The 52,103-nt window shown below is 47.6% G+C and carries 49 protein-coding genes; 39 read left to right on the top strand and 10 right to left on the bottom strand.

What is annotated here, in order from left to right:
- Positions 1-12: 12 nt before the first annotated feature.
- The 6 genes from BN3279_RS13860 (at position 13) to BN3279_RS13885 (ending at position 5,396) form a co-directional block, all read left to right on the top strand.
- Entirely contained in the window at positions 13-1,323 is a 1,311-nt protein-coding gene (locus BN3279_RS13860) for an ABC transporter substrate-binding protein (protein WP_059051727.1), read from the top strand.
- Between the two features lie 39 nt (positions 1,324-1,362).
- Positions 1,363-2,241 carry a carbohydrate ABC transporter permease gene (locus tag BN3279_RS13865; RefSeq protein ID WP_059051729.1) on the top strand — a complete coding sequence of 293 codons (879 nt, stop codon included), beginning with the start codon at positions 1,363-1,365 and terminating at the stop codon, positions 2,239-2,241.
- Complete coding sequence (locus tag BN3279_RS13870) at positions 2,242-3,069, top strand: carbohydrate ABC transporter permease (RefSeq protein ID WP_059051731.1); 828 nt, start codon at positions 2,242-2,244, stop codon at positions 3,067-3,069. It begins immediately after the preceding gene.
- A 223-nt stretch (positions 3,070-3,292) separates the two neighbouring features.
- Positions 3,293-4,381, top strand: coding sequence for a 3-phosphoserine/phosphohydroxythreonine transaminase (gene serC, locus BN3279_RS13875; RefSeq protein ID WP_059051733.1), 1,089 nt, complete (start codon positions 3,293-3,295; stop codon positions 4,379-4,381).
- Between the two features lie 161 nt (positions 4,382-4,542).
- On the top strand, positions 4,543-5,007 hold the full coding sequence (gene trmL / locus BN3279_RS13880) for a tRNA (uridine(34)/cytosine(34)/5-carboxymethylaminomethyluridine(34)-2'-O)-methyltransferase TrmL (RefSeq protein WP_059051734.1): 465 nt from the start codon (positions 4,543-4,545) through the stop codon (positions 5,005-5,007).
- A gap of 143 nt (positions 5,008-5,150) precedes the next feature.
- Positions 5,151-5,396 (top strand): AbrB/MazE/SpoVT family DNA-binding domain-containing protein, encoded by a 246-nt coding sequence (locus BN3279_RS13885; protein ID WP_059051736.1) that lies wholly within the window; start codon positions 5,151-5,153, stop codon positions 5,394-5,396.
- 339 nt (positions 5,397-5,735) lie between these two features.
- Here the strand turns inward: BN3279_RS13885 and BN3279_RS13890 are convergent, their stop codons facing one another.
- Both BN3279_RS13890 and BN3279_RS13895 read right to left on the bottom strand, forming a co-directional pair.
- Positions 5,736-6,803: a phosphodiester glycosidase family protein gene (locus BN3279_RS13890; protein ID WP_059051738.1), complete on the bottom strand. Its 1,068-nt coding sequence runs from the start codon at positions 6,801-6,803 to the stop codon at positions 5,736-5,738.
- On the bottom strand, positions 6,800-7,210 hold the full coding sequence (locus tag BN3279_RS13895; RefSeq protein ID WP_059051739.1) for a hypothetical protein: 411 nt from the start codon (positions 7,208-7,210) through the stop codon (positions 6,800-6,802). The genes BN3279_RS13890 and BN3279_RS13895 overlap by 4 nt, the downstream gene beginning before the upstream one ends.
- Before the next feature lie 191 nt (positions 7,211-7,401).
- Between BN3279_RS13895 and BN3279_RS13900 the strand changes: the two genes are divergently transcribed.
- The gene (locus tag BN3279_RS13900) at positions 7,402-8,259 is read left to right on the top strand and encodes an aminotransferase class I/II-fold pyridoxal phosphate-dependent enzyme (RefSeq protein ID WP_059051741.1); all 858 of its coding nucleotides are present in this window, start codon (positions 7,402-7,404) and stop codon (positions 8,257-8,259) included.
- Positions 8,243-8,368, top strand: coding sequence for a hypothetical protein (locus BN3279_RS24360; RefSeq protein ID WP_262362535.1), 126 nt, complete (start codon positions 8,243-8,245; stop codon positions 8,366-8,368). The genes BN3279_RS13900 and BN3279_RS24360 overlap by 17 nt, the downstream gene beginning before the upstream one ends.
- Before the next feature lie 96 nt (positions 8,369-8,464).
- Here BN3279_RS24360 and BN3279_RS13905 read toward each other — a convergent pair whose 3' ends face one another.
- Entirely contained in the window at positions 8,465-9,262 is a 798-nt protein-coding gene (locus BN3279_RS13905; protein WP_059051742.1) for a DUF2161 family putative PD-(D/E)XK-type phosphodiesterase, read from the bottom strand.
- 227 nt (positions 9,263-9,489) lie between these two features.
- Here BN3279_RS13905 and BN3279_RS13910 point away from each other — a divergent pair, with 227 nt between their 5' ends.
- Complete coding sequence (locus BN3279_RS13910; RefSeq protein ID WP_059051745.1) at positions 9,490-11,385, top strand: PrkA family serine protein kinase; 1,896 nt, start codon at positions 9,490-9,492, stop codon at positions 11,383-11,385.
- A gap of 166 nt (positions 11,386-11,551) precedes the next feature.
- Here BN3279_RS13910 and BN3279_RS13915 read toward each other — a convergent pair whose 3' ends face one another.
- The 5 genes from BN3279_RS13915 to BN3279_RS13935 all read right to left on the bottom strand — a co-directional run bounded on the left by BN3279_RS13915 (position 11,552) and on the right by BN3279_RS13935 (position 17,267).
- The gene (locus BN3279_RS13915) at positions 11,552-12,865 is read right to left on the bottom strand and encodes a helix-turn-helix domain-containing protein (protein WP_148466855.1); all 1,314 of its coding nucleotides are present in this window, start codon (positions 12,863-12,865) and stop codon (positions 11,552-11,554) included.
- 177 nt (positions 12,866-13,042) lie between these two features.
- Positions 13,043-14,437, bottom strand: coding sequence for a SpoVR family protein (locus tag BN3279_RS13920; RefSeq protein ID WP_059051841.1), 1,395 nt, complete (start codon positions 14,435-14,437; stop codon positions 13,043-13,045).
- Between the two features lie 41 nt (positions 14,438-14,478).
- Entirely contained in the window at positions 14,479-15,636 is a 1,158-nt protein-coding gene (gene yhbH / locus BN3279_RS13925) for a sporulation protein YhbH (protein ID WP_059051747.1), read from the bottom strand.
- A gap of 217 nt (positions 15,637-15,853) precedes the next feature.
- Positions 15,854-16,711, bottom strand: coding sequence for a DegV family protein (locus BN3279_RS13930; protein ID WP_059051748.1), 858 nt, complete (start codon positions 16,709-16,711; stop codon positions 15,854-15,856).
- Positions 16,712-16,850: 139 nt separating this feature from the next.
- Entirely contained in the window at positions 16,851-17,267 is a 417-nt protein-coding gene (locus BN3279_RS13935; protein ID WP_059051749.1) for a hypothetical protein, read from the bottom strand.
- Positions 17,268-17,438: 171 nt separating this feature from the next.
- On the opposite strand from BN3279_RS13935, the gene BN3279_RS13940 reads away from it, so the two are divergent.
- Positions 17,439-17,825 carry a DUF423 domain-containing protein gene (locus BN3279_RS13940; protein ID WP_059051750.1) on the top strand — a complete coding sequence of 129 codons (387 nt, stop codon included), beginning with the start codon at positions 17,439-17,441 and terminating at the stop codon, positions 17,823-17,825.
- 118 nt (positions 17,826-17,943) lie between these two features.
- Here the strand turns inward: BN3279_RS13940 and BN3279_RS13945 are convergent, their stop codons facing one another.
- Positions 17,944-18,486, bottom strand: a complete 543-nt coding sequence (locus BN3279_RS13945; RefSeq protein ID WP_059051751.1) for a hypothetical protein — start codon at positions 18,484-18,486, stop codon at positions 17,944-17,946.
- A 363-nt stretch (positions 18,487-18,849) separates the two neighbouring features.
- Here BN3279_RS13945 and BN3279_RS13950 point away from each other — a divergent pair, with 363 nt between their 5' ends.
- From BN3279_RS13950 to BN3279_RS14010, 14 genes are all read left to right on the top strand, one after another.
- Entirely contained in the window at positions 18,850-19,323 is a 474-nt protein-coding gene (locus tag BN3279_RS13950; RefSeq protein ID WP_059051752.1) for a Dps family protein, read from the top strand.
- 17 nt (positions 19,324-19,340) lie between these two features.
- Positions 19,341-19,514: a hypothetical protein gene (locus BN3279_RS23810; RefSeq protein WP_157686457.1), complete on the top strand. Its 174-nt coding sequence runs from the start codon at positions 19,341-19,343 to the stop codon at positions 19,512-19,514.
- Between the two features lie 136 nt (positions 19,515-19,650).
- Positions 19,651-20,433, top strand: a complete 783-nt coding sequence (gene sufC / locus BN3279_RS13955) for a Fe-S cluster assembly ATPase SufC (protein WP_059051753.1) — start codon at positions 19,651-19,653, stop codon at positions 20,431-20,433.
- 19 nt (positions 20,434-20,452) lie between these two features.
- Positions 20,453-21,754: a Fe-S cluster assembly protein SufD gene (gene sufD / locus BN3279_RS13960; protein ID WP_059051754.1), complete on the top strand. Its 1,302-nt coding sequence runs from the start codon at positions 20,453-20,455 to the stop codon at positions 21,752-21,754.
- Positions 21,751-22,971, top strand: coding sequence for a cysteine desulfurase (locus BN3279_RS13965; protein WP_059051755.1), 1,221 nt, complete (start codon positions 21,751-21,753; stop codon positions 22,969-22,971). Before sufD ends, BN3279_RS13965 begins: the two co-directional genes overlap by 4 nt.
- A complete protein-coding gene (gene sufU / locus BN3279_RS13970; protein WP_059051756.1) occupies positions 22,971-23,393 on the top strand; it encodes a Fe-S cluster assembly sulfur transfer protein SufU in 423 nt (140 codons plus the stop codon). Before BN3279_RS13965 ends, sufU begins: the two co-directional genes overlap by 1 nt.
- Before the next feature lie 21 nt (positions 23,394-23,414).
- Entirely contained in the window at positions 23,415-24,812 is a 1,398-nt protein-coding gene (sufB, locus tag BN3279_RS13975; protein WP_059051757.1) for a Fe-S cluster assembly protein SufB, read from the top strand.
- A 215-nt stretch (positions 24,813-25,027) separates the two neighbouring features.
- Complete coding sequence (locus BN3279_RS13980) at positions 25,028-25,384, top strand: DUF898 domain-containing protein (RefSeq protein WP_232436846.1); 357 nt, start codon at positions 25,028-25,030, stop codon at positions 25,382-25,384.
- Positions 25,385-26,088: 704 nt separating this feature from the next.
- Positions 26,089-26,724: an ABC transporter permease gene (locus BN3279_RS13985; protein WP_232436847.1), complete on the top strand. Its 636-nt coding sequence runs from the start codon at positions 26,089-26,091 to the stop codon at positions 26,722-26,724.
- A gap of 17 nt (positions 26,725-26,741) precedes the next feature.
- Positions 26,742-27,614, top strand: a complete 873-nt coding sequence (locus BN3279_RS13990) for a carbohydrate ABC transporter permease (protein ID WP_089153471.1) — start codon at positions 26,742-26,744, stop codon at positions 27,612-27,614.
- A gap of 83 nt (positions 27,615-27,697) precedes the next feature.
- Positions 27,698-29,242 carry an extracellular solute-binding protein gene (locus BN3279_RS13995; protein ID WP_059051759.1) on the top strand — a complete coding sequence of 515 codons (1,545 nt, stop codon included), beginning with the start codon at positions 27,698-27,700 and terminating at the stop codon, positions 29,240-29,242.
- Between the two features lie 34 nt (positions 29,243-29,276).
- Positions 29,277-31,640, top strand: a complete 2,364-nt coding sequence (locus BN3279_RS14000) for a helix-turn-helix domain-containing protein (RefSeq protein WP_059051760.1) — start codon at positions 29,277-29,279, stop codon at positions 31,638-31,640.
- Positions 31,627-32,664 (top strand): sialidase family protein, encoded by a 1,038-nt coding sequence (locus BN3279_RS14005; protein ID WP_082673074.1) that lies wholly within the window; start codon positions 31,627-31,629, stop codon positions 32,662-32,664. The genes BN3279_RS14000 and BN3279_RS14005 overlap by 14 nt, the downstream gene beginning before the upstream one ends.
- Positions 32,648-33,589: a dihydrodipicolinate synthase family protein gene (locus BN3279_RS14010; protein ID WP_059051762.1), complete on the top strand. Its 942-nt coding sequence runs from the start codon at positions 32,648-32,650 to the stop codon at positions 33,587-33,589. The genes BN3279_RS14005 and BN3279_RS14010 overlap by 17 nt, the downstream gene beginning before the upstream one ends.
- 82 nt (positions 33,590-33,671) lie before the next feature.
- Here BN3279_RS14010 and BN3279_RS14015 read toward each other — a convergent pair whose 3' ends face one another.
- Positions 33,672-34,718 carry an HD-GYP domain-containing protein gene (locus BN3279_RS14015; RefSeq protein ID WP_059051763.1) on the bottom strand — a complete coding sequence of 349 codons (1,047 nt, stop codon included), beginning with the start codon at positions 34,716-34,718 and terminating at the stop codon, positions 33,672-33,674.
- A gap of 244 nt (positions 34,719-34,962) precedes the next feature.
- Here BN3279_RS14015 and BN3279_RS14020 point away from each other — a divergent pair, with 244 nt between their 5' ends.
- The 15 genes from BN3279_RS14020 to BN3279_RS14090 all read left to right on the top strand — a co-directional run bounded on the left by BN3279_RS14020 (position 34,963) and on the right by BN3279_RS14090 (position 52,082).
- On the top strand, positions 34,963-36,408 hold the full coding sequence (locus BN3279_RS14020) for a bifunctional metallophosphatase/5'-nucleotidase (RefSeq protein ID WP_059051764.1): 1,446 nt from the start codon (positions 34,963-34,965) through the stop codon (positions 36,406-36,408).
- Positions 36,409-36,417: 9 nt separating this feature from the next.
- A complete protein-coding gene (locus BN3279_RS14025) occupies positions 36,418-37,245 on the top strand; it encodes an undecaprenyl-diphosphate phosphatase (RefSeq protein ID WP_059051765.1) in 828 nt (275 codons plus the stop codon).
- An 83-nt stretch (positions 37,246-37,328) separates the two neighbouring features.
- Positions 37,329-38,426 carry an HD-GYP domain-containing protein gene (locus BN3279_RS14030; RefSeq protein ID WP_059051766.1) on the top strand — a complete coding sequence of 366 codons (1,098 nt, stop codon included), beginning with the start codon at positions 37,329-37,331 and terminating at the stop codon, positions 38,424-38,426.
- Complete coding sequence (yfkAB, locus tag BN3279_RS14035; protein WP_089153472.1) at positions 38,423-39,565, top strand: radical SAM/CxCxxxxC motif protein YfkAB; 1,143 nt, start codon at positions 38,423-38,425, stop codon at positions 39,563-39,565. The genes BN3279_RS14030 and yfkAB overlap by 4 nt, the downstream gene beginning before the upstream one ends.
- Before the next feature lie 16 nt (positions 39,566-39,581).
- Complete coding sequence (locus BN3279_RS14040) at positions 39,582-40,946, top strand: hemolysin family protein (protein WP_059051767.1); 1,365 nt, start codon at positions 39,582-39,584, stop codon at positions 40,944-40,946.
- 154 nt (positions 40,947-41,100) lie between these two features.
- The gene (locus BN3279_RS14045) at positions 41,101-41,319 is read left to right on the top strand and encodes a spore coat associated protein CotJA (protein ID WP_059051845.1); all 219 of its coding nucleotides are present in this window, start codon (positions 41,101-41,103) and stop codon (positions 41,317-41,319) included.
- A gap of 4 nt (positions 41,320-41,323) precedes the next feature.
- Positions 41,324-41,602 carry a spore coat protein CotJB gene (locus BN3279_RS14050; RefSeq protein ID WP_059051768.1) on the top strand — a complete coding sequence of 93 codons (279 nt, stop codon included), beginning with the start codon at positions 41,324-41,326 and terminating at the stop codon, positions 41,600-41,602.
- A 52-nt stretch (positions 41,603-41,654) separates the two neighbouring features.
- Positions 41,655-42,224 carry a manganese catalase family protein gene (locus tag BN3279_RS14055; RefSeq protein WP_059051769.1) on the top strand — a complete coding sequence of 190 codons (570 nt, stop codon included), beginning with the start codon at positions 41,655-41,657 and terminating at the stop codon, positions 42,222-42,224.
- Between the two features lie 374 nt (positions 42,225-42,598).
- Positions 42,599-43,561, top strand: a complete 963-nt coding sequence (locus tag BN3279_RS14060; protein WP_392396871.1) for an ABC transporter permease — start codon at positions 42,599-42,601, stop codon at positions 43,559-43,561.
- A gap of 18 nt (positions 43,562-43,579) precedes the next feature.
- Complete coding sequence (locus BN3279_RS14065) at positions 43,580-44,470, top strand: carbohydrate ABC transporter permease (RefSeq protein WP_059051770.1); 891 nt, start codon at positions 43,580-43,582, stop codon at positions 44,468-44,470.
- Between the two features lie 114 nt (positions 44,471-44,584).
- Positions 44,585-46,264, top strand: a complete 1,680-nt coding sequence (locus tag BN3279_RS14070) for an extracellular solute-binding protein (RefSeq protein WP_059051771.1) — start codon at positions 44,585-44,587, stop codon at positions 46,262-46,264.
- Positions 46,265-46,332: 68 nt separating this feature from the next.
- The gene (locus BN3279_RS14075) at positions 46,333-48,246 is read left to right on the top strand and encodes a cache domain-containing sensor histidine kinase (protein WP_059051772.1); all 1,914 of its coding nucleotides are present in this window, start codon (positions 46,333-46,335) and stop codon (positions 48,244-48,246) included.
- Positions 48,221-49,834 carry a response regulator gene (locus BN3279_RS14080; protein WP_059051773.1) on the top strand — a complete coding sequence of 538 codons (1,614 nt, stop codon included), beginning with the start codon at positions 48,221-48,223 and terminating at the stop codon, positions 49,832-49,834. Before BN3279_RS14075 ends, BN3279_RS14080 begins: the two co-directional genes overlap by 26 nt.
- A gap of 79 nt (positions 49,835-49,913) precedes the next feature.
- Positions 49,914-50,999, top strand: coding sequence for an AI-2E family transporter (locus BN3279_RS14085; RefSeq protein ID WP_059051774.1), 1,086 nt, complete (start codon positions 49,914-49,916; stop codon positions 50,997-50,999).
- Positions 51,000-51,137: 138 nt separating this feature from the next.
- Positions 51,138-52,082, top strand: a complete 945-nt coding sequence (locus tag BN3279_RS14090; RefSeq protein ID WP_232436848.1) for a tyrosine-type recombinase/integrase — start codon at positions 51,138-51,140, stop codon at positions 52,080-52,082.
- Positions 52,083-52,103 lie beyond the last annotated feature (21 nt).

Below are 52,103 nucleotides of genomic sequence, written 5' to 3' on the forward strand. Positions count from 1 at the left end.
GGAGGTCAAACGATGAACAGAGGGAAATGGGCAGGCTGGCTGCTTACCTGCATGTTGCTGGTTACGGTCATTGCCGGCTGCTCCGGTGGGAATACACCAGCAGCACAAAATGGAGGACAGGAAGGCAAGGAGAGCAAGGGCAGTGGGGAGAAGGTCACTTTGAAGATGGCCATGTGGGACTCCAATAATGATTTTATTACCTTTGTCACCGAAAAGGTCAAGGAATATAGCAGTGTCAAGCCCAATGTCAGCGTGGAGGTTGAATCGTTCAAGAGCGATAGCGATTATTTGCAAGCGATCAAGGTTCGGGCCGGCGGCGGGGCACTCCCCGATATTATGGAGCTGAAGCCGAACTGGCTGGCCGACTTCAAGGATCAGCTTATTCCGCTGGATGATGTCGGAGTTGTCGACACCAATAAATACGCGAAGACCTATGCCATTGACGGAAAAGTGCTGGCGATTCCTTCGGTGTCCTTCCCTGAATTGGTGTACTATCATCCGAGTATCTTCGAGGAATTGAACCTGGAGGTGCCTACGACCTGGCCTCAGTTCATGGAAGTGTTGACGGCAATTCAGCAAGATGGCACGTACATTCCTTACGCGATGGGTGGCAAGGATGCCTGGCCAGATTATCCGTTCAATGAATTTCTGCCACATATCCTGTCGGACAATGAAAACTATTTGAGTGACTTGGCCAAAGAAGATACGCCGTTTGGAGAAGGCACCCCATTCTATCAGGCTTATCAGCAAATTGCTGAAATGTATAATGCCGGTGTTATGGGCCCGGACCCGCTGGGCATCGGTGCAGATCAAGCCAATGATTTATTCATTTCCAAGCAAGCGGCGATTATGGCCTCGGGACTCTGGTTCGTACCCACTTATCAAGGCAAGGCGGGCAATCTGGACGATTTGGCGGCTTTCCCGATGCCGTACCGGCCTAATGAGGATACCCCGCTCAAGCTGATGATGTTCACCGACCATTTCTACGGAATTAGCAGCACGTCGAAGCATCCTGAGGAAGCCAAGGCATTCATGGAGTGGTTCTATTCTCCAGAGGTGTATAAGGAGTACCTCAATGCGGCTCAACTGGATAGTGCGTTTGAGGGAGTTGAATCGGAGGTACCATTCCTCAAGTCCTTCTATGGTGAGCATCAGCCTGATAACTTCATTTATATTCCGGGTGATACAACCTACACGGAATTGTCCAATGCGATTCAACTTGACGTGAAGGCATTGGGGCAAGAAATGATGGCGGGCAAGTCGGTGGATGATATCGTTAAGGATTTGAATGCGAAATGGACGGAAGCCAGAAAGAATAAATAGGATATATCGGGCCGCCTGATATAAAAGGAAGTGGAAGAGATGAACTATAATCTGCAAAAGAAGCTGGTGATCTTCGGGTTTTTGTTTATACCGGTAGGCTTGTTGATGTTATTTCTGCTGTATCCTACCTTGAAGCTGTTTCAGTTCAGTCTGACGGACTGGAACGGGATATCGGAATCGTTCAGCTATGTAGGGCTAAAAAATTATGTGATGGCATTTCGGACGGAAGGGGTCTGGGATGCGCTTAGCAACAACTTGTTGTATTTCATCATGCATTTGGTCTTCATTCCTATTGAAATTATGGTTGCTGTCTTGCTTAATCAGAAGCTTCGCGCGAGCCACTTCTTCCGTTCCATCGTGTTCATGCCTTACATCTTGAATGGAGTGGCTGTGGCTTATATTTTCAGCTATCTATATAATCCGATCAATGGTCCACTGAATGCGCTCTTGGGAGCGGCGGGTCTGGAAGGCCTGATCCAAAGCTGGCTTAGTGATCCGAACGTGGTCAATTATTCACTGGTAGCGGTATCCCTTTGGCGTTTCAGCGGCTTTCACGTCATCCTGTTCCTCGCGGGCTTACAGTCAGTACCCCAAGACCTGTATGAGGCAGCTACGATTGACGGTGCTAACGGCTGGCACAAATTCAGATTCATTACCGTCCCGGGTATCCGAAGAGTTATTGAGATCGTTCTCTTCCTGAATGTCAGAGGGGCTCTGCAAGTATTTGATATTCCGTTCCTCATGACCCAGGGCGGACCGGGAACCTCAAGTAGCACGTTCACGGTGTATACCATTCAAGCGGCATTTAAATACAACAATTATGGTCTTGCCTCTTCACTGGCCGTCATGTTGATGCTTATGATTATTGCGTTCAGCATGGTACAGAGTAAGCTGCTTGGCGGGAAGGGGGACGAATAAATGATTAGACGGATGTCGTCTCGTGTCCCGGTGTATCTGTTCTTTATTCTAATCAGTGCCATCGTTCTGTTCCCGGTCCTGATCAGCGTATTCACAGCGTTCAAAACTGGCCCGGAATTGATGAAATCCTCGCCGCTTGCTTTGCCGGAATCATGGCAGTTCGGCAACCTGATTACCGCCTTCAAAACAGGGAACATGCTGGTGGGATTTCGAAATACGGCCGTTCTGGTTGTGGTCAGCGTCATTCTGAATACGGTGCTCGGCTCGATGACCTCTTACATTCTGAATCGCTTTGACTTCAGGGTAAAGAAGCTGATTATGGCTATGTTCATGGTGGCGATGGTTATTCCCTTCTATACTACAGAGGTATCCCGCTTTCAGATCATTAAGTCGCTGGGGCTGTATGATACGATATTTGCCCCATTGTTAATCTACGCGGGAACAGATTTGCTGCAAATCTTCATCTTCCTGCAATTCATTGAGAAGATCTCCAGCCAACTGGATGAGAGTGCAATGATCGACGGCGCATCTTACTTAACAATCTACCGGAAGATCATCTTCCCGTTGCTGCTGCCCGCCTCGGCTACGCTGGCGATTATCAAAGCCGTGGATATTATGAACGACATGTATATTCCTTATCTTTATATGCCGTCCAAGGAACTGCACACACTGTCTACGGCACTAATGACCTTCGTGGGTCAGCGGTCCTCGGATTTTGGTCAACTTTCCGCTGCCATTGTCATAGTATTGATTCCGACAATCGTCATATATCTGCTGCTGCAAAAATATATTTTTGCCGGGATTGCCGAAGGAGCGGTCAAGGGATAATAGTCGAATAAGGTTGAAAAAAGGATAAACCTGCCGCGGTCTATAGGCCGTTTGGCGGGTTTATTTTTACTATCTTCATTTAAATAAAGCGTTAATGTGTCATTTCTGTAAACGGATGACCTTTTTGAGAAATAACTGCTTGCTGGGATAAGGATTAGTTGCTATGATAATCGATAACTATATCGAAACCATACATGAAATGTGACCGAAGGGATGGGGAGAAATGAGTAACAGAGCTTTTAACTTTAATGCTGGCCCGGCTGCGTTGCCGCTGGAGGTACTGGAGCGGGCGCAAGCAGAGTTTGTCGATTTTCACGGAACAGGCATGTCGATTATGGAGATGTCGCACCGGGGGGCCGTTTATGAGGCAGTTCATAATGAAGCGTCCAGCCGATTGCTGAAGCTGCTGGGCAATCCGTCCGGCTACAAGGTGTTATTCTTGCAAGGCGGGGCATCCACTCAATTTGCCATGCTGCCGATGAACTTGCTGACTGAAGGGAAAACAGCGGGGTACGTGAAATCAGGCAGTTGGGCCAATAAAGCGATTAAAGAAGCAAAGCTCATCGGTGATACATTTATTGCGGGTTCTTCCGAAGAGGACAAGTATATGCGTATGCCTGACTTAAGCGGCCTGAGCCTTCCAGATCATACAGCTTATCTGCATTTGACTTCCAATGAGACAATTGAGGGAACTCAGTTCCGCGAATTTCCGGATACGGGAAGTGTTCCGTTGATTGCCGATATGTCGAGTGATATCCTGTGTCGTCCGTTTGATCTGACGCAGTTCGGCATGGTGTACGCGGGAGCGCAGAAGAATCTCGGCCCGTCCGGCGTAACCGTTGTGATTGCCCGTGAGGAATTGCTGCAAAATTCGCCGAAGCATCTGCCAACGATGTTCCGCTATGATACGCACGCTGAAAACAACTCGCTGTATAACACGCCGCCATCCTTCTCGATCTATATTGTTAATGAAGTGCTCAAATGGATTGAAGAGCAGGGTGCTCTTGCCGGGGTTGAACAGAAGAACCGGGAGAAGGCTGACCTGCTGTACCGCTTTATTGATGAGAGCAACGGGTTCTTCCGTGGCTGTACTCAGCCGGATAGCCGCTCGATCATGAATGTTACCTTCCGCCTCGCTTCTGAAGAGCTGGAGAAGCTGTTCATTAAGGAATCCGAAAAAGAAGGATTTATAGGACTAAAAGGCCACCGCAGTGTTGGCGGCCTGAGAGCTTCTATATATAATGCCGTTCCTTACGTAGTCGTTAAGGCGTTGGTTGACTTTATGACGCAATTCCAAAAAACGCACGGTTAATTGTTGAATAACTATAACAGACTCCATCATCGTGTAGTAGCGCGGTGATGGAGTCTGTTTTGCTTGGGGACTTTTTTCCTGTTGGCTGCTAATTTGCTATAATGGGACACGTAGGGTTCAGGCAACAACATTATAGATTCAAGATGGGGAGTTCGATCATCATGGCTTTACACATTGTATTGGTGGAGCCGGAAATTCCGGCGAATACAGGCAATATCGCAAGAACATGCGCGGCTACCGGCATTCATTTGCATTTGGTGCGTCCACTCGGCTTTCGGACAGATGACGCTACGCTTAAGCGTGCCGGGTTGGATTACTGGTATGCGGTGCATATCGAATATCATGATTCCTTTCAGGAAGTGAAGGAGCAATATCCGGAAGGACGTTTCTTCTTTGGAACAACGAAGGCAACGAAACGTTATACGGATTTTAACTATCAGGACGGGGATTTCTTTGTCTTCGGTAAAGAAACGAAAGGGCTGGCACCGGAAATTCTGGAGGCCCACACGGAAACGATCATGCGAATGCCGATGACGGACAAAGTACGCTCCCTGAATTTGTCGAATTCTGCGGCAATTATCGTTTACGAGGCCCTTCGGCAGCTTGATTTTCCGGGAATGTTATAAAAATTCGAGGAATTTCGTCAAAATCATTTTAAAAACGTCGAAATGCAGCAGGAATCCTGAAAATAATAGCGAAATATAATAGATTAGGTATTTGGTTCTATTTTTCTACATAACTATTTTTTTCAGGAGAGGTGTGCCATTTTATGAAACCTGCTGGTGTGGTCCGAAAAGTGGATCAACTGGGACGTATTGTGTTACCAAAGTCGCTGCGAAAGAGATATCAAATGAACGAGGGCGACCCTGTGGAAATTTTGGTGCAGGGGGATCATATCATTTTGGAGAGATATCGGCCAAAATGCGTGTTCTGCGGTTCAATGGAGAATGTCAGTGATTTTAAAGATCGTTCCATTTGTGGTCAATGCCTGGTTGAAATGAATCAATTGTCTTAGTAGGTAAGGCAGGCGAACATGGCTGATCCAGACTCGTCGTCTGCGCAAGATTCAGGGCGGCGTTAAATAGGATTAAAGGCGTATGCGTGTCTCAACTTAAATAAGCATCCCCTAGGGGATGCTTATTTAAGTTACAGGCCTTTGGTTTTATCGTCGTTGTACGAGGATGTTAAAATACCGCATATCATCATAGCCAGAACAAGGGCAATGATCCAGAACGTTATAGAGAATGACAAAACCGAACACCTCCACGTTATATGCCTCGATCTTATTATACCCGTCAACCCTCTAAAAATAAATCAAAATATGACTTATCTCATAGACGAAAAAATGTTGGTGCTATTTAAAGAACAGAAAGTGAGTAGGTACCGGGCGAAGAGCACCATCTGATGGCTTGTTGACCACCTTGCCGTTAACGACCAGAGAGGACGAACCTCCTCCATCCAGATTATAGGCATCCTGAACGCCCATCTTCCAAAGCTTCTCTTGAAGCTCGGTTAGAGTAGCGCCAGAACTTCCGCTTTCATCCCGTCCATCAATCACTAGCACCACCAGTTGATCATCCTTATAGTTGCCGATGACGGTACGCGGTGCACGCAAGGGCGAGGTTTGCCATTTCGGTGGAATCGTGGTTTTGTTGCCATTTTGCAGCAGGAGCGGCACGAAGGAGGCGCCAAATAAAGGTTGCTCGCGATCGAGGTCCTCCTGCTTCTGGTATTTGCCCCCGATTAATTGTCCGGACTTGTTCAAGCCGACAAAAAACAGGTCTTTGAACGAGGCTTCAAAGCCGTTCAGGTATTTCCCATTCAGCATAGTGGTGCTTAACGGATAACGTTCTCCCCGGGAGTCGGCAAAGCCGCCGGCATTAATGCCGGCCACGGCCTTATAGCGCTCTACGGCTTGCTTGGTCGTCTCGGACCCGCCAAATTTATCCTTGCCCAGCGTCATCTTCATGGCATCCGGAGATTTGAGCTTAATCTTCATGGCGTAGCCCCGGTAGGTGCCAGGGTTAACCTTAAATAACTCAATTCGGATACGGTCGCTTTGGATCGTCTGGTAAGGCGTTCCAAGCTTGGACGTAATCCGGCGGTTATAGATGGTCTCTGGCTTCCCGGCGGCGGTTGTGGCGGTAGTCACGATGGAACTCATGGTCGTTGTTGTCTTATGATACAACTCTGCTGTCTCACGAATGGAAGAAATCGTTGTTTTGGCATTGGCCTCTGCTTGGTCCAATCCAGCCGAGACGATGGCGGTGGTCTCAAAGATGTCAGCTTCCTGGGCTAGCTTATCCAGGCTATTGTTCCATTCGATAGCGGCCCCTCCGATAAACAAAGCAATCAGCAGTCCGATGAGGGGGCCGGTAGCCAGCAGGAAAAAACGGTTGATCTGCTTGACAGGCGTAATCATTTTAATAATTCCATCTGTTTCTGTAGCTTGGCGAGCTGCTGTTTGACCTCGCTAAGCTGGGAGTATAGCTTGTTGCTGTTGTCCGTTTTTTCCGTGCTGTTATCCTTCGTGAATTCCAGCAATTCGTTAAATGTGTCCACCTTGCCCTGCAGCAGCTTCACTTCTTCGGATAAAGCTGCAAGCTGGGAGGTGTAATCCTCTTTCATCAAGGCCGTTTCGCTCTGCCATTTGGCATCAAGTTGATCTATCATCGATTGCTTCAGATGATTGCTATAGTAATAGGCTGCGGTCGCCCCCGCGCCAATCAAGAGCACCCAGATGATAATAATGATGGCTACGGATGGCCTTTGCGATTTCCTGCTGCGCTTCATTTCATTAGCTGGTGCAGGCTCCGTAGAATAAGACATGGTAAATCACCTCAAAACGTTTATTTGCAGTTCCCATTCTATCACGGCGACATAGTCTTCGCAAAAAGGACAGCATTCGCCTAAATTCGCTTGCTAGGTGCAAAATGAATAATAGGGGAGTAGTTGTCGGGGGAATTTGTCCCGGGGTACAATCGGCGTAATCAAGTAACGATAAAGGGAGGGCGATGAAGATGGACCCGGGCCTAAAGCTACTCAAGTCATCGTTGCCGCACCACTTTGCACAAGAGCTTGAAGGGAGATATCGAAAAGGGACATTGATTTCTCTGGCAGGGTCGCAGGGAGACGGAGGTGGCGGGACTACAGAGCAAACGCTAAAGTCTGCGGGAGAGGAGGTAGCGGAGGGAGAAGCTTGGCTGAACTGGTTGGCCGGAGCTTACAGTCAAGCGGAGGGAGGGGGAACTTCTCCCAAGCAATTGCTGTTGGCCGATTACGCAGACGAGGCCCTGAGTCTGGTGTTGAAGGCGATGGTGCCGGAGGGAGGGACGGTGCTGGTAGAGACGCCGACCAGCCCGGAGGCGCTGGAGATGATCAGGCAGCAAGGCCTTCAGGCTGTCCCGGTGGCCTGTGACCGGGACGGGATGTTGCCGGACGATTTGCGGAGCAAGTGCGAGAGGGCCGGACGGATGCCGGACCTGATCTACGTCACGCCGCACTATTCCAACCCGTCCGGGCGGGTGTGGAGCCGGGAGCGTAAGCTGGAGCTACTCCAGCTAAGCGGGCAGTTCGGCCTGCCGGTGGTTGAGGATGACACGGCAGGGGCTGTGCTCTTCGCCGAGGGCAGCGGCGAAGGAAGTTTGGGGGAGGCGAGAGCCTGCCGGCAGCGGGGGGCAGGCCAGACGAGCGAGCCTGGCGAGGCTGGGCGGTCGTTGCCCTCGCTGTACCGGCTGCGGCAAAGATCCCGGCGCCGGGCTGTTCCTGTGGCTGCGCCTGCCCGCCGGGATCACCAGCGAAGCGCTGCTGCGCGCTTCGCTGCTGGAAGGCACAGCGTTCCTGCCGGGGACGCTGTGCTACGTGAACGAGCCGGATGATCGCTTCATCCGGCTGAACATCGCCGCGCACCAGCCGGCGATCCTGCGCGAAGGGCTGGCGCGCATCGCCGCCGCCCTTGCGGAGTTCACGGCGCGCGGCACAGACTAGCCTGCCTGGCGCACTCGCTCAATTCCACGTGTCCTTCGGGTCACGTCCCTCATCGCATCGATGTCTTATTCATTTCTCTGCTCTTGCTTGCAAACGCTACTTATCTGCCTTTGCCGCCACTTTCTCCTCCAGCACTGCTACGTCAGGCACCAGTTCCAGGGATGTTACGGCGATTTCACGCCGCCAGGCATCTACGACATGAGCGTATTCCCGCAGGCTGTCTGCGCCCGCGGGAGTCAGCACATAACGACCGTATCCGATACGGTGGAACCAGCCGTAGTAATCACGCTGCAAGATGGCCGGAGCGGTGCCGACTCCGCTGCGTTCGCGCACTTGCCTGGGGGCCATCTCTCCGCCCTCTTGCAGCGCCAATGCGACGCGTAGCGCCTTCTCGCGATAGGCGGTGACGAGCTTGGTGGCGTGACTTCCGCCGACATTATAGTCACCGCTGCGTTCATTAAATTCATGTACCAGCCGTTCCGCCCGCCGTTTGACAACTTTCGGTCCCGGGGTATATAAAGCTTCGTTACCGGGGGAGCACAAAATCTCCACAAAGGCCGGCTTGGTTTTGTAGCGGGTGACGGTGATCAGCCCCAGACCAAGCCGCCGACAGAGCAGCGTAATTTCGCTCCAGCGCTGATTGTGGGCGCCCTTCTTGGTACGGTTGCGCTCCACAGCCAGATACACCTCTGCACTGGAACGCTGACGTTCCAGACCTTGCAGCAACAGCGGGAGATTAAAGGTCTTCTTCATCTCCACAATTAGTGGTTGATCGCTGCCGGGCTTCAAGCCAACCAAATCGCAATGCCGCACTTCGCTCTTGATGCTATATCCCCGCTCCTCAAAAAAGGCCTTCAACGGAGCGTACAATTCCGTTTCATGTTGTACCGCCATCATAATCTCCTTTTTGTTCCGATAATCCGATTAGATTATAGCATAAACGGGAATTCCCACTTTTTCCATACGAATATTTTCATCGGGAAAAAGGTCAACTTCTCCCCAAAAGCCGCATAGGTATGTAATACACTTTTTATCGTGGAAGCTCCATCTGTATCAGCGTGAATGGAAGGTTGTCGGGGACGCAGGAGAACCCCTATGCGGGAGTAGAGGAGGTACCTAACATGGACATTTTTAATCGTATAGCAGCTTACCGGGCGGAAAGCGACTCCTTGTCATGGAGCGGCACATTCAAACAATATATTGAAATGCTGGCCAAAGATCCAACGCCCGCGATGACCGCCCATGCCAGAGTTTATGAAATGATTGAATCTTTTGGGGTAGAGGAAGTCAACGGCCGGAAGAGGTATAAATTTTTTGAGCAGGAGATTTTTGGATTGGATCGCGCCATCGAGAAGCTGGTCGAGGAATACTTCCACTCGGCGGCTCGGCGGCTGGATGTACGCAAGCGGATTCTACTGCTGATGGGTCCTGTGAGCGGGGGTAAATCCACATTGGTCACCTTATTGAAGCGAGGGCTAGAGAAATTCTCCCGTACCGATAAAGGTGCAGTATATGCCATTGCGGGCTGCCCGATGCATGAGGACCCCCTACACCTGGTTCCCCATGAGCTCAGGCCCGAAGTGGAGCAGGCGCTGGGCATTCGCATCGAAGGCAATCTCTGCCCGGTATGCCAGATGCGGCTCAAGACAGAGTACGGCGGGGATATTGAACATGTACGGGTAGAGCGGGTATTGCTTTCCGAGGATGAACGTATTGGCATCGGCACATTCAGCCCCTCCGATCCGAAGTCGCAGGACATTGCCGACCTCACGGGCAGTATCGACTTTTCGACCATTACGGAGTATGGCTCGGAGTCCGATCCGCGGGCTTATCGTTTTGATGGGGAACTAAATAAGGCCAACCGGGGATTAATGGAATTCCAGGAAATGCTTAAATGCGATGAGAAATTTCTGTGGAATCTGCTGTCGCTGACCCAGGAGGGCAATTTCAAGGCCGGCAGGTTTGCACTAATCAGTGCGGATGAGCTTATTATCGCCCATACGAACGAGGCGGAATACAAATCCTTTATTGCCAACAAGAAGAACGAAGCCTTGCAATCCCGGATGATTGTCATGCCTATTCCCTATAATCTCAAGGTATCTGAAGAAGAGAAGATTTACGCCAAGCTGATCGCTCAAAGTGATATGAAACATATTCACATCGCTCCACATGCACTGCGGGCCGCAGCGATTTTCTCAATATTGACCCGATTGAAGGAGTCGAAGAAGCAGGGAATTGACCTGCTGAAGAAAATGCGTTTGTATGATGGGGAAGAAGTGGAAGGCTTTAAGGATGCGGATTTGAAGGAGCTACAAAACGAGCATTTGGACGAAGGAATGTCCGGCGTCGACCCGCGTTATGTGATCAACCGGATTTCCAGCGCTCTGATCAAGCAGGATTTACATTGCATGGGGGCACTGGATATACTGCGGGCGATCAAGGACGGTCTGGATCAGCATGCCTCAATCACGAAGGATGAGCGGGAGCGATATTTGAATTTCATCGGCATTGCCCGCCGGGAATACGATGAACTGGCCAAGAAGGAAGTCCAAAAGGCTTTTGTCTATTCCTTTGAGGAATCGGCCCGAACCTTGTTCGAGAATTATCTCGATAACATTGAAGCTTTCTGCAATTGGACCAAAATTAGAGATCCGTTGACGGATGAAGAACTGGAGCCTGATGAGCGGCTGATGCGTTCTATTGAGGAGCAGATCGGCATTTCCGAAAATGCGAAAAAAGCTTTCCGCGAAGAAATTCTGATTCGTATTTCTGCTTATTCGCGAAAGGGCCGGAAATTTGAATACAATCACCATGATCGGCTGCGGGAAGCGATCGAGAAGAAGCTGTTCGCTGATCTGAAGGATATCGTCAAGATTACCACTTCGACGAAAACACCGGATGAAAATCAGTTGAAGCGCATCAACGAGGTCAGCAAACGGCTGATTGACGAGCATGGATATTGCCCGGTATGCGCCAATGAATTGCTCCGTTATGTGGGCAGCCTGCTGAATCGTTAATCTGGACCAAGACATAAATAAGACCAGTCCTAGGACTGGTCTTATTTGCGTTTGTGTATGGTCTTGTTGCCTTACTTACATTCCTCCATGATGATCCATGAGACGAAGGATGTAGGGGGTGGAAATCACAATTAGAGAAAAAACAGTTAATAGGAGAGCGTTTAACTTACTTTTCATTCCTATACACCTCTCGAATAAGTTTTTTGTAGGTCTCTATTATGCTCCCATTGCTGTCGTCTCTGAAGTTCTCAAATAAGCCTACACACTTAATTATACAGCTCTTTTCGTTAATTGAAGATGCTTTTTCCAAAGCTTTCATTAAATGGTTAAATCCCTGTTCCGCTGCACCGCGATGGAGATAATAGGCGGCAAGCTCATAGTAGCACCGGGCTATGCGTTCATCCGTGGTCTGCCTGGTGTAGATGTCTGTTTCATACTCCGGCTGATGGAGCAGCGAAGCATATTCAATTCGTTCCAGAATATCGTCAATGGTATAGTTGTGACGATTGGCAGCCGTGACAATGTTGAGCAGGCATAGCCATATTTCATCCTCATGAGATTCCATGTAGGAAATGTATTCGGGAAGTACGCTTGGTTCGCCAGCGGCCAATTTGGTCACCATTGTGTTCATCCGAGCCCAGGCTTGAAATTTTTCCTTCCACCCGAGTGAAGTCTCATCGTTCTCCCTTACCCAATTCAGGTTCTCGTAGAGCTTGATGAACTGCAGGGCCTGATCATAATCCTGCCTGGATTCACTCACGCTGCCCAGAAGGAGATAAGCATAAGCCACGTAGGTGAACAGCGGTTTTACCGAGAGGGCCTCCTGCTTAAGGCGTGCCCCTCTTTGATATTGATGTTTGGCTTTGCTGAGAAGTTGTCCTGCCACTTCCTCCACCTTGTCCCATCGACGCAGTGAACGGTAAGTATTAGCTAAATCCTTGAGAGCTTCAAGCTGGTCAAATTCGCTTAATCGTTCCACGAAGAGCTCAAACTGTACGGCTGCCTGGTAGTTCATTTCCTGATCATGGGCAAGCTTACAGAGGAACAAGCGGTACTGGCACAGGGCAAGTCGCTCGGAATGCTGATTCTTCTCACCGAAGGCAATTTCGTCATAAATGATCGCAGCGAATTTCTTGTTATCGTTATGATAGAGGTCTTCGGCCACTTCAAAAAGCACTTGGGAATACATCAAGTTCTCCAGCAGCAATCCGATGGATTTACGGAAATACGCCGCATTATCCACCTCAGCGCAGGCGATCAGAAAAGGCTTGATTCGCCGCCAATTGGGCGTCGATTCAGCAATGAGCTCTTCAAAATAGCGGTTATAAAAAAAGCCCCGCTCAAACCCGAAGCTTTCCGTCATCATGTCTAGCTGCTCAATCGTTAAATTTCTATGCCCGTTCAGAATGGAGCTGAGAGAGCCCGCATTCAGTCCCACCCGTTGAGCAAACTGGTTCAGGTTGAGACCTTCCTGCTTCATGTGATCATTCAGGATTGAACGTATCGTGGTTGTAGAGTTCAAGTACACCACCAACCTCTGCGCATTTCTATTATTTCAATAATATCCATTTTCTGATCGATGGTCAATTTTGGTGATGGTTAGGACGCCTCATAAAAAAACAGGCAAGTGCATTTCTGCAATTGCCTGAATTCGTCGTTATGATAATATTTTGCGTTGATGCTTCTGTCCGTCATAGGAGAAGAGTGCCCGTTTGTCCTCAACCACTGTCTCCAGGTGAACGGGGCGCCCCCACAAATGATAGACATGAGGGAGGGTGTGCTCCAGATATTTCAGATCAAGCTCCAGTCCTTCGTATTGATGCTTGAGCAGCAACTCTCCCGAGCGAAGGTAGTCGCCGTCCTGGACTACGATATACGGCGAACCTCCATTCACGCGGGAGGCGACAAGTTGATCACGAATATGCTCCCAGGTTTTATCGGTGATTTTCCATTCGGGTCCTTGCTTCTCGAAGATATACAAATCCAGATCCTGAACCAGCTCCTTGCTCAGGTAGCTGCGCAGGAAGGAAATGTCCGAGTCCAGTTCCCGCACCTCGAACATCTTCTCCCGTCCTTGCCCGGGGATACGTCCGAAGCGCCGCTGCTGCTCCTCTGTTGGATGGTCCCAGCGGCGTTCGATGTCTTCAAAGATTTTAAGCCCAAGGTAATAGGGATTGAGACTTTGCTGGGAGGGCTGCACCACGGAGGAATTGAGTTTGGCAAATTCAATCGTCTCTTCACTGGTCAAGTCGAGCTCCCGGATAATGCGTTGATGCCAATAGGAGGCCCAGCCCTCGTTCATAATCTTGGTCTCCATCTGTGGCCAGAAATACAGCATTTCTTCACGTAACATGCTTAAGATATCCCGTTGCCAGTCCTCCAGAGATTCGGAATATTCCTGGATGAACCATACCAGGTCCTTCTCCGGCTCAGAAGGGAATGCTGTTAAGGAGGTTGTGTCGGGGGAAGCCGCTTCTGGCGACGTATCCAGCGACCATAAATCATCGTAAATTCCTGGCTTAGCCGGATGCTTGTGTTCTTCGCGTATTCTGCGCCGCTTCTCTTCTAGCTGCTGCCGCTTATCATAGCGCATCGGCTTAATCAGTTGGGGGTCCACATGTTCCTGAATCGCCAGTACGTGGTCAATGAAGGCTTCAACGGTATCCGCGCCATAGGCCAATTCATAGCTGTTGATCCGTTCGGCGGTTGCAGACATACTCTCAATCATATCGCGGTTGGTGGCGGAGAAGCGGAAGTTATTCTTGAAGAAATCGCAGTGTGCCAGCACGTGGGCGACGATTAGCTTGTTCTGAATCAGCGAGTTGCCCTCCAGCAGAAAGGCATAGCAGGGGTTGGAATTGATGACGAGCTCATAAATTTTGCTTAGTCCGAAGTCGTATTGCATCTTCATCTTGTTAAAGGTTTTGCCGAAGCTCCAATGAGAGAAGCGGGTGGGCATTCCGTAAGCGCCAAAGGTATAAATGATATCGGCGGGGCAGATTTCGTAGCGCATCGGATAATAATCAAGTCCAAAGCTATCGGCAATTTCCATAATTTCTGAGATGGCGAATTCCAACTCGGCATGAGTATAATTCAACTGGCCGCACCTCCCTCACGCTTGTGGAAGAATCGCTTCAGCGCATTGTACACTTCGCCTTTTTCCTTAATCACATAATGGATGAATTTCTCTTGCTTAATGTTCCGATAGGCGGACATCAGTGTGCTTCCACGATTATACTGGTTGACCTCCCCATAACCGAACATGTTGCAACGCTTCAGTAGCTCACCAATCAGTCTAAGGCAACGCTCGTTGTCGGAGGTCAGGTTATCTCCATCCGAGAAATGAAACGGATATATATTATAGCTGGATGGGGGATACCGGGAGTCGATGATGTCCAGCGCTTTCTGATAGACCGAGGAGCAGATCGTGCCGCCACTTTCCCCACGAGTGAAGAATTCTTCTTCGGTCACTTCCTTCGCCTCCGTATGATGGGCCAGAAATACGATATCTACCTTCTCATATTGATGGCGCAGGAAGCGGGTCATCCAGAAGAAAAAGCTGCGTGCACAATATTTCTCGAAGGCGCCCATGGAGCCCGAGGTATCCATCATGGCCAAGATGACAGCATTGGACCGGGGGACGACGATTTCCTCCCAGGTCTTGTAGCGGAGATCATCAGGGGAAATGCCGTGAATGCCAGGCTGACCGGAGGTGGCGTTACGCCGTAAATTTTCCAGAATGGTACGTTTCTTGTCGATGTTGGACATGAGGCCTTTTTTGCGAATATCGTTAAAGCGGATGGCTTCGCTCTCCAGTTCTTCCTTATCCTTGTCTTGAATGAAGGGGAGCTCCAACTCGTCAAACAGCATCTCTTCCAGATCCTCCATGCTAATCTCAGTCTCCACGTAGTCATGACCGGGCTGATCTCCTGCTTTTCCGCCTTTGCTACTCTTGGGGCTATCCTGTCCCAGCACGTCACCAACCTGGCTGTCTCCATCACCTTGACCCACGTGCTGTTGCTTCTGAAAGTTATGGATGAATCGGTATTCCTCCAGATTTCGCAGAGGGACTTTAATGATTTGTTTACCGTCCGACATGATAATATTCTCTTCGGTGACCAGATCGGGGAGGTTCTGCCGAATCACTTCCCGTACTTTTTCCTGATGGCGCTGCTGGTCCTGATACCCTTTGCGGTGCAGCGACCAATCCTCCTTGGAGACGACAAAGTTATACTGCTTAGGTGAAGACATGGGGAACACCTCCATTTGGGGATTTGCACAATTGGGATTTCGCAGTTTAGTGGATGTAACTAAAGTATATTCAGCGAGAGGAACGATATGTGAAGGATGGGGGCGGAAGCGGCGGAAATAGAAAAAGCTGCCTCGAACTGCGCTAGCCACTAGGCCGTACGCCATTCAAGACAGCTCACCCGAGTTTAAGTATCGGGTTAGATTGATGCTTCAACGATTAAACCGGTAACTTGCGGGTGTACATAATCCCGACGGTATGCGGTCCGCAGTGACTGGAAATTACGCAGCCAGCTTCGGATACAGCGACTTTGCGTGCTCCGGTCTGTTCTCGCAAAATGGTTGCAAGCTTCAGAGCTTCTTCCTCCGCTTCCGTATGGACTACCAAAATCAAGTCCTTATCCATGTTGTCTTTATCGGCAAGGGCGTTATCCAGCATTTGTTGTACCGCCTTCTCCTTGCGGCCACGCACCTTGTAAGCCGGGATAATGCTGCCTTCAACCAGCTTGAGCACCGGACGGATTTGCAGCAGACTACCGATGAAATGTTGCATTCCGGAGCAGCGTCCGCCCTTATGTAAATACTCGAGGGTATCAATAACAAATTGAGTCTCTACTTGTGGCCGGATAGCGCTGACCTGTACTGCAATCTCTTCAGCGGAAAGGCCTTGCTCCGCCAGCTTGACGGCCTTCATCACCAGAAGTCCAATGCCGCTGCATAAGGTCAGGGAATCAATGACATGAATTCGGCCTGCCGGGAATTCCCCCGCGGCAATCTTCGCATTTTGATAGGTGGAGGACAGCTTGGACGATAAACTGATGTAGACTATATCCTGTCCACGTTCAATATACGGACCAAAGGCGCTAACGAAATCTCCCGGGGAGGGAGCGGTCGTCTTCGGCAAGGTGCCTTCTTTCTCTACACGCTGGTAAATATCGCGTGGGGTAATATCGATGCCGTCCCGGAAGGTTTCACTTCCGAACACGACATAGAGTGGAACAAGACTGATATCATGGCGCTCAATCCAATCGCCAGGCAGATCTGAGGTGCTGTCTGAAAATATTTTCACGTTAGGCATACTTAGTCTCCTTGTTCCAAATCATACTAATTCGTTTCATAAGTGCAGCATATCATAGAAAACTTATTCCATTTTAGCAAAAATGGCGGGAAGAGGGAACGTATGGCTTAAGATGAGCCAGCACGAGTTGTATGTTTTATTAGAGTGAAGCCATGCTCCCCGTTACAAGCAGCCCGATAAATCCCAATCCAGGGAGCAAGGCAAAGATTAAGCCCAGGATGGCAAATACTTTCCGGCGATTCTTGAGCGCAAGCCCGACAATAGCCAAGACTAGCCCAACTAAATTGAGAAATAGTGAGGCAAGGAAGAGGAAAACACCTGACATGGCGTCTGCCCGCTGCATAATATCATCAGGAGTTGGCATGATGGATTGACCCATAATATCAACAAAAGCTGCAGTAATGAGCACAATGGATGATATATACCCGATTAGCGCCAGCAAGCTAACAATAAAAGAGGCGATGCCTGGTCCTGAAAATTTAGCTTTTGCCATAGGTGGAATGTCTGTGCCGGGTTGCGGCGAATAAGATGGGGACTCTGTTGGATTGTAGTTCATAAAAATCTCCTTATAAATTGATCTTTTATGATTAATCTTTCATATCTAAATGGAAAATGCAAGGTTATTTTTAGATGCCAAAATGCGGTATGAATGGTAATGCGGGTGGCCGTTGGGTTATTATACTTCTATGAAGAAGGCTGAAATCATACGTGGGAGGTAAGGTTAAGGATGCGGAACTATGCGGGAATTGGAGCTATCATCATGCTGCTGGCAGTAGCTCTGGGGGCCTTTGGAGCCCATATTCTTAAAGAAAAAATCGGGGCATCGGCTATTGGTACCTATGAGACCGGAGTCCATTATCAAATGATCCACGGGCTTGCTATTTTGGCAGGGGCCTTGTTTGCAGAGAAATGGGGAACGTCCAGACGGCTTCGCTGGGCTAACCGCTTGTTTGTCATCGGCATCATTTTATTTTCGGGCAGCCTTTACGGCCTTGCTATCATGGAATGGAGATGGTTGGGACCTGTGACCCCACTAGGGGGCGTCTCCTTCCTGGCAGGCTGGCTGCTACTGGCCTTGGAAGCCTGGAGGGGCAACTCCTGGCGTTTAGGGTAGAGACTTGATTACCCTCTAAATGGAGCATGAAGGTAATGAATAAGAACGGTAGGTCACTTCCCTGGAGCGGAAGAACCCACCGTTCTTTGGCATGGATTTAGAAGCGAGTTGAACAAGTTTAAGTATCAAGAAGATCAATGACTTCACTTAGCTTTAAAGTGTAGACTTGTTTCTCATCAACATGGTAGACGCTGAGTGTGTAGGTTTCGGGTTGGAAGTTCAGAATACGGCAAGGCATATTCACTCGCTTTCCGTTGCGATTGATGTAGAGACGGACGAGTTGATTGCCTTTAATATAATTCTGAATCCAGGTTTGAAATTCATCGCTAGCCGCAATATCTTTGAAGCTTCCTGAAATAGCTGTTTCGGGAATAGGCGGTTTGCTGGATTTGGCCGGTAACTCCTTGGTGACTTCTGTTTTCTCTGGGTGTTTGTGCGATGCCGTAATATGTGCCTGTTTGGAGTTCGCCAACATGGATTCAATGACCTTGCCAAGCTCAGAGCCCGAATTGATTCGATAATCTATAATCTTGTCGCTGCTGTTGAGCAACTCCAGTAACGTCTGCAGTGCTAATGCATTGGAATTGTTCTTGACCAGAATCTCGATGTTGAACAAATAGCCCAACTCTTCCTTGTGATGTTGTCCAGTCTGCTTGTTCATAACTCCCCCAAAAAAATTCATTCTTAAAAAGGTAGTTCAAAAAGTCGTTGAACATATCCTTAAGCTAAAAATTAAATTAGTCACAAAAAATACCCAATTAATAATAGCACCGCTAGCGAAACAATCATAGTCCAAATTCTGAGAATTTCTGCAAATTTACTGAAAATTTGAATTGTATTCATGTGATTAGGGCGTTTTAGGCCTGTTCACGCTTTGTTCGCAAAGAATGAGCAAAGCTTGTTTCGCAAATACTGAACAAGGGTAAGTATGGAGTATGCACGTCAGGGCTTTTGAGATCATTCCTCAAGTCTTCTGGTTTGAGGATTGAATACACTAAATTTTTATAGAAAGCAGGGACTAGGCATGGCTAAATCAGATGCAAAATCAACAGGGAAAACAAACAAATCCGGTCTTGAACCATTGATGAATGAGCAGGTTGCTAACTTGAACGTACTTTATGTGAAATTGCACAGCTACCATTGGTATGTGAAGGGTAACAACTTCTTCAGACTTCATCTTAAATTTGAAGAACTATATAATGAAGTATCTGAGCAGATGGATGCGATTGCTGAACGGATGCTTACATTAAAATGGAATCCGGCAGCAACGTTGAAGGAATACTTGGAATTAGCTACTATTCAGGAGGCTTCTGGCAAGGAGGAGCCGCAAGCGATGGTACAGCATTTGCTGGAGGACCTCGCTACCTTATGCGAATCCTACCGTGAAGGGATTGAGCAGGCCGGGAAAGCAGGCGATGATGCCACCGCAGATCTGCTTACCGGTTATGTCGGTAGTCTGGAGAAGCATATGTGGATGCTTCGGGCTTACTTGGGCTAACAAGGGGAGTGGCGTTAATGCCAGGCCGGAGGGTCACCAAGCATGTCGCCGCGGAGAAGGGCTTGGCCATAGTGATGGCTGAGTCCTTCTATGTGTTTGAGCCATTGTTAGGCCTATGGAATGTGTCTGTGATAAAGGGCACAATGCAAGCGGATATCAGCGGACATACGTTGCTTATGCCAAAAAAGTAGGATAAAATGAAGTGAGAATCAGTGAGAATCAGCGATAATCATTCTAAACTGATAATTATTATGGTACAATGGCAAGAACAAGGGCAGCGCCCTTGATCAAATAACGTTAATTATTGTTAATGGAAGGAGTAGGCTTATGGCGACGCATTTTGTGGTTGAGGGGCTTAAGGCAACAATTGAGGACAAGGAAATCCTGAAGGGGATTGACATTGAAATAAAAGGCGGCGAAATTCATGCCATCATGGGACCTAACGGTACCGGTAAGAGTACGCTTGCTTCTGCATTGATGGGACATCCCAAATATGAGGTTACGGACGGCAAAGCCTTGTTGAATGGCGAAGACGTTCTGGAGATGGCTGTGGACGAGCGGGCTCGTGCCGGCTTATTCCTGGCTATGCAATATCCAAGTGAGATTGCAGGGGTTACGAACTCTGACTTCCTGCGCAGTGCAATCAACGCGCGCCGTGAAGAAGGCAACGAGATTTCCCTGATTAAGTTTATTCGTCAAATGGAAGGTCAAATGAAGGCCTTGGAGATGAATCCTGAGTTCGCTCACCGTTATTTGAATGAAGGGTTCTCCGGCGGGGAGAAGAAGCGGAACGAGATTTTGCAAATGATGCTGCTTGACCCTAAGATCGTTATTTTGGATGAGATTGATTCCGGTCTGGATATTGATGCTCTGAGAATCGTAGCCAACGGTGTTAATTCCATGCGGAGCGAGGATCGCGGCTTCCTGATTATTACCCACTATCAACGTCTGTTAAATTACGTGAAGCCTGACTTCGTCCATGTGATGATGCAAGGACGTATCGTTAAATCCGGAGGCCCTGAGCTGGCTGAACGTCTGGAGCAGGATGGTTATGACTGGATTAAGGAAGAGCTTGGTATTGTGGACGAAACGGTCGGTCAAGAAGCCTAGACGGAAGGAGGAATAAAGAATGACGACACAAACCGTTCTTCCGGTAGAAGCGGAACAATTGAAGCAAATCTCCCAGAAGCAGGGTGAACCTGTATGGCTGACGGAGAGCCGTACGAAGGCTTTACGACTGGCTGAAGGACTGGATTTGCCCAAACTGGAAAAGACGCGGCTGGACCGCTGGAATCTGAGTAACTTTGGTGACTTCGGCGCAGCACGTAGTGAGGCGCTGCAACAGCTTCCTGACAGCGTACATTCACTGGTGGATCTGACGGAACAGAGTAACCTGCTGGTACAACGTAATGCTGGCACGGTATTTGCTCGGGTGACTCCGGAATTGGCTGCCCAAGGCGTGATTTTCACTGATCTCGAGACAGCTACTCGTGAGCATGGCGAACTGGTACAGAAATATCTTCATACAATCATCAAGCCGGATGAGCATCGCTTGTCTGCCTTGCATGCAGCTCTGTGGAGCGGCGGGGTGTTCCTCTATGTTCCCAAGAATGTCGTAATTGATACGCCGCTGCAAAGCATCTTCCTGCTCGACGAAGCGGATTCGGTGTTTGCGCCGCATGTGCTTATTGTTGCAGAAGAGAATAGCCAAGTAACCTATGTAGATAACTATATTTCGGTGAACTTGAGCGAGAGCATTGTGCATAACGGAGCTTCCGAGGTATACATCAAGCAAGGAGCGAAGGTACAATTCGCGAGCGTACACCATTTGGGCGAACAGGCGACCGATTTGACTTATCGCCGGGCTGTTGTGGAGAACGACGGAAGTATTGAATGGATTGTTGGTGAGATGAATGGCGGCGACTCGGCCAGCGAAACGCTGTCGATCCTGAAGGGGAACGGCTCGACTTCGGATGCCAAAGTAATTGCTGTTGGTTCTGGTTCGCAGCGGTTGAATTATACAACCAAGGCAGTCCACTTCGGTAAGAGCTCCAGCAGTCAGATGATTACCCGGGCTGTGATGCGTGAAGGAGCAACCGCTATTATCAACGGAATCACGAAGATCGAGAAGGGTGCCACCAAGGCGGATGGACAACAGACGGAGAAGGTATTGATGCTGAGTCCGAAGGCGCGTGGGGATGCCAACCCGATTCTGCTTATTGATGAGGATGATGTAACGGCAGGTCATGCGGCATCTGTCGGACAGGTGAATCCAGAGCAAATCTACTATCTGATGTCCCGTGGTATTTCGCGTGCGAACGCCGAACGCTTGATTATATACGGCTTCCTCGCACCGGTCGTCTCGGATATTCCGCTGGAGCCACTGCAAAAGCAATTGCAAGGTCTGGTGGAAAGGAAGCTGGGACAATGAGTATCGATGCTGGGGAACTTAAACGGCAGTTTCCAATTTTGCAGCAGGAGATCAGCGGCCATCCACTAGTATATTTGGACAGCGCGGCTACTTCTCAGAAGCCCATTCAGGTTCTTGAGGCACTGAAGCATTATTACGAATGGGACAATGCGAACGTTCACCGCGGTGTGCATACGCTTGGAAGCCGGGCTACAGATGCTTATGAGGGCGCCCGGGACAAAGTGGCCCGGTTCATCGGCGCAGCTCACCGGGAGGAAGTTATTTTTACCCGGGGCACGACTACAGCCTTGAACCTAGTAGCTTCTTCTTATGGAGGAGATACTATAGGTGAAGGCGACGAAATCGTCATTACACCGATGGAGCATCATAGTAACCTGATTCCTTGGCAGCAACTGGCCTTGAAGAAGAAGGCTGTCTTGAAATATATTCCGCTTCAGCCGGACGGTCATATTGATTTGGCTGATGCAGAGAACATCATTACCGATAAGACGAAGATCGTGTCGATCGCCTATGTATCTAATGTGCTTGGCGTTGTGAACCCTATTAAGGAATTAGCGTCCATTGCTCACCGTCATGGTGCTGTAATGGTGGTGGACGGGGCGCAAAGCACGCCGCACATGAAGGTGGATGTGCAGGAGTTAGATGTTGATTTCTATGCTTTCTCCGGCCATAAGATGTGCGCTCCCACGGGGATTGGCGTATTATATGGTAAGAAGCATCTGCTGGAGGCCATGGAGCCGATTGAATACGGCGGGGAAATGATTGATGATGTAGGTCTCTACGAATCCAATTGGAAGGAGCTCCCGTGGAAATTTGAAGGGGGTACGCCGATTATTGCCGGTGCGGTTGGATTGGCAGCGGCCATCGATTTCCTGGAATCGATCGGGCTGGAGAACATTCATCGCCATGAAGCCAAGCTGGCAGCTTATGCGATGAACCGTCTTGCAGAGATCGAGGGATTAACTTTGTATGGGCCGCGTGAACGCGAGGTTGGCTTGCTTACCTTCAATCTTAAGGATATCCATCCCCATGACGTAGCGACTGTGCTTGATGCTTCGGGCATCGCGATTCGGGCAGGGCATCATTGCTGCCAGCCCCTCATGCGCTGGCTTGAAGCAAGCGCGACGGCCAGAGCCAGCTTGTATCTGTACAATACGGAACAGGACATTGACCGGCTGGCGGAAGCTCTAATCCAAACAAAGGAGTATTTTGGATAATGCAACTGGACGATTTGTACCGACGCGTCATTATGGACCACTATAAGAACCCGCGCAACCGGGGGAAGTTTGAGCAAGAAGCTGTAACCGTTGATTTGAATAACCCTACCTGTGGTGATCGGATCTCCTTGCAGCTTATTGTAGAGGACGATATTGTTCGCGATGCTAGGTTTACCGGGGAAGGATGCTCAATCAGTATCTCTTCCGCTTCCATGATGACGGAGGCTGTAAAGGGGCGTAGCTTCGCAGATGCCCTGGATCTGGCCGGAAGATTCTCCAAGCTCATGATGGGGGAATCCGTGGAATTTGACGATTATGAAGACATTGAGGCTTTATCTGGCGTTAATAAATTTCCTGCTCGTATCAAATGCGCGACCTTAGCCTGGAATGCGCTGAAGAAGGGCATACAGGCAGAATCATAAACCCTAAGGAGGTAGCCGAACATGGCCAAGAAAGCACCGGAACTGGAAGAGTACAAATATGGCTTTCGCGATGAGCACAAATCCATATTTCAGTCGGGCAAAGGCTTGACCCGCGAAATCGTTACGGAAATCTCACGGATTAAGAATGAACCGGAGTGGATGTTGAACTTCCGTCTGAAATCGCTGGAGCAATTTGAGAAGATGCCGACTCCTCAATGGGGCGGAGATTTAAACGGATTGGATTTTGACGATATTCAATACTATGTTAGACCTTCCGAGAAGCAAGGGAAGACTTGGGAAGAGGTTCCTACAGAGATTAAGGAAACCTTCGACAAATTGGGGATTCCCGAAGCGGAGCAAAAGTTCCTGGCCGGGGTGTCTGCTCAATACGAATCCGAGGTTGTATACCATAGCATGCAGAAGGATCTGGAAGATCAAGGTGTTATCTTCATGGATACCGATTCAGCGTTACGGGAATATCCGGAATTGTTCAAAGAATATTTCGGTACGGTTGTGCCGCCGGCGGATAATAAGTTTGCCGCTTTGAACAGTGCGGTCTGGTCTGGAGGTAGCTTCATCTACGTGCCGAAGGGCGTTAAATGTGAGGTTCCGCTGCAAGCCTACTTCCGGATTAACTCGGAGAACATGGGGCAGTTTGAACGGACATTGATTATTGCTGATGAAGGCAGCTTTGTACACTATACAGAGGGTTGTACGGCTCCAGTCTACAGCACTAACTCCCTGCATAGCGCCGTTGTAGAAATCCTTGTGAAGAAGGATGCTCGCGTTCGCTATACGACGATTCAGAACTGGGCTCCTAATATCTACAACCTGGTAACCAAACGGGCGGTAGCGGAAGAGAATGCCAATATGGAATGGGTTGACGGGAACATCGGCTCCAAGCTGACGATGAAGTACCCGGCAGTTATCCTGAAGGGACGCGGGGCCAAAGGCAGCGTGTTGTCGATTGCCGTAGCTGGTAAGGGTCAACTCCAGGATGCAGGTGCGAAAATGATTCACCTGGCACCAGATACGACATCGACCATCGTCTCCAAATCCATTTCCAAGCATGGTGGTAAGGTTACGTATCGTGGCCTGGCTTCCTTTGGCCGTCAGGCGGAGGGTGCCAAGTCGAACATCAAGTGTGATACGCTCATTCTGGATAACGAATCAACTTCCGATACAATTCCGTACAATGAGATCATGAATGATAACATTGTGTTGGAGCATGAAGCGACGGTATCTAAGGTATCCGAGGAGCAGCTCTTCTACTTGATGAGCCGCGGGCTTACCGAAGAAGAAGCAACACAAATGATCGTCATGGGCTTTATTGAGCCATTTACCAAAGAACTGCCGATGGAATATGCGGTGGAGATGAATAGATTGATCAAGTTCGAGATGGAAGGATCGATCGGTTAAGCCCGAGAAATCCTGTTGTAGCAAGGTTTTATGCCTTACAGAAAGTGGCGCAAAACGGCTTATGCCGATTTTGTGCCACTTTTTATTTGCTTTATATTCTATTTTCATGAGTCTAATTTACTAATGCCATCCTAAAATATATGTCTAAAGAAGGAGGAATATTGTCCTTTATGTAGAATATTATTCCTTACAACACAAAGAAAAGGATGAAGAACATGAATGTGGCTGTAGAGCCTAAGACAACACAGAACTCGCAGTATGTAGCAAGTGGGCAGTATCCATCGGTATTTGATGGTGGACTTGCGCAGTATATTGGATGGAGCATTCTTGGCTGGCTGGTGACGATCTTTACGCTGGGTATTTGTTACCCATGGAGCCTTGTGATGATTTATCGCTGGAAGATCGAGCATACCGTTATTGAAGGACGGCGCTTAAAGTTTGATGGAACAGCAATTGGTCTGTTTGGGAATTGGATCAAATGGTTGCTTCTATGCATCGTTACCCTCGGTATTTACTCTTTCTGGCTAAACATTAAGTTAGAGCAATGGAAAGTTAAACACACTCATTTTTAAAAAAACAAAAGAACCTGCTAGCCTCTTGATTTAAAGGGGGCTTGCAGGTTCTTTTTTGTATGCGCTCGGCATGCGCGATGCTAGGCGGTGCAAGTCCGCTACAAAGCTGGAAACAAATGGATAAGAAGACGAATGCGGATGTAAATCTGGCAACAATGGAAGAGGTCTCGAACGAAGGTTCAAAACTTGCGAAAGCTTGCCGCCTATCCGATTGTTAATTTTCACAACCCTTGTTATAGATTTATGCCTAAAGCAGAAAAGTGCTTCATATTGAGAAAAATGCCTCATCTCATACTTAGAAGAATGCATCCTGGGACCCCTTATTGCTACTGGCGAAAGCGCTATCTCCGGCTTACAATCCGACATATAGAGGAGGGATAACGATGGCGATGCAGCAAGAGGTAATGATCACCCAACCTATGGGTACACCCATTAAAAAAGGAGGGCGCTGGCGATTAATAAAGAAAAGTAGTTTTTTTTATTTAATGTTCTCCATTCCGTTTTTTTATTTTGTTATCTTTCACTACATCCCGATGTTCGGGATTATTATCGCCTTCAAGGATTACAGTGTATTTGATGGAATATGGGGGAGTGACTGGGTTGGATTTCGGTATTTTTCGGAATTTCTCTCTGATCCTTATTTTTACAAATTAATACGAAACACTTTATTGATAGGCATTTACCAAATTTTATTTGTTTTTCCCATGCCTATTATTTTGGCTCTGTTGCTTAACGAGCTTAAGAACCGCAACTTTCAACGTATTGTTCAGACTGTCAGCTATTTGCCGCATTTTCTATCTACCGTGGTCGTTTGCGGAATTCTAGTCAATTTTCTTTCCTATGACGGTATTATCAATCAGTTGTTGCAAGCAATTGGACTGGAACGTATTCAATTTCTAATGATTCCTGAATGGTTTCGGACCATTTATATCTCTTCTGAAATTTGGCAGGGCATCGGCTGGGGCTCCATTATTTATCTGGCTGCGTTAACAGGGATTGACCCCCAATTGTATGAGGCCGCCACCGTGGACGGAGCTAACCGTTGGAAGCGGGCGCTGCACATTACCTTACCAGGGATTGCTCCTACCATTATCATTATGTTTTTGTTCAGTATTGGCGCCCTGATGTCAGTCTCTTTCGAGAAAGTGCTGCTACTCTCCAACGGATCAAACTTTGAGACCTCCGATATTATCGCAACTTATGTATATCGGCGTGGCTTAATATCAAGCGATTTCAGCTACGCAACGGCAGTGGGATTATTTAACTCATTCATTGCCTTGTTCTTCCTGACGATAGGCAACAAAATCAGCAAGAAAGTGAGTGAAACGAGCTTATGGTAAAGAGGCAGGGGTATGGCTTGAAAAAAGGTATGGGCAGCTACATTTTTGATACCAGCAATATTCTGCTTATGCTTCTTCTTGTATTCGCTACGTTTTACCCGCTTTATTACGTGCTGGTAGTATCATTAAGCGATGGTCATGCTGTTATGCGGGGAGAGGTGGCTTTCTGGCCTAAAGGATTTACACTGAGCACCTACCAGCTCATATTTGATGATCAGTCCATCTGGCGCTCTTATGCCAATACTGTGCTGTACACCGTGGTGGGTACTGCCATTAATGTTGTTTGCACCGCGATGTGTGCTTATCCTTTATCCAAGAAAGAGTTTTATGGTCGAGGGTTCTTCACACTTATGATTGTGCTTACTATGTTCTTTAGCGGGGGACTGATCCCTTCCTACCTCCTGGTTCAAAAATTGCATATGTTGAACACCATGTGGGCGTTGGTGATCCCCGGAGCAATCAGTGTATGGAATATGGTAATAATGCGAACGTTCTTTCAGTCCATACCTAATGAACTCTATGAGTCAGCTTATATAGACGGGTCCAATGAATTGATTTCGTTTTTGAAAATTACCGTTCCACTTTCCAAGCCTATCATGGCTACGATGTCGTTGTTTTACGCCGTCGGACATTGGAATAGCTTCTTCTCAGCTATGATTTATCTGGATGAGAAGAGTAAGTTCCCGCTTCAAATTATTTTGCGCAACATGGTCGTCATGGGCGAAATGTCCAATCAGACACAGGAATTAGGAGGCATTTATGCGGGAGTAACAGCAACTAATATTAAGTATGCGGTCATCATTATTGCCGTGTTACCGATTGTTATGGTGTATCCATTTATCCAGAAATACTTCGTGAAGGGTATGATGATTGGATCGCTCAAAGGATAGGATAAGTGCTGATTCCTAGCAGGCATGATGATTTCAACTAGGTTTTTGTATACTATTAACTTAAAATAGGGAGAGGTTATTTTATGAAGCGCAAAATGATATGGCTGACCAATTTACTACTATGCCTTACATTGTTACTCAGTGCTTGTGGGTCCGGAGGGAATGCAAGCAACGATAAGACCTCGAACAACAACGGAGATAACACCCAAAATGCTCCGGTTGAGATTCGCTGGACGAGAGGAGAAAATCCTGCTCAAGCCATTAAAGAAAATACACCTGTCATTAAAGAAATTCTCAATAAAACGAATGTCAAAATCAATTTGGAGCCTGTTCCCGGGAGCAATTATGGAGATAAAAAACGGGTTCTGTTAGCTAGTAACAATATTCCCGATGTCATCGGAATCGAGGCTGGCGATGCTGCAGAGTTTGCAGATACAGGTATGTTCCTAACGATCTCCGACTACCTGGATCAAATGCCTAATTTTCAGAAAGTGATGGAGACACATCCGGAAATCAGCAAGCTCTTTGTGAATGGGAAGTTGTACTCATTGCCTATTACGGAGAAATTTAAGATACAGGGCGGGAAGGCCCCGATGATTCGAACAGATATTTTGGAAGAACTACAATTGGACTACCCTACCAGCTTTGATGAACTATATACCGTATTAAAAGCCATGAAAGAAGCATACCCGGACTCATATCCTTTCAGTACCCGAGGTTTATCGTTTATGGACGCCTTCTCGTTAGGCATGGGCAGCGGTTACGGTATGACTTATGATGATGAGCAGAATCGTTATTTTTATGGGCAAAACAAACCGGAGTTCAAAGAGGTGCTAACTTACTTAAACAAGCTATATAACGAGAAATTGCTGGACCCGGACTTTGCCGTGAACACGAAGCAAAACTGGGATGAGAAGCTGAGTACAGGAAGGTCCTTCTTCTACTACGACAACAACTCCTTTGCCGTTAATTACAATTCGACATTGCAGCAAAATGATCCCGAGGCAAAGTTTGATAGAATACCGTATTTGAATAATTCCATGGGAGAAGCAAAGGGCTGGCTGTATCCCAAAGGTTGGTTAGTCGATAACTACGCAATTAGCTCCAAGACCAAAAATCCGGAAGCCATTATCGCGATGTTTGACTGGATGTATGGGGAAGAGGGTTCGATGGTGACCAATTACGGGGTCGAGACCGAAACGTTTGAAATTAAGGACGGTCAGCCTCAAATGCTCCCATCAGTAATCGAGAAATACAAAACTTCATCCGACCCGGCTCGTGTGATGATGTCCGAGCTTGGAACGGGGTTACTCGCGCTTGCTGTACATGTGGATGAAAGTCCGGTCAAGCAGCTTTCCGATCCCGATCTGGTTCGTTGGGGAGAAGAACTGACCTCTGACCCGGGAGCTTATTTTGTACCAGGGCTAGCCCCATCCTTCACGGAGGAGGAGTCGGACAAGTTGAAGCAATATACCACCAAGACCTCTCCCTTGGAAGAGGATGTGGTTAAATTTATTATCGGCACGAAGCCGCTTAGTGATTTCGATCAATGGGCCAGCCAGCTAACGGCAGCCGGAGCCGATAAAATTGAAGCTATCTATAATGATGCTATGAAGCGGGTTCAATAGAGTAAGCGATGTACTTATCCAGAGGAGGAGAACAATGAATAAACTTATGGACAGTGTAAGGGTAAATAAGTTGTTCGTTAAAATATTGTTCTCTTTCTTGTCTTTCTTAATTCCCTTGTTGCTGCTGGGTACATTAACTTATACCAATTTCGTTACGGATCGTAAGGAGGAGTATGCGCAGAAACTCCATCTGGATATGTTATCATCTACCCAAAATGTAGAGGACTATTGGCGGAAGGTATATGAAACTAGTACAGTCTTCTTCAGTGACCCAGTGGTTATTCGTCTTATGAAACCTAAGCAGGATTGGAGTTTGCAAGAAATAGCTGACCTTAACTTATTGCAAGTCAGCATGAGCCGAGCAAAGTTTAACATTAACTCCTTTGTTGATGGCTTCTTTGCTTATGTAGATAACGAGTATGTATTTACGGACAGTGGAATTAATGAGTATGACTATTTTTTCAATAAATTCTATCGCTATCATTCCTATGATTCCGAATTTTGGAGTAACCGGTTTGAAACAGTTCGCTATATGGAGGTCATGAAGCCAACGAGAGTAGGAACCTCATTTGATTCGAAGGAAGTGATCACTTTCCTCACGGCTAGTCAGATTGGGGACAACAAGCCAGTGCTAGGGGTTACGGTGAGCGTTGATAAGATCTGGAAGCTCTTCGATCCCATACTCAAGCCGGGAGTCAACCGAATGATTGTTGCAGATAGGAACCAACAGATGGTCATGAGCTCGGATCAGGCCTTCGCGAACGAAACGGCTCTGCGCACGATTGGTTCGACATTCTCTACTAACGAAAGCAAGGATATCGAGGTTCAAATTAACGGTGAACAATTTATTGTCAATCAAGTTAACAATGAACTCATCGGATGGTCCTTCTATACGCTTACCCCTGTTGAAGAGTTCAATAGACAGGCCTCGGGGATTTATAACTTCATTGTTACACTATGCATCGTTCTTTGTTTTGTAAGCCTGGTGTTTGCTTGCTTATTCTCCTATCGCATTTACACTCCCATTCGGCGGATTGGTGAAGTGCTGGAGAATTCCTCGACGGAATGGAATGGAGACAACGATGTAGCAACCCGTTATTCACATGATTTGCAACATATCGGCGCTGGGATTCAGCGAATCCTGTTTCACCAGTCACAATTTCAAGGGCAAATGGAATTGCTGGCTCAAGAGTATGTGGATTACGTGCTGTTCCAATTAATGAAGGGCCATTCCCTGAGCGATGATCAAACTGAGAATTTGCAGCGTATCTTGAGAACCCGGTTGGATTTTCAAGAGGATGGGTTCCTCTGCTGTACGATCAGTTTGAAATTCAAAAATCGGTTTTGGACAGACATCCAGGACGTTGAACGGATTATTATTGAAAGCAAGATGAAAAATCTATTCTATGGCTTGATGAGGGAGAAGGCCAATCTTTATACGTTGGAAACGGGAAAGTCGCAGTATACCCTGATCTTTAACGTAAGCCTTACAGCTACATCTGAAACGGTGAAAGGTGGCATGCAGGAGCTTGCCGATTTATTCAGTAGCGATACCCAATTCTGTCAACTTCACATCGCGATTGGAGATATTTGCGAGGGTGTAGATGGCATCTCCAAGTCCTACAGAAATAGTATCTCTGCCTTGCATCAAATAACAGGGAATCCTGATTTTAAAATCGTAGAATTTACACAGGGAAGTTCCTCCCAAGCGCCTATCATATACACCTATTCGGATGAGAATAAGCTGTTGCAGTTGCTCCGCTTTGGCAATAAGGAAGATGTTGAGCAATGGGTGGAAGAACTGCTGCGAAGCAATAAAGATGCTTTGTATTCCCTTGATATCTTGTACACGAAATTATTTGAGACAGGCAGACGGTTTCTTGTCGAAAGAAGTATTGATCCGGAAAAAGTGCTCAGAGCAGAAGACAAACAATATCTTCTCCAAAGTCAACCCATGATTTCTAAAGAAGATACGCGACAACAAATCCTGCTCAATTTCTTCTTTGATACGATGGATCAAATTAAATTGGAACATTCATCTCCGCGATCTGCGGAGTTGGCATCAACAATTAAACAGTATGTAGAAAATAATTATATGAACGATTTGCATCTGGAGAAGATCTCGGAGGAAATGGGTGTGACCGTGAAGTACATTTCCCGGTTATTCAAAGAAACCTACGACTTCAACATTACGGGATTCATTAGTGAATTACGCGTAAATAAGGCCAAAGAATTATTAGAAACCACAAATTTACCGGTATCCACGATATCAGCTCAGGTCGGGATTTTTGATCGAACTACATTCTTGCGTACATTCAAAAAGCTTGAGGGTGTTTCCCCTAATGAGTACCGAAAACAAAATCGGATTGGAAAAGAGGATCACGATGATAAAGACTAATGCCGAAAAACAGTATATTTTTGAAACTGAAAATCAACCGTTTCGCAGTTGCCATGCTTCTACCGTGGGTGTTCTACCAAGTGGGAAGGTTATTGCCGCCTGGTTCGGCGGAACTTATGAGAAAGCAAAGGATGTTGCCATTTGGTTAGCCGTGCGAGATGGCAAGCAATGGTCAGCACCTCGCAAAGTAGCCGACGAGGACGGAATAGCCCATTGGAATCCGGTATTGGATGTTGGTCCTGATGGTGTGAATCTCTTCTATAAGGTTGGACATGAAATTGTGGATTGGCATACCCGTATTATTCGTTCAAAAGATGGCGGGGAAACCTGGTCTGCACCTGTAGAATTAGTGCCCGGGGATATAGGAGGACGTGGGCCTGTACGCAATAAGCCGATTCGACTGGAAGACGGGACTTTGCTGGCTCCGTCTTCCATAGAACGTAGAGATCCTGACCATCCCGGGAAAGAAATATGGGAGGCGTTCGTAGATATTTCCAGAGATGAAGGCAGCACCTGGGGCAAAAGCGCTGCGGTACCGATGCAATTGGAAACTTATGTGGGAGCGGAGAAATGGATCGCAAAAGGATTAATACAGCCTACCTTGTGGAGCACTGGAGGAAATCTGGTTCATATGTTGCTCCGCAGTACGGAAGGTGCCATCTACCGTAGTGATTCCTCAGATGGGGGAGTAACCTGGTCTATGGCTTATCCTACAGTCCTGCCCAACAATAATAGCGGTATTGATCTTGTACGCCTGCACAGCGGACTGCTGGCACTGGTATATAATCCCGTTCAGGGCTACGCGACGGAGACAACCCGAACTCCACTGGTGGTGAGTTTCTCCAAGGATAATGGTGAGTCTTGGGGGGATCAGATTGTGCTAGAAGATAACCCGGGAGAATACTCGTATCCTGCTATTGTTGGCAAGGGCCACGACTTATATATCACATACACATGGAAGAGAGAACGGGTGGCATTTTGGCACATTACTGTGCAGGAAGAGGTAGATGGGAATGTCTCCTAAGTCCATCGTTTCCGGGATATGGCCGACCATGTTGACTCCATTTACCAAAGAGAATGGGATAGATTGGATCAGCCTGGAACGCTTGGTCAATTGGTACATCGATCAAGGTGTACATGGCCTCTTTGCCGTTTGCCAATCCAGCGAGATGTTTCACCTGACGCTGGAGGAGAGAGTTGAAATTGCAGCTTTTGTTAAGGAGAAGTCCTGTGGTCGCGTTCCTGTTATTGCTTCAGGCCATATAGGCGGGGCATTCGATGAGCAAGTGACGGAACTGAATGCTTTGGCTGCTACTGGCATTGATTCACTGGTACTCATCACTAACCGCCTTGCAGACGAGCATGAATCTGAAGAGACTGCACTAAAAAATTTGAAATGTCTATTGCGTGAAATACCTGAAGACATTCCGCTTGGGTTCTATGAATGCCCTTTTCCTTACAAACGTCTTCTAAGCAAGCAAATGCTTGAATTCTGTATTGAGAGCAATCGTTTTCAATTTATCAAGGATACTTGCTGTGATACGGAGATGATTAAGGAACGGCTCGCTCTTCTGGAGGGCACGGGAATCAAGCTGTTTAATGCCAATGCAGCCACACTTCTGGAAAGCTTGCGTGCCGGTGCTGCGGGCTACAGTGGGGTAATGGCTAATTTCCACCCTTCACTGTACGTGCAACTGTGGAACCAATTCAGGGAGAGTGTCGAAGAAGCGGAATTGCGCATAGCCCTTTTGAGTATGGCTTCTCTTATAGAGAAGCAGAATTACCCGGATAATGCAAAATACCATCTGGTCCTTGAGCACATATTTGAGACAGACCGCAGCCGTGTCCTTCCTGAAGGGCGGTTGTCGGACACCAACAGATTAGAGGTTAGACAACTGCGTCACATGACGAGATGGCTTGAGGTATCTACTGGGCAAAGGAATAGGTAACCCTGGGTACGATTCAATTGGAAAATAAAAAGAACCTGCAAGCTGCTCTGAATCAAGCGGCTTGCAGGTTCTTTATGTTTTACTACAAATAGACCTCAGCAATGGAGACTTCCCGTTCCTTGGACAGGTCCACAAACCGGGTGTCGGTCTGGATGAGCGGACGGAAGAAGTCGGTATGATTGGTCATGACGATGGAGCCGGACTCGCCTGAGTTCAGCAGGACTTTCTTGCCGATGAAGTTCGGCAGCAGATGACGGATGAGCGCTTGGGTAGGCTCAGGGCTCAGCTTGCCAAAGCTAAGGCTATTCAGTTCACGAAGCACGGACAACAGCTCCTGCTTGGAACCATAGACCCGGTTGGAGGTCATAGCTGAATAGACATCGGCCACGGCAGCAATCTTGGCATAAGGGTGAATCTCAGGACCTCGCAGGCCATGAGGATAGCCGCTGCCATCCTCCCGTTCATGATGCTGTAGGGCCACCAGGGCCGAGAGTTCGTCGCCCGTCGATTCCATAATAATGTCATGGCCGTAGGTGGCATGAAGCTTAACCTCCTCAAATTCCTCGAGGGTTAGCTTACCTGGCTTGGACAAAATGCTTGCAGGCACTTTGCATTTGCCGATGTCGAGCAGGTAGCCAGCTTTGCCGACCTGATGGGCTTCTTCCTGAGAATAGCCAAGCCAAGCGGCGATATAATAACATAGCATGCCCACCTGCATGGAGTGATTGTATGTATAGTTATCATCGTCCTCAATAGCAAGCAGCAAAGAGACGACATCCTTCTGGCCTTCTAACTCCGAGAGGAGTGGCTTCATTAGTTCGTCCACTTTGGACTCATTAAATTTGCCGTTAGTTAGCGCTTCCAAAAATATTTCTTCAAACTTGTCTACTCCTTCGTCCAAATAAGCCTTCGCCCGTTGAACCGGATTTGCGATTCGCCCGGAGGATGGGAAATCGACATGGACGGTCTTGGGCTCGATATCTACATAATCGATACCATGCTGTATCAGCTTAGCAATAGCTTCATTCGTCAACTCGGACCCCTTCTGTAGGACAAAGACGCCAAAATGATTAAATACATCGTGTTGTAGAAGGTCGCCGGGACTGAGTTCCATAATATGTACTTTCACGGGCGATGACACCTCATACTCTTCAGTTTTATTTTTATAATAGCAGGGAATAAATGGGTTGACAATGAGGAATATGGGCCGATGGTCATTGTGTAGTGCGGAGGGTCCGGTGCTTATGGCGTGGGTGCCTGTCGGCAAGATGGATTATAGCGAGACAATGATGAATTCAAAGGTATATAATACTCATTGAACTCTAAAATTTGAAACAGGCCGGACAGACCGAAAGGCAAGGAGGCAATTCACGATGCCGGAGACGAACCCGGAAACGTTAACGATATTGTATACCAATGATATTCATAGCCACTTTGAAACGATGGGGCCCATCGCGGCAATGGTGGATCAAGCGCGCAGCGATGCGCCTGGCGAGGTGCTCCTGCTTGATATTGGCGACCATATGGATCGGGCAGCCGTCGAAACGGAAGGCACGATGGGCAAGGCCAACGTGGAGGTTATCAATCTGATGGGATATGATGCGATCACGATTGGCAACAATGAAGGCCTGACCTTCACGCCAGCGCAAATAAAACAAGCTTATGCTGATCTGCATAGTCCGGTGGTGTGTGGCAATATAGTAGATAGAGAGACAGGCAATTCTCCGGAATGGATGAAGCGCAGTTTAATTTTGAGCAAGGGGGGCATCAAGATTGGTTTGGTGGCGGCCACCGCGGCATTCGCCGAATTTTATGAGCTATTGGGCCTGAATTCCTTAGATCCCTTGAAGACTATTGCTCGTGATGTTCACGAATTGCGTGATCAGGTTGATCTTGTAGTTGTCATGTCCCATTTGGGCCTGCCCATGGATCGAGAGTTGGCTGAGCAAATTTCTGGTATCGACCTTATTATCGGCGGGCATACCCACCATCTGCTGGAGGTTCCCTTGCAGGTCGGAGACACGACTATTACGGCTGCGGGCAAGTTCGGTGCCTATTTAGGCAAGATGATTATTCGCCTGACGGAGGAAGAGGGTGAGGGCCTGGGCTTTGTGATCGAAGGTCAATGTCTCCCTGTCAATATGGATAACAGTGCTGGGCGGATAGACGAAGCTATCGCCCTACAGCAGGCCCGGGCCCGGCAGCGGTTGACTCACGCCGTTGCCATAACAGATCGGGAGCTCCCGCTTGAGTATGCGACTGAATCTCCCTTTGGCAATCTGCTGGCTCAGGCAGTACGCCGTTATACGGGCAGCGATTTCTCGCTGGTGAACAGCGGACAATTGCTCTCCAGCTTGCCGGCTGGAACGATCAGTGAAGGTATGCTGCATGAACGGTGTCCATCCCCCATCAATCCTTGCACGATGAAGCTTTCTGGACGAGACATTTTGTACAGTCTGGAGGAGTCTCTGCTGGAAGATATGGTTAGCAAGGAGATCAAGGGGTATGGATTCCGGGGGAAGGTACTGGGCGGCTTATGTGTGGACGGCCTGGAGGTCATCTATGCCCCGCAGGCGGCGCCTTATCAGCGGATTACTCAGGTTATGCTGAAAGGTGTGCCAATCCAGCCGGAGCAAGCTTATACCGTAGGTACGCTCGATATGTTCTCCTTCGGCATTGGATATGAACGTTTGCAGCATGGTACGGAGAAGCGGTATATGCTGCCGGACTTCCTGCGTGACCTGCTGCGGATAGAACTGCAAATTCCTGAATCGACGGAAACCTGTTTTCAATTGCGGTGGAAAAAAGTAGAATATTAGGAGGGGCCGATGAGTTTTATTGTTGCGATTATATTAGCGATCGTAGAGGGCCTGACAGAATTTATTCCCGTTTCATCAACGGGGCATATGATTTTAACCGCCAAGCTGATGGGGTATAATGACCAGTCCCCGGAAATGAAGACCTTCGAAATTGTCATCCAGCTTGGAGCTATTCTGGCCATGGCGCTGGTGTACCGCGAGCGAATTGCCCATATGCTAGGTCTCAGCAAAAAGATTACGGTAGTGGACCGCCACGCTCCTGCGGGACGGCTGGATCTGTTTCATGTTATTCTGGGTATACTGCCAGCATTGATTGTCGGTTACTTCTTTCGTGATTTCATCAAGAGTCTGTTCAGCTCTCAGACCGTCCTGTGGGCTCTTGTGGCCGGCGGGATATTTATGATTTTTGCTGAATGGTTCTCCAAGCACAAAGCGAATGTTACGGCCCCCGGTATGGATCAGATTACGTACAAGCAAGCCTTGCTGATCGGATTATATCAATGTATCTCCGTATTGTGGCCGGGCTTCTCCCGTTCGGGCTCCACGATTGCAGGAGGCATGCTTAGTGGTGTTAGCTACAAGGCAGCGGCGGATTTCTCATTTTTGATCGCTATTCCTATCATGTGTGCGGTATCCGGTTATGAGATGCTGGATTCTTACCGTTATCTGACCTCTGACACCATAGGATATTTTGTCATTGGCTTTATTGTTGCTTTTATCGTGGCCTATGTTGTTGTACTTGCATTCTTTAAGCTGATTCAGAGAATTCAGCTTCGCCATTTTGCTTATTACCGCTTTGTTCTAGCGGCTGTATTCTGGATTTTCATTATGCGTTAATTCGCCTCACGACATAAGTGATGCTTGGAGAAGACCGTTAATTCCAGAGACATACAATCCCAAACAGAGATGGATGTGGAAGTATGCGGTTAATACCCGTTAGCTCCTTACGAGCCGGGATGAAACTCGGCAAAAAGATTTATAATGAAGATGGAATCATTTTACTGTCGGAAAATGCGGAGCTTAGCGACGCCATCATTCGGCGTTTGCGGAGCCATGGACTGGAATTTATTTATATAGAAGATTCCCGAACGGACGATGTGGTCATTCCGGAAATGATTGCAGAGGAGACCCAGCGTCGCGCGCTCTCGGAGATTCGAACTCATTTTCGCAAATGGGCAGGCCCTGCCGTGAAAGGTGTGGCCTACCCTTATTTAGGTAAAGCCTTCTCCGGGATTGTTGAGTCCATTATCGGTGATCTCAGCGGACGTGATGATGCCATGATTATGCTGATGAGCATGAATAGTATGGATCACTATCTGTATCGTCATTCGCTGAATGTATGCGTGTATACGTTGCTGCTTGGGCAGCTTCATGGTTATAGCAAGGAAGAATTGACGACGCTGGGGCTGGGAGCGCTGCTGCATGACATCGGTAAAACCAAGCTATCGCTGGAGGTATTGAACAAGCCTTCACGCTTGACCGATGAGGAATATAACCTAATTAAGCAGCATCCTGAGCTTGGCTTCAAAATACTGAAGAGCGAGCCCGGGATTCCTCTTGTCTCGGCGCATTGCGCTTATCAACACCATGAGAAGATAGATGGAACAGGCTATCCACGCGGGATAAAGGGAGACGAAATTCATGAGTTCGCCCGCTGGATTGCCATTACGGATGCGTATGACGCGATGACGACACATCGGGTGTATCGCAAGGCCATGCTCCCGCATCAGGCGATCGAAGTGTTGTATGCTGGCTGTGGGGAATGGTACGAGAAGTCGAAGTTGGAGCTCTTCCGCGATCGGGTGGCCATATACCCCCTGGGCATGACCGTCAAGCTTAACACGGGAGAGACTGGCGTCGTCGTCAAGATTCATGGACATACCCCGCAAAGACCCATAGTTCGAGTGTTAGCGGATGCAGGTGGTCAGGATTTGAAGAGTCCTTACGAAATAGATTTATCCGTACAGCTCTCTATTGTAGTGACGGAATTGGACGGAATGGATGGTGAACAAGTATGATAAATAAACATACACAAGATACAATTTTTGCCGATAAAAAAATTAGCCCCAGTTATGATCCGTGGGACCCGATTGTCTCTCTGCGGGAATTCGGCCGTCATGTGCTGACCAGCGTCGAGCTGACGGTAACCAATTTATGCAATATGCGGTGTGAGCATTGCGCCGTGGGGGACAGCCTCGTCATGAAGGAGCCTGAGCAATTACCCTTGCCGCTGATCTTGAAATCGCTGGATCAGGTAGAGCACCTGAAGACGATCAGTATTACGGGAGGAGAGCCAACCTTCCGGCGCAAGACGGTCGAGGAGAAGATAGTCCCGTTGCTCAAATATGCCAAGGAGCGGGGCATACGCTCTCAAATTAACTCTAACCTGACCTTGGACTATGACCGCTACGAACCCTTGCTTCGTTATTTGGACGTCATGCACATCTCGTTCAACTATACGAGTGAGCAAGATTTCCATGAAGTCGGGTTTGCTCGCAGTGGCCATTCAGTTCCTGCGCAAGCGGCGTACAACATGTATAATAAAATGATCGACAATACGCGCAAACTAAGTGAAGCAGGCATGTTTATTTCCGCAGAGTCCATGATTAACTACCGGACCCACCATAAGCTCCCGGAGATTCACAAGCTGATTGTGGAGATGGGCTGCCAGCGACATGAGGTTCATCCCATGTATGCGGCTGATTTCGCGGAGGGCTTGCCGGTCCTGGAACTGAGTGACATGCGAGCTTCGATTCATTCACTGCTGGATGCCCGAGATCCCTCGCTCTGGATGTTGTTTGGAACGCTGCCGTTCTTTGCCTGCAACCCTAACGAGGAGGACCAGGCTCTGCTTCGCCGCTTGCGGCAAGAGCCGAATGTAACGGTGCGCAATGACCCGGATGGGCGAAACCGCGTGAACGTGAACATGTTTACCGGGGATGTGTATGTCACGGACTTTGCCGCTATCCCGGCTTTTGGGAACGTGCAGGATGGGCGCCTGGATGACATTTTTGAGCGTTGGCTGACCCGGCATCCACTGAATCAAACGGTCAATTGCCACTGCGATGCAGCCGCTTGCTGCGGACCTAACTTGCTAGTTGCCGATATGTATTACAAGCAGACGGATTTCAAAAACCGCCGAGCAATCACATTATAGAAAAGAGGCGTTTTTCGTGCCTGTTCCACCCGATGGACATACTGAGATAGAACTTGGCAAGCTGATCTGGAATTTGCTATTGGTTTTTATTCTTGTTTTTTTGAATGGATTTTTTGTCGCTGCGGAATTCTCGCTGGTGAAGGTCCGTCAATCGCGATTGACCCAATTGGTTCGAGAGGGTAACCGAAGAGCTAATTATGCACTTAAGGTTAATCACCGTCTGGATACGTATTTGTCAGCCACCCAGCTTGGCATTACCTTGGCCTCGCTGGGGCTGGGGTGGGTAGGGGAGCCAGCGGTTTCGGAACTGCTAATTGAACCCCTGATGCATAAGGCTGGTGCTACTGACCCTACGCTAATCTCGACAGTATCTGTGGCGGTTGGGTTTGCGATCATTACCTTCTTACATATTGTCATGGGTGAGTTAGCTCCTAAATCATTGGCTATTCAAAAATCGGAGGAGACCTCCCTGTGGCTGTCATGGCCACTCTTGATGTTCTATCGATTGTTCTTGCCTGTAATTTGGCTGCTTAATGCAGCAGCTAACGGGGTATTGCGGCTGGTCGGCATTGAGCCAGTGAATGAAAACGAAGCGGCTCACTCCGAAGAAGAAATTCGCATCCTGATGGATCAAAGCGCAAGAAGCGGAGTGATCGACAAGGATGAAATGAAGCTGATGGACAACTTGTTCGATTTCTCGGATATGCTGGCCAGGGAAGTTATGTTGCCCCGCACGGATATGGATTGCTTATACACCAACCTGAGTTGGGAAGAGAATATGCGAATTGTGGCAGAGACCAAGCATTCCCGGTATCCGGTTGCGGTAGAAGATAAGGACCAGATCATGGGGTTCGTCCATATTACCGATCTGTTGTTGCCTGATCCAGATAAGACGCTGGATTTGGCAGAGATGGTACGTCCTATTCTAAATGTTCCGGAATCCATGGAAGTCAGCCATGTCCTTCGTTTAATGCAGAAGAAGCATGCTCAGTTGACGCTGGTCGTTGATGAATATGGAGGAACAGCGGGGTTGCTGACTGCCGAGGAGATTCTGGAAGAGATCGTGGGAGACTTGCATGATGAATTCGAGGATGAACGCCCGGAGATTGAGAAGTTGACCGAAGGCGTCTTCTCCGTCGATGGCCGCTTGCTGATTGAAGAGGTCAATGAATTGGTCGGTAGCGAGATTGAAGACGAAGAAGTGGACTCCATCGGGGGCTGGTTGTTTAAAGAATTGGAAGGCGCTCCGGTGAAGGGGAAGAGAAAACAACTGGACCGTTATCTGTTCGAAGTGGAGGAAGCGAGCCGCTTGCGGATTACACGGGTGAAGGTGGTCCGTCTGGCTATTGAAGAACCCGATGAAGAGGTTGAGGAAGGATAGGACTGGTCCTACCTTGCTGAAAGAATATGAACGCCGTGTTTCTGTGAAAGCAGGAACACGGCGTTTTTTTGTCTTTTCCGGGAAATGGGTTCATAAACTGGGCATTCGTCATATCTTAGTGATAGGAAATATTCTGTCAAAGGAGGAAATTGGTTTGAGCCAGCCTCAAGAACGCGTGTATTATCCCTTTGTCGGCCCCTTTGATCCATGTCCGCCGATCACGCCGAAAACCTACAGCACCCCTCCGCAGCTATTTATTCATTTTCAACCTATGAACCTGCCGCAGTTCAGTCCGGCCGAAGCCTTAAAGCTAGGTACGTTGTGGCCTGCCTTGTACAGTCCTTATGAATCCAAATGGGGGAAGGGACGGTGACCTCATGACGACGGAGAACCAATACTTGCCGTGTGACGAGCAGTATTATGAGTTGCTGGAAAAGTTGCAGGCCCTTGATTTTGTATTGGTCGAGCTCAACTTGTACCTGGATACGCATCCCGATGATTTGAAGGCGATTGAACAATTCAATCAACTAACGCAGGAGCGGACTCAGCTTGCTAACCATTTTCAACAACTATATGGTCCTTTGCAGAACTTTGGACGTGCTTATTCCAAGTATCCTTGGGAATGGTCACAAAGCCCTTGGCCTTGGCAAGTGTAGGCTTCATCTACAGGCGATTTGCCTGGATGCTAAAGGAGGTTGAACGGACGACATGTGGGTATATGAGAAAAAACTGCAATACCCGGTTCGTGTGGGCAAATGCGACCCGCGAATGGCAAAGCTGCTGATCGAGCAATATGGCGGGGCTGATGGGGAGCTGGCGGCGGCGTTACGTTACATGAATCAACGGTATACGATTCCGGATAAAATCATTGGCCTGCTAACCGATATCTCCACCGAGGAGTTTGCCCACCTCGAGATGATTGCAACGATGGTCTACAAACTGACCAAGGACGCTACCGTGGAACAACTCAAGGAAGCAGGAATGGCTCCTTATTACGTTAATCACGATCATGCGTTGTTCTACGAGAACGCTGGCGGAGTCCCCTTTACGGCAACCTATATTGCGGCAAAAGGCGATCCCATTGCTGATTTGTATGAGGATATTGCCGCGGAAGAAAAGGCGCGGGCTACATACCAGTGGCTAATCGACATGACCGATGACGTGGATATTCAGGATGGCCTGAAATTCCTGCGTGAGCGTGAAGTTGTGCACAGCTTGCGGTTCCGTGAAGCGGTGGAGATTTTGAAGGATGAGCAAGGGAAGAAGACAGTGTTCTAGTTTGTCTTTGTCTAACGGAGAAAAGCCAATGCAGCAGGTTAGGGGGAATCCCGCTACTTGCTGCTTTTTGTTTGCTATATAAGTTGAACTAAAGAAAAGGCATAACAAGCAAGCGAGAAAAATGATTCTGAAGAAGCGGAGCGTTCGCAACTTATATAGTTTTAATAGATAGGAGCTGGTAGTATACTATTTTCTGGACGAGCTGTATTCCTTACACCTGCCTATCTTATTTCTGGTAATCCGAAAAAAGAACCCCCTAATACGAAATCCTGCACGTTTCTTTGATTCTATGCACCAAGTACAATAGAAGCGTGACAGGTGAAAGTGCTTTCAAAAGCAGAAACTAGCTAACCTGGAGGTCAGAGGGGATGGACATGAGGCAGTCAATGCAGCCCGCAGCCACATTAAAGACAGATAAGCCGCAGGAGCCAAGGCGGAAATGGCTGAAGAAGCTTTACACGCAGCGGCATATCCAGATTATGGCTTTACTTGGCATCGCATGGATGATTATATTCAACTATATTCCCATGTACGGTGTCATTATCGCGTTTAAGGACTATGACATTATTCGAACGATTTCGGAGGCTCCTTGGGCTGGATTGGAGCATTTCAGAGAGTTTATGTCGGACGAGAATTTTGGTTACGTGATGAGGAACACCTTGGGTATCAGCTTGCTCAAGCTGCTAATGTTCCCACTACCTATTGTATTTGCACTTTTCTTAAACGAAATTCGTTCATTACGATTCAAGAAAGCGATTCAGACGATTTCATACCTGCCTCATTTCCTGTCCTGGGTTGTACTCGGAGGGATCTTGGCAACCTGGCTATCTGAGACAGGAATTATTAACGATATATTTATGGCCTTAAAGCTTGTCGATCAGCCGATCGCTTATCTGGCGGAGCCTAAATATTTCTGGACCATCGTCATTACTTCGGATGTATGGAAGGAGCTTGGCTGGTCTGCCATTATCTATCTTGCAGCGATAACCAGCATTTCTCCGGAAATGTACGAAGCAGCAACGATTGACGGTGCGGGCCGCTTTCAGCAGATGTGGTACGTTACGCTGCCATCGATCAAAGCGACGATTAGCATCCTGTTCATTTTAGCAGTCAGTGGTGTACTGAACTCCAATTTCGATCAGATTCTCGTATTGCGGAACGCGCTTAACGATAGCGCAAGTAATGTAATTGATTACTACGTGTACTATACAGGGATTTCCTCGGGCCGTTACTCGTATTCTGCGGCAATCGGATTGTTCAAATCCGTCATTGCGCTTACGTTGCTGCTGATTGCGAACCAAGTATCCAAAAAACTCAACGATACGTCGTTGTTTTAGGCCAAGGAGGACCTGCATATGTTTCTAACCAACCGTAGAACGAAAGGCGAGGTCGCCTTCGACTTTCTAAATAATTTCGGAATGCTCCTGATTTGCTTCGTCACCTTGTATCCGATTTGGTACGTGCTTATCAATTCTTTTAATGATGGTCAGGATGCCATGCTGGGCGGCATCTACTGGTGGCCTAGAGTATTCAGTCTGGAGAATTTCGAAGCCGTCTTCAACAACCCGGGGATTATGACTGCCATGTGGCTGACGGTGGCCAAGACCCTGCTTGGGGTAGTGGCACACGTATTCTTTACAGCGATGGTCGCCTATGCCTTCTCCCGCAAGGAGCTAATCGGTGGCAAGTTCTATATCCTGATGGGTACCATCACCATGATTTTCTCCGGCGGTCTCATTCCAACGTATCTGTTGATTCGGGATTTGCATTTGCTGGATACCTTTTTGGTTTATATCATTCCTGTGTTATTCAGCTTCTTTGACTTAATCATCTTCATGACCTTCTTCCGGGAAATCCCGGATGGTCTGGAAGAGGCGGGGCGAATTGACGGGGCAAGCGATTGGACGATTTTCTTGCGAATTGTGCTACCGGTATCCATGCCGGTGCTGGCCACCATTGCTTTGTTCCATGGGGTATATCAATGGAATGACTATTTCGCAGGAATCATCTTCGTCAATCAGGAATCACTACAGCCCGTTCAGACCTTTCTCTACCGGGTTGTGGCTCAGTCAAGCTCCAATATCATGACGACAGCCTTGCAGGGAAGCGCAGTGACCAAGACCGTCACTTCGCAGTCTGTGAAGCTGGCCACGATGGTCGTCACTACACTTCCCATTGTATTTGCTTATCCGTTCCTGCAACGGTATTTCGTCAAGGGGATGATGATTGGCTCGATCAAGGGCTAATCCAGCCAGTCAAGTCTTGAGTTCAGTAACTCCTCCAGGCCGCCGTAAGGCGGCTATGGGGTTGCATATTATAGCAATTAACTATTAATCAATTTCAGAAAAGGGGTAAAAAGCATGGGCATGAAAAGCAACTCCAAAAAAATGATGATGTTGCTGTTGGCAGCCATCATGGTGTTCTCACTGGCAGCTTGTTCTGGCGGAAATAACAATACCAAAAACGAAAGCGCTAACAATACGCCGGAGAACACACCTTCATCAACCGAAACGGTGACTCCTCCATCTGCTGATGAACCAGGCTGGAAGTCGGACACAGCTCCAATCACGTTTGACTGGTATTTGAACTTTGCTTGGTTTCCGAATAAATGGGGAGTGGACCCGACTTCTCAATATGTAACGAAGAAGACGGGCGTCGACATTAACTTTATCGTCCCTGCCGGTAATGAGAACGAGAAGCTGAACACGCTGATCGCTTCTGGTAAATTACCTGATTTTATCACGCTGGGCTGGTGGGAAGATGGTGTCAAGAAAATGATTGAAGGCGATCTCGTTCTGCCGCTGAACAAATTGGCTGAAGAGTATGACCCCTATTTCTTTAAAGTATCCGATTCGGATAAGCTGAACTGGTATACCCAAGAGGATGGCAATGTTTACGGCTATCCAAACTCCTCTTCATCGCCTAAGGATTACGAGCAGTTTGGAGATACCTATGTGTCCAACCAAACCTTCGTTGTACGGAAGGACATTTATGAAGCGATTGGCAGCCCGGATATGCGTACGCCGGAAGGGTTCCTGAATGCCCTTAAGGCAGCCAAGGAGAAATTCCCGCAAATTGACGGGCAACCGATGATTCCGCTGGGCTTGCATGAATTTACAGCAACAGGTAACGATTCTTTGGAACAATATATTCAGAACTTCCTGGCTATTCCAAGAGAAAAAGATGGCAAGCTATATAACCGCGAGACTGACCCGGAGTATGTACGCTGGTTGAAGACCTTGCGTCAAGCGAACCAGGATGGCTTGCTGGCCAAGGATATATTTATTGACAAGCGGGCTCAAATGGAAGAGAAAATCGTGCAAGGTCGCTACTTTGCCATGTTATATCAACGTACAGATTTTGGGGCCCAGCTCGGCACATTATATCAGAAGGATCCTGACAAGATTTATATTGCGGTAGATGGACCAGCCAATACGAATCTGGATGCACCTACACTGAACGGACCAGGTATTTCCGGGTGGACAGTCACACTGATCTCCAAGGATGTCAAGGATAAGGCACGTGCCATCAAGTTCCTTAGCTACCTGAACAGTGAAGAAGGTCAAAGAGATCTTTTCCTTGGTGAAAAAGGTGTGAGCTATGATACAATTGACGGCGTAGACCAATTTCTTCCTGAGGTCTTCGATCTAATGAATACCGACCGTGCCGCATTCGACAAGCAATATGGCTCTTCCTTCACCTTCTGGATGATGCAAAATACAAACATCACGCAACAATGGGCACCTAAAGCGGTTGAACCATACAAACAATTGGAGGACTGGACCATCGGCAAAACGGTGAGTAACTCGGAATTTGATCTGATTGATCCGTTAGCTAACTCCGATGAAGGCATTATTCTTGGCAAAATCAAAGATCTGCGCGGCAAGACGTTGCCGAAGCTGCTGATGGCTTCGTCTGAAGCAGAGTTTGATAAGATATTTAATGATTACATCAAGAAGCAAGAAGAGCTTGGCCTGGATAAGGTCATGGCGTTCCAACAAACGAAATACGAAGAGAACAAGAAGAAGCTTGGCATGTAGTCATAGCCAAGCCCAAAAGCTCGCGAACTGCGGGCTTTTGGGCTTTTTAAAAAGGAGTCATCACCTGTATGAAGAATAAGCGCTGGATCGCTCTGTGGGATTCATTTATGTATTGGTTTGGACGCCGCTCGCTGCAGAGCCGCCTGATCGCCGCCTATATCTTTATTATCCTGGGACCCAGCCTGATGGTGTCCTTTTATTCGTATCAAGCGATCAATAACATGTATGTTCGTGATGCGAAGGAGAAAAATGAGTCTTTGCTGGATATGGAAGAGCTTCATATTCACACCCAAATCGAGTCCATGGTTCGGGCAGTGCAGGTTGCTTATGACGACTTGGATGTCAGAGAATATCTGGCCAACACGAATGAGCCTGACGCGGCAGATTTAGTTGATTTTAGCAACAACAGCTTCAAGAACCTGACGCGCATCCAGTATTATAATCCTAACGTGGAGCATCTGCGCTTATTTTCTAGTAGCAATGTTCCGGAAATATGGCCGATCTTCTTCCGGGAAAGCCGGGTGGCTCATGAACCTTGGTATCAGAAGGCTGTAGAAATGAAAGGAATGGAATCCTGGGCATTCCAGTACAATGACCCGGATGTTATAGAGCGTTATAAGGGACAGCCCCCCCGCAGAGCACCTAAAGTGTCGTTGCTGCGTGAAATGAGCATCCCGGCCAACCACCATGTGGGTATGGTCCAGGTGGATATGCTGCTGGAGAAGTTCAGCCCGAGAACTTACTCAGCGATTCAGGACAACCAGTCGCAAATGCTGATTATGGATAGCGAAGCTCAAATATTTACGCTGGAGAATAACTCTTTGCTGGCGAAGTACCCGAATATGGGGGAGGCCATTAAGCAGCGTCTTCAGAGCTATAAGGATACCGGAATTTGGGATATGGATTACACAGAAAACGGAAAATCTTTTCTTCTACTCCACCAACCCATAGAGCGCATCAATGCTGATCTATTCAATATTGTCTCGATGGACGGTGTATTAGAGGAAATTTCTCATACACGGAATTTATTAATTGGCGCCAACATTGTGTTTATTACTATGGTAACGATCATTGCTTATGTACTTAATGCCTTTATTCTAAAAAATCTCCGTCTACTGACGGAGGAGATGAAGAAAGCCCGGCGCGGAGAGACTTATAACGGAATCACTATCCGTGGAGGCGGGGAAGTCGGGGAACTCGCGCATCATTTCTCCAAACTGATGAATACCATTAATACCCTGGTAGCGCAAGCCGTATATAAGCAAGCGTTAACCAAGGAAGCTGAACTTCGTACATTGCATAACCAGATTGATTCACATTTTCTATATAATACGCTAGAGAACATCAAGATGCTGGCCGAAATTGAGAACCAAAGAACGATCTCTGATGCGTTAACCTCATTGGGCGGGATGATGAGATACAACTTCAAATGGTCAGGTGAATATGTGAAGCTGCGCGACGAAATCAGGCATATTCAGAATTATACGGAAGTAATGAATATTCGCTTTGACACACCTGTTCAGCTTCAGCTTGATATCCCTGAGGATGATCTGGAGCTTGAGGTGTTGAAAATGTCGCTTCAACCGATTGTGGAAAATGCCGTCAAGCATGGGTGGACCGGGGAAGAGGCCACGGCGCGGGAAATTTCCATACAGGTTGAGGACTGGCAGGAAGGAGATATTCGCATCACGGTTACTGACAACGGTAGGGGAATGGATGAGGATACTTTAGTCAAGCTTAATCATCGCCTGGATACGGTAGGGATGAATGTGAAGTTCTCAGGCCGCTCGGGACAGGAATTGAAGCAGCAGGGAATTGGACTAAGGAATGTGCAGGAGCGCATCCGTCTTTACTATGGAAAGGAATATGGGTTGAAAGTCGTAAGTAGGCAGGGACATTTTACTCGTGTTGTGATGATTATACCTAAGGTACTGCTGGCAGGGAGGGTTGACAGAAATGACCAAGCTGATCATCGTGGATGATGAGAAGAATATTCGCCTAGGCCTGAAAACCATGATCGAGCGTGAATTTCAAGATCAATACGAGATCATTACGGCTACTCAAGGGGCTGAGGCGCTTGAGATGTATCTGACAGAGGGCGCGGACATCATCATTACCGATATTCGTATGCCCGTGATGGACGGCATTACCCTGATTGAGAGAATATCGGCAGAGACACTGCCATCGGGGCAAAGCGGTCGCCCGTTGATTATCATATTAAGCGGTTATGAGGATTTTGAGTATGCCAAGGCCGCTATCCATTATCAAGCGATGGACTATCTGCTCAAACCGATTCGCCGAGATGAATTATTTGGGGCACTCTCCAAATGTACGGAACAGTTGGCCAAACGTTCAGAGGTGGTTGAACAATTGGCGATTACGGAAACCTATCGCTTGCAGGTTCAAATAGCACGGTTGCAAGAATTGCTGCAGCAAAGGGACTTTACGGAGAAAGATACAGAGGCATGGAGTAAGGAAATTGGTTTCGACCGGTATCGTTTACCCTTCTCTGTGGCTGTATTGACTTATAAATATGAGGATGGCAGCCGGATGAAGAAGGAGGAACTCCAGTCGCTGGCCAAGCATATGTTTGAAAGTGTGGGAGGTCGACTCGACACCTGTCTGCTTGATCGTGAAGGCAGAGTGGTGCTGATTGGAGGACCACAACGGAAATTTGCAGAATTGTCGTTGCTGGCTGACGAGAAGGAACTGGATGGGCTGCTGATTGGTGTGAGCCAGGAGGGAAGTCAGCTAACGGACCTTGCTCATGGATACAAACAAGCCAGTGCTTCCTTGAGTTATACGTTTATTTATCCCAAGACGCGTCTGATTTGGTTCGCAGAACTACCCGGCAACCGCCCATTCTTTGCGATACCCAAGGAAGAGATACGCAAGCTGGGGAACATTCTAGGTACCAATCGGGAAAAGGAAATCGGACCGATGCTCCACCAGATATTCCGGATTGATCAACTGGCGAACGTGGACATCTCTTACTTAGAAGCGGTAAGCAAGCAAATGAATGAACAGGTACTTGATGAGGTATTCCGCCTGTATGGGGAGGCCTCTGTGGAAGTTATCAAGTTGTATCGCAAGGTAGGAGACTTATCTAACTTCCGTCATTTTCATGATTATTTCCGTTCCTTGGAGCAGCTACTTTTTAATCTGGACGCATATATCAAGGAGATTCGTTCGGCGCACAGTGAGCATGGAGATATGAGAGAAGCAGTCGCGTACATCGAGAACAATTACCACCGTGCGCTGAATATGGCGATGGTAAGTAATCACGTTTCATTGAACTACTCTTATTTTAGTGAAGCCTTCAAAACTTATGCGGGGGAAAGCTTTGTTACCTACTTGAAGAAGGTGCGAATACGCAAGGCCAAGGAACTGATTGGGATGGGTTCCCTCAAGCTCTCGGAGATTAGTGCAGCGGTTGGTTTTGAGAACACCAGGCAGTTTTCTCGCGTTTTCAAGGAGCTTGAGGGGGTCTCTCCGTTCGAATATCGAGGCAAGTTGTTTGTGGGAAGTGAGCGTTATACAGATCGGGAGAAATTTGAGGACGAGGAATAAAGGATTATTTTATTTTTGAATCATCCATATAGTATAATGAGATCAACAAGTTTTGGCATATTTTAAAAGTTAGGTGTGGATGATTATTAACCTGTTGGAGAAATGGACTCGTGCTGCTAAATTTATTTTGATCTTGTTGGCTATTGTGTATGTGTTTTCCTTGGTAAAACCCTTTTTCCTCCCTGTGAGTGCCGTTATCGGGGCCATTTCCATCCCTATTCTGTTGGCGGGGTTCTTCTATTACCTGTTACGCCCTGTAGTGAGTTACATGGAGGCGCACAAGATCAAACGATCCTGGGCGATTCTTATCATTTATGTAGCACTCGCCATCATAGCGATTGGATTTATTGCCGGGGTATGGCCAATGCTTCGAGACCAGCTTATCAATTTGGTGCAGAATATACCTCAGTTGATTCATTTGCTTGATATTCAGTTGAACAAGTTGGGAGAGACGCCTCTCTTGGCTTCTATTATCCCAGCAGATTCCGATTTGGCATCGAACTTTACCGCTTATCTTAGCCAGGGAATTTCGTTCTTGAGCAATTATATTTCTGGATTCGTATCCTTTATTTCTAATTTTGCCATCGTTTTGTTTACGTTCCCTATTTTGATGTATTACATGTTGAAGGAAGGCCACAATTTTAAGCGGAGCCTGGTGAAGTTGTCCCCCAAGCGCTATCGCAAGGAGACGCTGCGTGCCGCTGTAGAAATGGATAAGGCTTTGAACGATTATATTATCGGCCGGGTCATCGTCAATGTGGCCTTGGGAATCCTGATGTTTATAGGCTTCCTAATCATCGGCCTCCCATACGCACTTCTGCTAACCACGGTAGCGATTATTCTGAATTTTATCCCTTTGTTCGGGGCGATTATCTCTTCAATCCCAATTGTAATCATTGGCTTGATTGAATCCCCGTCTACCGGCATATGGGCGTTAGTCATTATTCTAGTAGCACAGCAAATTCAGGATAATGTAATTTCGCCTTATGTGTTTGGCAAGAAGCTGGATATCCATCCAGTAACAACAATCCTGCTCGTGTTGGGTAGCGGTAATTGGTTTGGCATTATCGGCATGATCGTGGTCATCCCGGTATATATGCTGATCAAAATAGCCTGGCGTCGTATCTACAAGCTGTTCTTCCGATCTCAGTGGGAGACCCTGTAGGCTAGAAGGATTTAATCTTCAAGCACCTTCAAGATTATTCTTATCTATCGTAAGATAGTGAGGATCATCTTGAAGGTGTTTTTGTTTATACACAATTACATACAGCATAAATTTGGAGGCAGCATGAAACTAACAATCATGGATTTAACGGAGTACATAAGACAATATGAAATTTACTTGAGTGTGGAACGGAATTTATCTTTCAAATCCATTAAAGCTTATCTTTCTGATTTAAATGGGTTGCTACTATGGTGTGGTGTTCAAAGTGTTGAAACCTTAACTAAAGATAGTTTGAAAGCATATCTGGAGGAACTGATGACTCAACGTGACCTGCGCGACTCGACGGTAAAACGAAAATACGTATGCTTGAAAGCATTTTTTAATTACCTCGTACAGAAGGAGCAAATGGATAGCTCTCCTCTCTCTGACTTTGGACGCAACTTTAAAACGGCTAGACGTATACCTAAAACATTGTCTGTCTCAGAAGTACAGAAGCTTCTTAATGCTCCTGGGGAGCATATGAAGCAACTGAAGACTGATTTTAGAAGATGGATTTGTATGCGGAATGATGCCATCATTGAACTGCTATATGTCATAGGAATTCGCATCGGGGAGCTAGTGGCTGTTGATATAGAGCATATTGATTTGGAGGAACAAACCATTTTAATCTTTGGCAAGGGGAGAAAAGAAAGGATTCTGTATATCTCAAGTGATGAAGTGATCAAAAAGATTCAGGTCTGGCTTAGTGTTAGAGAAGAGCTAAACCCTACATCAAATGCGCTCTTTATTAATAAATATGGCGGACGATTGTCCATTTATTCTATTGAAGATATTTATTATAAGTATAGAGACATTTCTAGTATCAGTAAAAAATCCACTCCGCACTATTTGCGACACAGCTTTGCGACACATCTACTTAATAACGGAGCCGATCTTCGCTCAGTCCAGGAAATATTAGGCCACACCAATGTAAGTACCACTCAAATTTATACAGAGGTGTCCGTAGAGAGGAAAAAGGATGTATTAACTAGATTTAATCCCCGGAATAGCTTGGGACAAAGAGATGATAAAACCTCCAAATAACTATAAATTATTTGGAGGTTT

Origin of the sequence: Paenibacillus senegalimassiliensis, assembly GCF_001486585.1 — a bacterium.
Lineage (GTDB): Bacteria > Bacillota > Bacilli > Paenibacillales > Paenibacillaceae > Fontibacillus > Fontibacillus senegalimassiliensis.

Coding starts and splice junctions, on each gene's coding strand:
- BN3279_RS13860 (WP_059051727.1), top strand. CDS start 13: ATGAACAGAGGGAAATGGGCAGGCTGGCTGCTTACCTGCATGTTGCTG.
- BN3279_RS13865 (WP_059051729.1), top strand. CDS start 1,363: ATGAACTATAATCTGCAAAAGAAGCTGGTGATCTTCGGGTTTTTGTTT.
- BN3279_RS13870 (WP_059051731.1), top strand. CDS start 2,242: ATGATTAGACGGATGTCGTCTCGTGTCCCGGTGTATCTGTTCTTTATT.
- serC (WP_059051733.1), top strand. CDS start 3,293: ATGAGTAACAGAGCTTTTAACTTTAATGCTGGCCCGGCTGCGTTGCCG.
- trmL (WP_059051734.1), top strand. CDS start 4,543: ATGGCTTTACACATTGTATTGGTGGAGCCGGAAATTCCGGCGAATACA.
- BN3279_RS13885 (WP_059051736.1), top strand. CDS start 5,151: ATGAAACCTGCTGGTGTGGTCCGAAAAGTGGATCAACTGGGACGTATT.
- BN3279_RS13890 (WP_059051738.1), bottom strand. CDS start 6,803: ATGATTACGCCTGTCAAGCAGATCAACCGTTTTTTCCTGCTGGCTACC.
- BN3279_RS13895 (WP_059051739.1), bottom strand. CDS start 7,210: ATGTCTTATTCTACGGAGCCTGCACCAGCTAATGAAATGAAGCGCAGC.
- BN3279_RS13900 (WP_059051741.1), top strand. CDS start 7,402: ATGGACCCGGGCCTAAAGCTACTCAAGTCATCGTTGCCGCACCACTTT.
- BN3279_RS13905 (WP_059051742.1), bottom strand. CDS start 9,262: ATGGCGGTACAACATGAAACGGAATTGTACGCTCCGTTGAAGGCCTTT.
- BN3279_RS13910 (WP_059051745.1), top strand. CDS start 9,490: ATGGACATTTTTAATCGTATAGCAGCTTACCGGGCGGAAAGCGACTCC.
- BN3279_RS13915 (WP_148466855.1), bottom strand. CDS start 12,865: ATGAAGCAGGAAGGTCTCAACCTGAACCAGTTTGCTCAACGGGTGGGA.
- BN3279_RS13920 (WP_059051841.1), bottom strand. CDS start 14,437: ATGGAAATTGCCGATAGCTTTGGACTTGATTATTATCCGATGCGCTAC.
- yhbH (WP_059051747.1), bottom strand. CDS start 15,636: ATGTCTTCACCTAAGCAGTATAACTTTGTCGTCTCCAAGGAGGATTGG.
- BN3279_RS13930 (WP_059051748.1), bottom strand. CDS start 16,711: ATGCCTAACGTGAAAATATTTTCAGACAGCACCTCAGATCTGCCTGGC.
- BN3279_RS13935 (WP_059051749.1), bottom strand. CDS start 17,267: ATGAACTACAATCCAACAGAGTCCCCATCTTATTCGCCGCAACCCGGC.
- BN3279_RS13940 (WP_059051750.1), top strand. CDS start 17,439: ATGCGGAACTATGCGGGAATTGGAGCTATCATCATGCTGCTGGCAGTA.
- BN3279_RS13945 (WP_059051751.1), bottom strand. CDS start 18,486: ATGAACAAGCAGACTGGACAACATCACAAGGAAGAGTTGGGCTATTTG.
- BN3279_RS13950 (WP_059051752.1), top strand. CDS start 18,850: ATGGCTAAATCAGATGCAAAATCAACAGGGAAAACAAACAAATCCGGT.
- BN3279_RS23810 (WP_157686457.1), top strand. CDS start 19,341: ATGCCAGGCCGGAGGGTCACCAAGCATGTCGCCGCGGAGAAGGGCTTG.
- sufC (WP_059051753.1), top strand. CDS start 19,651: ATGGCGACGCATTTTGTGGTTGAGGGGCTTAAGGCAACAATTGAGGAC.
- sufD (WP_059051754.1), top strand. CDS start 20,453: ATGACGACACAAACCGTTCTTCCGGTAGAAGCGGAACAATTGAAGCAA.
- BN3279_RS13965 (WP_059051755.1), top strand. CDS start 21,751: ATGAGTATCGATGCTGGGGAACTTAAACGGCAGTTTCCAATTTTGCAG.
- sufU (WP_059051756.1), top strand. CDS start 22,971: ATGCAACTGGACGATTTGTACCGACGCGTCATTATGGACCACTATAAG.
- sufB (WP_059051757.1), top strand. CDS start 23,415: ATGGCCAAGAAAGCACCGGAACTGGAAGAGTACAAATATGGCTTTCGC.
- BN3279_RS13980 (WP_232436846.1), top strand. CDS start 25,028: ATGAATGTGGCTGTAGAGCCTAAGACAACACAGAACTCGCAGTATGTA.
- BN3279_RS13985 (WP_232436847.1), top strand. CDS start 26,089: ATGCCTATTATTTTGGCTCTGTTGCTTAACGAGCTTAAGAACCGCAAC.
- BN3279_RS13995 (WP_059051759.1), top strand. CDS start 27,698: ATGAAGCGCAAAATGATATGGCTGACCAATTTACTACTATGCCTTACA.
- BN3279_RS14000 (WP_059051760.1), top strand. CDS start 29,277: ATGAATAAACTTATGGACAGTGTAAGGGTAAATAAGTTGTTCGTTAAA.
- BN3279_RS14005 (WP_082673074.1), top strand. CDS start 31,627: ATGATAAAGACTAATGCCGAAAAACAGTATATTTTTGAAACTGAAAAT.
- BN3279_RS14010 (WP_059051762.1), top strand. CDS start 32,648: ATGGGAATGTCTCCTAAGTCCATCGTTTCCGGGATATGGCCGACCATG.
- BN3279_RS14020 (WP_059051764.1), top strand. CDS start 34,963: ATGCCGGAGACGAACCCGGAAACGTTAACGATATTGTATACCAATGAT.
- BN3279_RS14025 (WP_059051765.1), top strand. CDS start 36,418: ATGAGTTTTATTGTTGCGATTATATTAGCGATCGTAGAGGGCCTGACA.
- BN3279_RS14030 (WP_059051766.1), top strand. CDS start 37,329: ATGCGGTTAATACCCGTTAGCTCCTTACGAGCCGGGATGAAACTCGGC.
- yfkAB (WP_089153472.1), top strand. CDS start 38,423: ATGATAAATAAACATACACAAGATACAATTTTTGCCGATAAAAAAATT.
- BN3279_RS14050 (WP_059051768.1), top strand. CDS start 41,324: ATGACGACGGAGAACCAATACTTGCCGTGTGACGAGCAGTATTATGAG.
- BN3279_RS14055 (WP_059051769.1), top strand. CDS start 41,655: ATGTGGGTATATGAGAAAAAACTGCAATACCCGGTTCGTGTGGGCAAA.
- BN3279_RS14060 (WP_392396871.1), top strand. CDS start 42,599: ATGAGGCAGTCAATGCAGCCCGCAGCCACATTAAAGACAGATAAGCCG.
- BN3279_RS14065 (WP_059051770.1), top strand. CDS start 43,580: ATGTTTCTAACCAACCGTAGAACGAAAGGCGAGGTCGCCTTCGACTTT.
- BN3279_RS14070 (WP_059051771.1), top strand. CDS start 44,585: ATGGGCATGAAAAGCAACTCCAAAAAAATGATGATGTTGCTGTTGGCA.
- BN3279_RS14075 (WP_059051772.1), top strand. CDS start 46,333: ATGAAGAATAAGCGCTGGATCGCTCTGTGGGATTCATTTATGTATTGG.
- BN3279_RS14080 (WP_059051773.1), top strand. CDS start 48,221: ATGACCAAGCTGATCATCGTGGATGATGAGAAGAATATTCGCCTAGGC.
- BN3279_RS14085 (WP_059051774.1), top strand. CDS start 49,914: ATGATTATTAACCTGTTGGAGAAATGGACTCGTGCTGCTAAATTTATT.
- BN3279_RS14090 (WP_232436848.1), top strand. CDS start 51,138: ATGGATTTAACGGAGTACATAAGACAATATGAAATTTACTTGAGTGTG.